This is a genomic window from Sphingomonas sp. So64.6b, assembly GCF_014171475.1.
Lineage (GTDB): Bacteria > Pseudomonadota > Alphaproteobacteria > Sphingomonadales > Sphingomonadaceae > Sphingomonas > Sphingomonas alpina_A.
On the sequence record NZ_CP048817.1, the window covers coordinates 3,191,038 to 3,246,598 of the forward strand.

At 65.5% G+C, this 55,561-nt stretch carries 54 protein-coding genes and 1 pseudogene (2 of these 55 running past the window's edge); 27 read left to right on the forward strand and 28 right to left on the reverse strand.

Translation table 11 applies throughout. The annotated features are described in order from the left end of the window. Positions 1–806 carry the start of an Ig-like domain-containing protein gene (locus G4G27_RS15355; protein ID WP_183109463.1) on the reverse strand. Its footprint begins 1,375 nt before the window's first position, so 806 of the gene's 2,181 nt are visible here — the first part of the coding sequence; the start codon lies at positions 804–806; its stop codon lies off the left edge, out of view. Positions 807–874: 68 nt separating this feature from the next. Further along, on the reverse strand, positions 875–1,624 hold the full coding sequence (locus G4G27_RS15360; protein ID WP_183109464.1) for an outer membrane beta-barrel protein: 750 nt from the start codon (positions 1,622–1,624) through the stop codon (positions 875–877). 225 nt (positions 1,625–1,849) lie between these two features. On the opposite strand from G4G27_RS15360, the gene G4G27_RS15365 reads away from it, so the two are divergent. From G4G27_RS15365 to G4G27_RS15385, 5 genes are read left to right on the forward strand one after another with little or no spacing between them, the layout of a single operon-like run. Continuing rightward, on the forward strand, positions 1,850–3,247 hold the full coding sequence (locus tag G4G27_RS15365) for a HAMP domain-containing sensor histidine kinase (protein WP_183109465.1): 1,398 nt from the start codon (positions 1,850–1,852) through the stop codon (positions 3,245–3,247). After that, entirely contained in the window at positions 3,232–3,876 is a 645-nt protein-coding gene (locus G4G27_RS15370) for a response regulator transcription factor (RefSeq protein WP_183109466.1), read from the forward strand. The genes G4G27_RS15365 and G4G27_RS15370 overlap by 16 nt, the downstream gene beginning before the upstream one ends. Positions 3,877–3,907: 31 nt before the next feature. Then, positions 3,908–4,609, forward strand: coding sequence for an SDR family oxidoreductase (locus tag G4G27_RS15375; protein ID WP_183109467.1), 702 nt, complete (start codon positions 3,908–3,910; stop codon positions 4,607–4,609). A gap of 48 nt (positions 4,610–4,657) precedes the next feature. Next, a complete protein-coding gene (locus G4G27_RS15380) occupies positions 4,658–4,897 on the forward strand; it encodes a hypothetical protein (RefSeq protein ID WP_183109468.1) in 240 nt (79 codons plus the stop codon). Next, the gene (locus G4G27_RS15385) at positions 4,881–5,117 is read left to right on the forward strand and encodes a hypothetical protein (protein WP_183109469.1); all 237 of its coding nucleotides are present in this window, start codon (positions 4,881–4,883) and stop codon (positions 5,115–5,117) included. The genes G4G27_RS15380 and G4G27_RS15385 overlap by 17 nt, the downstream gene beginning before the upstream one ends. Before the next feature lie 98 nt (positions 5,118–5,215). Here the strand turns inward: G4G27_RS15385 and G4G27_RS15390 are convergent, their stop codons facing one another. After that, a complete protein-coding gene (locus tag G4G27_RS15390; protein ID WP_183109470.1) occupies positions 5,216–5,584 on the reverse strand; it encodes a hypothetical protein in 369 nt (122 codons plus the stop codon). 98 nt (positions 5,585–5,682) lie between these two features. Here G4G27_RS15390 and G4G27_RS15395 point away from each other — a divergent pair, with 98 nt between their 5' ends. The 3 genes from G4G27_RS15395 (at position 5,683) to G4G27_RS15405 (ending at position 8,403) form a co-directional block, all read left to right on the forward strand. Then, positions 5,683–6,699 (forward strand): ATP-dependent DNA ligase, encoded by a 1,017-nt coding sequence (locus tag G4G27_RS15395; RefSeq protein ID WP_202049586.1) that lies wholly within the window; start codon positions 5,683–5,685, stop codon positions 6,697–6,699. Positions 6,700–6,766: 67 nt separating this feature from the next. Then, positions 6,767–7,531: a histidine phosphatase family protein gene (locus tag G4G27_RS15400; protein WP_183109471.1), complete on the forward strand. Its 765-nt coding sequence runs from the start codon at positions 6,767–6,769 to the stop codon at positions 7,529–7,531. Next, positions 7,495–8,403 carry an NAD(P)H-hydrate dehydratase gene (locus G4G27_RS15405; protein WP_244624359.1) on the forward strand — a complete coding sequence of 303 codons (909 nt, stop codon included), beginning with the start codon at positions 7,495–7,497 and terminating at the stop codon, positions 8,401–8,403. The genes G4G27_RS15400 and G4G27_RS15405 overlap by 37 nt, the downstream gene beginning before the upstream one ends. A 35-nt stretch (positions 8,404–8,438) precedes the next feature. Here G4G27_RS15405 and G4G27_RS15410 read toward each other — a convergent pair whose 3' ends face one another. Then, positions 8,439–9,047 (reverse strand): alpha-ketoglutarate-dependent dioxygenase AlkB, encoded by a 609-nt coding sequence (locus G4G27_RS15410; RefSeq protein ID WP_183109472.1) that lies wholly within the window; start codon positions 9,045–9,047, stop codon positions 8,439–8,441. A gap of 3 nt (positions 9,048–9,050) precedes the next feature. Continuing rightward, complete coding sequence (locus tag G4G27_RS15415; RefSeq protein WP_183109473.1) at positions 9,051–9,677, reverse strand: YbhB/YbcL family Raf kinase inhibitor-like protein; 627 nt, start codon at positions 9,675–9,677, stop codon at positions 9,051–9,053. 75 nt (positions 9,678–9,752) lie between these two features. Between G4G27_RS15415 and xth the strand changes: the two genes are divergently transcribed. Then, on the forward strand, positions 9,753–10,526 hold the full coding sequence (gene xth, locus G4G27_RS15420) for an exodeoxyribonuclease III (RefSeq protein WP_183109474.1): 774 nt from the start codon (positions 9,753–9,755) through the stop codon (positions 10,524–10,526). A gap of 8 nt (positions 10,527–10,534) precedes the next feature. Here the strand turns inward: xth and G4G27_RS15425 are convergent, their stop codons facing one another. Continuing rightward, positions 10,535–11,002 (reverse strand): hypothetical protein, encoded by a 468-nt coding sequence (locus G4G27_RS15425; protein ID WP_183109475.1) that lies wholly within the window; start codon positions 11,000–11,002, stop codon positions 10,535–10,537. Positions 11,003–11,143: 141 nt separating this feature from the next. On the opposite strand from G4G27_RS15425, the gene G4G27_RS15430 reads away from it, so the two are divergent. Continuing rightward, positions 11,144–11,890, forward strand: a complete 747-nt coding sequence (locus G4G27_RS15430) for an alpha/beta hydrolase-fold protein (RefSeq protein ID WP_183109476.1) — start codon at positions 11,144–11,146, stop codon at positions 11,888–11,890. Positions 11,891–11,908: 18 nt separating this feature from the next. Here G4G27_RS15430 and G4G27_RS15435 read toward each other — a convergent pair whose 3' ends face one another. Next, positions 11,909–12,379: a hypothetical protein gene (locus G4G27_RS15435; RefSeq protein WP_183109477.1), complete on the reverse strand. Its 471-nt coding sequence runs from the start codon at positions 12,377–12,379 to the stop codon at positions 11,909–11,911. A gap of 73 nt (positions 12,380–12,452) precedes the next feature. Then, on the reverse strand, positions 12,453–13,364 hold the full coding sequence (locus G4G27_RS15440) for a LysR family transcriptional regulator (RefSeq protein WP_183109478.1): 912 nt from the start codon (positions 13,362–13,364) through the stop codon (positions 12,453–12,455). Between the two features lie 131 nt (positions 13,365–13,495). Here G4G27_RS15440 and gstA point away from each other — a divergent pair, with 131 nt between their 5' ends. Further along, complete coding sequence (gene gstA, locus G4G27_RS15445; protein WP_183109479.1) at positions 13,496–14,122, forward strand: glutathione transferase GstA; 627 nt, start codon at positions 13,496–13,498, stop codon at positions 14,120–14,122. After that, entirely contained in the window at positions 14,119–14,448 is a 330-nt protein-coding gene (locus G4G27_RS15450) for a multidrug efflux SMR transporter (protein WP_183109480.1), read from the forward strand. The genes gstA and G4G27_RS15450 overlap by 4 nt, the downstream gene beginning before the upstream one ends. Before the next feature lie 13 nt (positions 14,449–14,461). Here the strand turns inward: G4G27_RS15450 and G4G27_RS15455 are convergent, their stop codons facing one another. Continuing rightward, positions 14,462–15,316 carry a GNAT family N-acetyltransferase gene (locus tag G4G27_RS15455; RefSeq protein WP_183109481.1) on the reverse strand — a complete coding sequence of 285 codons (855 nt, stop codon included), beginning with the start codon at positions 15,314–15,316 and terminating at the stop codon, positions 14,462–14,464. 178 nt (positions 15,317–15,494) lie between these two features. On the opposite strand from G4G27_RS15455, the gene G4G27_RS15460 reads away from it, so the two are divergent. From G4G27_RS15460 to G4G27_RS15480, 5 genes are all read left to right on the forward strand, one after another. Then, the gene (locus G4G27_RS15460; RefSeq protein WP_183109482.1) at positions 15,495–15,962 is read left to right on the forward strand and encodes a hypothetical protein; all 468 of its coding nucleotides are present in this window, start codon (positions 15,495–15,497) and stop codon (positions 15,960–15,962) included. 99 nt (positions 15,963–16,061) lie between these two features. Next, the gene (locus tag G4G27_RS15465; RefSeq protein WP_183109483.1) at positions 16,062–18,161 is read left to right on the forward strand and encodes a catalase; all 2,100 of its coding nucleotides are present in this window, start codon (positions 16,062–16,064) and stop codon (positions 18,159–18,161) included. Between the two features lie 32 nt (positions 18,162–18,193). Next, the gene (locus tag G4G27_RS15470; RefSeq protein ID WP_244624360.1) at positions 18,194–18,439 is read left to right on the forward strand and encodes a UvrB/UvrC motif-containing protein; all 246 of its coding nucleotides are present in this window, start codon (positions 18,194–18,196) and stop codon (positions 18,437–18,439) included. Between the two features lie 279 nt (positions 18,440–18,718). Further along, a complete protein-coding gene (locus G4G27_RS15475) occupies positions 18,719–18,907 on the forward strand; it encodes a hypothetical protein (RefSeq protein ID WP_183109485.1) in 189 nt (62 codons plus the stop codon). Positions 18,908–19,022: 115 nt separating this feature from the next. Beyond that, a complete protein-coding gene (locus G4G27_RS15480; RefSeq protein ID WP_244624718.1) occupies positions 19,023–21,326 on the forward strand; it encodes a PAS domain-containing sensor histidine kinase in 2,304 nt (767 codons plus the stop codon). A gap of 107 nt (positions 21,327–21,433) precedes the next feature. Here the strand turns inward: G4G27_RS15480 and G4G27_RS15485 are convergent, their stop codons facing one another. From G4G27_RS15485 to G4G27_RS15550, 14 genes are all read right to left on the reverse strand, one after another. Continuing rightward, positions 21,434–21,853 (reverse strand): Ohr family peroxiredoxin, encoded by a 420-nt coding sequence (locus G4G27_RS15485; protein ID WP_183109487.1) that lies wholly within the window; start codon positions 21,851–21,853, stop codon positions 21,434–21,436. Positions 21,854–21,963: 110 nt separating this feature from the next. Continuing rightward, positions 21,964–22,350 (reverse strand): PilZ domain-containing protein, encoded by a 387-nt coding sequence (locus G4G27_RS15490; RefSeq protein WP_183109488.1) that lies wholly within the window; start codon positions 22,348–22,350, stop codon positions 21,964–21,966. 70 nt (positions 22,351–22,420) lie between these two features. After that, complete coding sequence (locus G4G27_RS15495; RefSeq protein ID WP_244624719.1) at positions 22,421–23,746, reverse strand: L-serine ammonia-lyase; 1,326 nt, start codon at positions 23,744–23,746, stop codon at positions 22,421–22,423. A gap of 164 nt (positions 23,747–23,910) precedes the next feature. Beyond that, the gene (locus tag G4G27_RS15500) at positions 23,911–24,852 is read right to left on the reverse strand and encodes a cation diffusion facilitator family transporter (protein ID WP_202049587.1); all 942 of its coding nucleotides are present in this window, start codon (positions 24,850–24,852) and stop codon (positions 23,911–23,913) included. Continuing rightward, a complete protein-coding gene (locus G4G27_RS15505; RefSeq protein WP_183109491.1) occupies positions 24,852–28,097 on the reverse strand; it encodes a CusA/CzcA family heavy metal efflux RND transporter in 3,246 nt (1,081 codons plus the stop codon). Before G4G27_RS15505 ends, G4G27_RS15500 begins: the two co-directional genes overlap by 1 nt. Positions 28,098–28,099: 2 nt before the next feature. Next, positions 28,100–29,251, reverse strand: coding sequence for an efflux RND transporter periplasmic adaptor subunit (locus tag G4G27_RS15510; RefSeq protein ID WP_183109492.1), 1,152 nt, complete (start codon positions 29,249–29,251; stop codon positions 28,100–28,102). Further along, positions 29,248–30,522 (reverse strand): TolC family protein, encoded by a 1,275-nt coding sequence (locus G4G27_RS15515; RefSeq protein WP_183109493.1) that lies wholly within the window; start codon positions 30,520–30,522, stop codon positions 29,248–29,250. The genes G4G27_RS15510 and G4G27_RS15515 overlap by 4 nt, the downstream gene beginning before the upstream one ends. 69 nt (positions 30,523–30,591) lie before the next feature. Continuing rightward, on the reverse strand, positions 30,592–30,924 hold the full coding sequence (locus tag G4G27_RS15520; protein ID WP_183114005.1) for a hypothetical protein: 333 nt from the start codon (positions 30,922–30,924) through the stop codon (positions 30,592–30,594). 48 nt (positions 30,925–30,972) lie between these two features. Next, entirely contained in the window at positions 30,973–32,490 is a 1,518-nt protein-coding gene (locus G4G27_RS15525; protein WP_183109494.1) for a polysaccharide biosynthesis C-terminal domain-containing protein, read from the reverse strand. 4 nt (positions 32,491–32,494) lie between these two features. After that, positions 32,495–33,538: a CDP-alcohol phosphatidyltransferase family protein gene (locus G4G27_RS15530; protein WP_183109495.1), complete on the reverse strand. Its 1,044-nt coding sequence runs from the start codon at positions 33,536–33,538 to the stop codon at positions 32,495–32,497. Positions 33,539–33,838: 300 nt separating this feature from the next. Beyond that, a complete protein-coding gene (gene arsC / locus G4G27_RS15535; RefSeq protein WP_183109496.1) occupies positions 33,839–34,264 on the reverse strand; it encodes an arsenate reductase (glutaredoxin) in 426 nt (141 codons plus the stop codon). After that, on the reverse strand, positions 34,261–35,364 hold the full coding sequence (gene arsB, locus G4G27_RS15540) for an ACR3 family arsenite efflux transporter (protein ID WP_244624361.1): 1,104 nt from the start codon (positions 35,362–35,364) through the stop codon (positions 34,261–34,263). Before arsB ends, arsC begins: the two co-directional genes overlap by 4 nt. After that, complete coding sequence (locus G4G27_RS15545; RefSeq protein ID WP_183113835.1) at positions 35,361–35,717, reverse strand: metalloregulator ArsR/SmtB family transcription factor; 357 nt, start codon at positions 35,715–35,717, stop codon at positions 35,361–35,363. The genes arsB and G4G27_RS15545 overlap by 4 nt, the downstream gene beginning before the upstream one ends. After that, positions 35,717–36,151, reverse strand: a complete 435-nt coding sequence (locus G4G27_RS15550) for an ArsI/CadI family heavy metal resistance metalloenzyme (RefSeq protein ID WP_183109497.1) — start codon at positions 36,149–36,151, stop codon at positions 35,717–35,719. Before G4G27_RS15550 ends, G4G27_RS15545 begins: the two co-directional genes overlap by 1 nt. A gap of 187 nt (positions 36,152–36,338) precedes the next feature. On the opposite strand from G4G27_RS15550, the gene G4G27_RS15555 reads away from it, so the two are divergent. After that, a complete protein-coding gene (locus G4G27_RS15555; protein ID WP_183109498.1) occupies positions 36,339–36,644 on the forward strand; it encodes a ribosomal protein L7/L12 in 306 nt (101 codons plus the stop codon). Between the two features lie 22 nt (positions 36,645–36,666). Here the strand turns inward: G4G27_RS15555 and G4G27_RS15560 are convergent, their stop codons facing one another. Continuing rightward, positions 36,667–38,880, reverse strand: coding sequence for a glycoside hydrolase family 3 protein (locus tag G4G27_RS15560; protein ID WP_244624720.1), 2,214 nt, complete (start codon positions 38,878–38,880; stop codon positions 36,667–36,669). A gap of 188 nt (positions 38,881–39,068) precedes the next feature. After that, entirely contained in the window at positions 39,069–41,555 is a 2,487-nt protein-coding gene (locus tag G4G27_RS15565; RefSeq protein ID WP_183109499.1) for a TonB-dependent receptor, read from the reverse strand. Between the two features lie 167 nt (positions 41,556–41,722). On the opposite strand from G4G27_RS15565, the gene G4G27_RS15570 reads away from it, so the two are divergent. From G4G27_RS15570 to G4G27_RS15580, 3 genes are read left to right on the forward strand one after another with little or no spacing between them, the layout of a single operon-like run. Then, positions 41,723–43,027 carry an MFS transporter gene (locus G4G27_RS15570; RefSeq protein ID WP_244624362.1) on the forward strand — a complete coding sequence of 435 codons (1,305 nt, stop codon included), beginning with the start codon at positions 41,723–41,725 and terminating at the stop codon, positions 43,025–43,027. Continuing rightward, positions 43,024–44,046, forward strand: a complete 1,023-nt coding sequence (locus G4G27_RS15575) for a LacI family DNA-binding transcriptional regulator (RefSeq protein ID WP_183109501.1) — start codon at positions 43,024–43,026, stop codon at positions 44,044–44,046. The genes G4G27_RS15570 and G4G27_RS15575 overlap by 4 nt, the downstream gene beginning before the upstream one ends. After that, a complete protein-coding gene (locus G4G27_RS15580; RefSeq protein WP_183109502.1) occupies positions 44,043–44,585 on the forward strand; it encodes a hypothetical protein in 543 nt (180 codons plus the stop codon). Before G4G27_RS15575 ends, G4G27_RS15580 begins: the two co-directional genes overlap by 4 nt. Positions 44,586–44,589: 4 nt before the next feature. Here the strand turns inward: G4G27_RS15580 and mddA are convergent, their stop codons facing one another. Further along, positions 44,590–45,324, reverse strand: coding sequence for a methanethiol S-methyltransferase (gene mddA / locus G4G27_RS15585; RefSeq protein ID WP_183109503.1), 735 nt, complete (start codon positions 45,322–45,324; stop codon positions 44,590–44,592). 289 nt (positions 45,325–45,613) lie between these two features. On the opposite strand from mddA, the gene paoA reads away from it, so the two are divergent. From paoA to G4G27_RS15605, 4 genes and pseudogenes are all read left to right on the forward strand, one after another. Then, positions 45,614–46,258 (forward strand): aldehyde dehydrogenase iron-sulfur subunit PaoA, encoded by a 645-nt coding sequence (paoA, locus tag G4G27_RS15590; RefSeq protein WP_183109504.1) that lies wholly within the window; start codon positions 45,614–45,616, stop codon positions 46,256–46,258. After that, on the forward strand, positions 46,255–47,208 hold the full coding sequence (locus G4G27_RS15595; RefSeq protein WP_183109505.1) for a xanthine dehydrogenase family protein subunit M: 954 nt from the start codon (positions 46,255–46,257) through the stop codon (positions 47,206–47,208). Before paoA ends, G4G27_RS15595 begins: the two co-directional genes overlap by 4 nt. A gap of 3 nt (positions 47,209–47,211) precedes the next feature. Then, positions 47,212–49,423, forward strand: a pseudogene (gene paoC, locus G4G27_RS15600) (aldehyde oxidoreductase molybdenum-binding subunit PaoC). A 1,682-nt stretch (positions 49,424–51,105) separates the two neighbouring features. Further along, positions 51,106–52,401 (forward strand): esterase-like activity of phytase family protein, encoded by a 1,296-nt coding sequence (locus tag G4G27_RS15605; protein ID WP_183109506.1) that lies wholly within the window; start codon positions 51,106–51,108, stop codon positions 52,399–52,401. A gap of 111 nt (positions 52,402–52,512) precedes the next feature. Here G4G27_RS15605 and G4G27_RS15610 read toward each other — a convergent pair whose 3' ends face one another. After that, positions 52,513–53,808, reverse strand: coding sequence for an Hsp70 family protein (locus G4G27_RS15610; protein ID WP_183109507.1), 1,296 nt, complete (start codon positions 53,806–53,808; stop codon positions 52,513–52,515). 206 nt (positions 53,809–54,014) lie between these two features. Beyond that, complete coding sequence (locus G4G27_RS15615) at positions 54,015–54,686, reverse strand: NAD-dependent epimerase/dehydratase family protein (RefSeq protein WP_183109508.1); 672 nt, start codon at positions 54,684–54,686, stop codon at positions 54,015–54,017. A gap of 99 nt (positions 54,687–54,785) precedes the next feature. On the opposite strand from G4G27_RS15615, the gene G4G27_RS15620 reads away from it, so the two are divergent. Further along, entirely contained in the window at positions 54,786–55,178 is a 393-nt protein-coding gene (locus tag G4G27_RS15620; RefSeq protein ID WP_183109509.1) for a DUF427 domain-containing protein, read from the forward strand. A gap of 55 nt (positions 55,179–55,233) precedes the next feature. After that, positions 55,234–55,561, forward strand: the 5' portion of a protein-coding gene (locus tag G4G27_RS15625; protein WP_183109510.1) for a hypothetical protein. 8 nt of this gene lie beyond the right edge of the window; 328 of the gene's 336 nt are visible here — the first part of the coding sequence; its start codon is at positions 55,234–55,236; its stop codon lies beyond the right edge, outside the window.

Consider the following 55,561-nt stretch of genomic DNA (forward strand, 5'->3'; position numbering starts at 1 on the left):
GCCATATCGGCGAGCTCCGCCGCGGTGAAACCGTCGATCTGGCTCAGGCCGGTGCCCAGCTTGGCGCTATAATCGGTCAGTATCGCGCGTACGGCCGATGTCATCGTCGCGCCATCGGCGGCGAGCAAGGCGTCGATCGACGCCTTGCTCGCCGTAAGCGCATCGCGCACCACGGTCTTCGCGTCGCCGACTGCCGGGGCGGCCGTGGTGTTGATCGTGAAGCTGTAGCTGCGCGTGCCGATCGTGACGTTCAGCCGGTGCGCGCCCGCCGCCAGATTGCCTGGTACCGCGAACCCCAGCGCATCGGCGCCGCCGCGCAACAGGGTAACCGGATTGCCGTCGAGCGTGCCGGTATAGCTTTCCTCAGTCAGCGGCAGATTTGCCGCCACCAGCAGGCCGAACTGCCCGGCCCGCAAAGTGTCCAGCCCGCTTGCCGGAGCCAGTGTCGCCGTCGTCGGCTGCACGCTGATCGACACGCTCGCGCTGCCGCGATTGCCTGCTGCGTCGGTCGCGGTCGCGGTGCAGGTGATCGTCGTCGCCGCCGTCACCACCGGCGTCGCCAGCATCGTACCCGTCAGCGTGCCGCCGGTGCAGGTGATCGCCGGGGTCAACCCGGTCGAGACATTGTCGGTGACCGTCGCGTTCAACGCAACGGTCTGCCCGCCCTCGATCGTCGCCGGCGCGGCCAGCGTCAGCACCGGCGCTTGCGTATCGCCCGCTGGCGCGGTCGTTCCGGACGTGTCGTTGCCGCCACCACATCCCGACATCATGCCCAGGACCATCAGACTCGAAATTGTACGGCGCATGATGAAGCTCCCCCAGAGCGTTTGGATAGGCGTTTGGATGTGCGAATGGATGGCGGCGGCGATTGCCGTCAGAAGGTGAAGCGCACGCCCGCGCTCACGCTGTTGGTGTGGATCTTGCCGACCGTAAACCCGGATGACGCGTCGTAAGGCAGGTTGCCACCCTTTGCTTCGCGGTGGCGGAAATCGGCGGTCAGCGCGACATGGTCCGACAGTTTGAAGGCGACGCCGGCCCCGACCTGCCAGGCGAAGCGCGCCTTGCCTTCGCCGTCGATCTCGAACCCGGCCACGCCGACGCCGCCGCCGACATAAGGCGTGACGACCTTGCCGACCGGCACATCGACCCACAGATTGGCCATCGCGGTCAGCTGCCGCACCCGACTGCCGCCGCCGAACGCGATCGTGTTGCCCGACACCGAGCAGCCCGTCGCTTCGAGATAATCGCAGACATCCGCCGCATCACCCGCGTCCAGTGTCACCGCCGAGCCATTGACCTTGTCGATGGTCAGCGCGCTGGCTTTGTTGCGCTGATATGCGACTTCCAGATCACCGCGGATCATGCCGAAATCATATCCCAGCACGCCCTTGAACTCGGCCGCGCTCTTGGTGTCGATATGCCCATCGACACTGTCCATCGCGCCCGTTCCCCCGAACGTGCCGCCGGCGTCGTAATACCGGATGTCGGTATCCTGGACCGACGCAAGCCCGACCGACAAGCCGGCATAAAAACCGGTATCGTCGCCCGAATCGTCCTGAGCATATGCCGCGGTTGATAAGAAGATGGCGGCCATTGCGGTGGCCAACGTCAAATAGGTACGCATTGTATTTCCCCGTTCTCGCTATTTTTATCGTGACCAGCGCTGTTCCGGCCCAAGGCGGAGCGATTTCTCCGGCTTCGACGAAAAAAGTCGTTGAAGTCGCTCGTGAGTTATTGATTAAGCTGGAAACGTGGTTTGACGTATCGGCCAGATGGCCGAACCGGATGGCCGATTGAATTGGGGGTCAGGTCGCATCGCACCAGCGCGACCAGGGGGACACACGGACGCATGGTTTTGCGCGGACTTCCCGATCCTGGCTCGATGCTCCGTCCCGACGAGACGGCGGAGATGTGGGGACGCGCGCGCACGGCGATGGTCGGGATCGTCGTGATGACCAGCGTGCTGATCTTCATCCGGGCGGAATTCGCCGGACTGGTGGCACCTTTGCTGCTGAATGGGTGGCTTGCCTTCATGACAACCAGCGTCCTGTTGTTGTCGGGATCGCTCGCGGCGTTCGCCGTCCCGCGCTGGCGGGCCGCGCGCTCGGCTCGCTTCTGGGTTCGCATGACGCAGCTCGTCACGATCCTGTTCTGCGGCGGCATCGCCGCTAGCGTCTGGATCCTGCTGCCGGCGGCGGGTGAACCGCTGCGGATGTTGATGATCTATCTCTATTTCTGGTTCATCGCGATGGTCATGATGGCCAACGGCAATTCGATGTCGATGGTCGGCTGCTTCGCTTTGCTCGTGTCGCTGTCCGCCTTCGTAATCAGTTACGATATGCCCTATGCGATGCCGCTCGCCGGCTTCCTGACCATGGCCGGCATCGCGCTGATCGCGATCCGCCGGTTGATCTGGCGTACCGCCGACGAAGCATCGGCGGCACGCCAGATGAGCGAGCGCGCTGCCGAGGCGCTGGAACGCGCCCTCGCCATCTTGCGCGCAGAGCGCGATGCAAAGACGCGCTTCATCGCCTCGGCCAGCCACGATCTGCAACAGCCTATTCAGGCTGCCAGCCTGTTCTTCGACACTGCGCTCAACACCCCCGACCCGGTGGCGCGCGACAGCGCGGCCGCCGGTGCGCGCAGCGCCTTCACTTCGATTCAGGCGCTGATCGAATCGATGCTCGACCATCTTCGGCTCGACGCTGGCGCGATCCGCGCGAAACCGGTCGAGATCGCGCTCGATGACGTCGTCGCGGCGACCGCGCTCGACCATGACGCTGCGGCGCAGGCGGCCGGTACACGCATCGTCACGGTGACAAGCCGTATCGCCGCAACCGCCGATCCGCACCTGTTGCGGCGCGCCTTGGGCAACCTCGTCGCCAACGCCGTGCGTCATGCCCATGGCACGCGCGTCCTGATCGGCGCGCGGCTCACCGCCGGCGGCGCTATGCTCTGGGTGATCGACGACGGGCGTGGCATCTCGGGCGTCGATATCGGCACTCTGTTCGACGACTTCGCACAAGGGTCGGATCACGGCGCGGAGAATCGCGGCGGCTTCGGTCTCGGCCTCTCCTCGGCGCGACGGCTCGCCGAGTTGCAGGGCGGCGCGCTCGATCTTGATCGGCGTTGGACCGGGGGCAGCGCCTTCTTCATCGGCCTGCCGGCAGCGCGGCGCACGGCGAAAGTCGAGACGATCCATGCCACACCACCCGCCGACCAGAGGCACTCATGCGAAGCTGCCTGATCTGCGACGACCATGCGCTGGTGCGCGACGCGCTGGCCGGCGCGATCGGCCGGCGCTGGCCGGACGCAACGATCATTCTGGCAGCAACTTTTCCCGAAGCCTGGGACAAGGCGGCGGCAGCACCCGATCTGTGTCTTGCCGATCTGACCATGCCCGGCGCGGACGAACGGGGCGGCATCGCCGGTCTGCGCCGCGCCGCGCCCGGTATGCCGTTGCTGGTGATCACAGGATCACATGACGACCGCCTGCTGCTCGACCTGATCGGCGGCGGGGTGGCCGGCTTCGTGCCCAAAACGTCGGGCACGGAGATCATCATGGCGGCGATCGACCTGATCCTTGCTGGCGGCCGTTACATACCCCAGCGCGTCGCCGACCTTGCCGCGGGCACACAATCCGAACCCGTACGCGACATCCAGTCAGACACGCGCTCTACGAAGCCGATCGTGACACCGCGTCAGGCCGAGGTACTGCGCCTCGTGGCGGAGGGGTATTCGAACAAGGAGGTCGCGCGCCACCTCGATCTGTCCCCCGCCACGATCAAGACCCATGTTGCCCAGGCGATCGCCGCAATCGGCGCGACCAACCGCACCGACGCCGCAATCAGGGCGCGGGCGCTTGGGCTGATCTAAGCAACACGGCGTCGCTTCGGGAGATGACATCATGATCGCGTCGCACATCGTTATTCTCGGCGGGACGTCGGGCATCGGCCTGGCCACCGCCGAACTGGCCATCGCAAACCAGGCGAGGGTCACGGTAATCGGTCGCGATCCTGCGAAACTCGACGCGGCGATCGGCGCGCTGGGTCCGCGCGCGCAGGGCGAGGCGGTCGACGCCACCGACCATGATGCGATTACGGCGCTCTTCGCCCGTATCGCCCCGTTCGACCATCTCGTCATCGCCGCCTCGGGCGGCGCCGGAGCCGGGTCCTTCCCGGCAATTGATCCGGAAGGGCTGAGACGCGGATTCGAAGCGAAATTCTGGGTCCAGTGGCACGCCGCCCGGGCTGCGTTGCCACATCTCGCGACGGATGGATCGATTACCTTCATCACCGCGGCCTCGTCGCGCCTGGCCAATCCCGGCACGTCCGGCCTGGCGGCGATCAACGGCGCGATCGAACGCATGGTCCCGACACTCGCCCGCGAACTCGCACCGCTCCGCGTCAATGCTGTCTCGCCCGGAGTGATCGAAACCGGATGGTGGGCGGACAAACCGGCGGCGATGTTCGATACCCAGGCAGGCAAGGCGCCGCTCGGCCGCGCCGGCCAGCCCGCGGAAGTGGCAAGCGCGATCCATTTCCTGATTTCTAACCGCTTCGTCACCGGTGTGGTGCTCGACGTCGATGGCGGCCTGCATTTGACCTGAGCGGAACGCATGCTCCCGGCACCCGTTGACGTCGAGAGGAGAGAGCCGATGACCGCATCCCGAACCCCCGACATCCCGCCCGAAAACGGCAAGCGCGCCTCGATCGACAGCCGCACCGGCGAAGTCCATGGCAGCGGCATGGGCGCCGGCGGCGGCAGCCCCGGCGAAGATTATGACAGCGACACCGCCACCGGTGATGGGCAATTGCCCCAGCCTGATCCCAAAACGCCTGATCCCAACACGCGATCCGGCGACGAAAAGGAGGACCGTAATGTCACAGGACAATAAGCAAACCGGACGCGACCGGTCAGATGACGTGAGCAAGAGCGATGGCGGCGGTCGTACCGGCGGCGGCGAAAGCGGCGGTGGCGCTTACAAGGATCCGTCGCAGGCCAAGGGAAACCCCGATGAAGCTGGTCCCGATGGACGAAGCAGCATTGGTTATCATGGCCCGGGCGACGCCGTCGACGATGACGACAATCCCAATGCGGCGACGCGGGCCGAATGAATGGCCCCGGGTAGCCGGTCGCAGAAAATGATCGAAGGCCGATGAGCCCCGGGCCGGACAAGCGTACGCTGACGCCTTCCCGGCCCGGATTTTCGCGATCAGGCCTTGGCTGCGCTCACCCGGCGCACGGCGGGCTTACGTACCGTCTTGGCCGGCGTCTTTCCCGCCGCTTTGGCCGCCGTCTTTCGCGCGGGTTTGGCGGTTGTCGCCTTGCTAGTGGCAACACGGGGTTTGCGCGTGGGCTTCGGCTTGGCCGCGTCTGTTCCGCTTCGCGCATAGAGCAAGCCGGCAACGATCGCCGCGGAGCCGATGCCGACCACCGCGCCGATGCCAAGCGCTCTAGTGCTGATCGCGGGAGTTTCCTCGGCCGCCGCCGCCTCGGGCAGGGGCTCATGATGCTCGTGCGGCGGTTCCTGCAGCGGATAAGGCGACTGGTTATGCGGCGGAATGGGCGGACTATGGGTCATGAAACACCTTTGTTTACAGGGACACTATCTACCGAACGTGTCGCGGACGTTCCGGTTTCCCGCACAAGCGCGAGTCTCCTGTTCCGGTACGCCCGCGCATGATCGGCGCGCCCTTCGCGCCGATGGAAGCAAAGCTCGTCGCCCAGCTGCCAGGCGGTCCGGGCTGGCAGTACGAACCCAAATGGGACGGCTTTCGCGCGATCGTGGTGCGCGACGGTGAAGAGGTCGCGCTCTGGTCGAAGTCGGGCAAGCCGTTGCAGCGCTATTTTCCGGAACTGGTCGCGGCATTTGCCGCTTGCCGGACATCCCGCTTCATCATCGATGGGGAGATCATCCTGTCGATCGGCAATGTCCTCTCGTTCGACGCCCTGCAGGCGCGGCTGCATCCCGCGCCGAGCCGTATCGCACGATTGTCGCGCGAGACGCCGGCGCAATTCATGGCTTTCGACTTGCTCGGCCAGGGCCAGCGCGATTTGCTCGCCCTGCCCCTCGACCGACGCCGCGCCGCCCTGGAGACATTCCACCGCGCGATCGACACCGACATGCTGCGCCTTTCTCCCGCCAGCTGCGACATCGTTCGGGCACGCGCCTGGCTCGCCACCGCCGGCGGTGCACTGGACGGGGTCATCGCCAAGCCGCTCGACCAGCCTTACCGCCCCGGCGAGCGCGCAATGTTCAAGGTCAAGCAGTTGCGCACGGCGGACTGCGTGGTCGGCGGGTTCCGCCGCACAGCCGACGGCACCGGCATCGCCTCGCTGCTGCTCGGGCTCTACGATACGGCGGGCGAGCTCAACCATGTCGGCTTCGTGTCCGGTCTGGCCGCTGCCGATCGCCCCCGCTTGCTCGACAAGCTCGAACCTTTGGTCGAGCAGCCGGGCTTCACCGGCAAGGCGCCGGGCGGCCCAAGCCGGTGGAACCAGGGCAAATCGGCCGAATGGTGTCCGCTCAGGGCGGAATGCGTGGTCGAGGTGATTTACGATCAGGTCACCGGCGACCGTTTCCGCCATGCCACCCGCCTCCATCGCTGGCGGCCCGACAAACGACCGGACCAATGCACCAGGGATCAGCTCGAACGGGAATTGTGCCCGTCGGAACTCGACGCGATCCTGCCATGACGCCGCTGTCGGCCGCGCGGAACGATATCCGGGGGGAACACCAGCCTCGCATCCCGGTTATCCCATCATGAACCGCTGGCCCGAAACACTATGGGTAATTCGCCATGGGCAGAGTGCCGGCAATGTCGCGCGCGATGCCGCACATGAAGCGAAGCTCGATCGCATCGCGCTCACTGGCCGCGACGTCGATGTACCGCTCAGTCAACTCGGCGAAGAACAATCGCGCGCGCTGGGCCGCTGGTTTGCAGCGATGCCATCCGGTGAACGGCCCAATGTCGTGCTCGTGTCACCCTATGTCCGCGCGATACGCACCGCCGAACTGATCCGCGAAGCCGGCGGGACGGAGGAAACCGACGACCCCCTGTGCAGCGATGAGCGTCTGCGTGAAAAAGAGTTCGGCGTGCTCGACGGCCTGACCACGCCCGGTGTCGCGAAGATCATGCCCGACCAGGCCGAATTCCGCCGGATCCTGGGCAAATTCTACCATCGCCCGCCAGGCGGGGAGAGCTGGTGCGACGTGATCCTGCGCCTGCGCTCGCTGCTCGACACGATTTCATTGCATCATTCCGGACACCGCGTGGCGATCGTCGCGCATCAGGTCGTCGTGCTGTGCTTGCGCTACATCATCGAAAATCTCGACGAGGCGACGATCCTGGCCATCGACCGCGACGGCGATGTGGCGAATTGCGCGGTCACCGAATATCACCTCGATCCATCGGCCGGAAAGCGTGGCGCGCTCGCCCTTGCCCGCTATAATTATACCGTACCGGTCGAACAGGAGGCAGTGCCGGTGACGTGCGCGGACGACCCGCCGGTGGCGGCGCGCGGATGACGCCGATCGACGCTTCCTGGCGCGCCGCCCACCCGCTGCCGGCAATCGGCGATGGCCTCGACAAGAATGCGCGCGGCAAGGTGTTGCTGGTCGGCGGCTCCGCCTTCGTGCCCGGCGCGTTGCGGCTCACCGGCGAAGCGGCCCTGCGCGCCGGCGCCGGCAAGGTGCAGCTCGCGACGATCGACACCGCGGCGATCGCGCTCGGCATCGCCTTTCCGGAAGCGGCCGTGATCGCGCTACCCGCCGACAAGCATGGTGAGATCGCGGCGGAGGCGCACAAGCGCATCGAACCGAGGCTCGACTCTTGCGATACCCTGGTCATCGGCCCGGGCATGATGCCGCGGCCCCATACCGCCATGCTGGTGAAAGCGTTGCTGGCAAGGCACGGGCCCGACGCATCGACCTTGCTCGACGCAGGCGCGCTGACCGCGATGCACGGCGAGGAGGATGCGATCCGCTCGCTCGCCGGGCAGATCGTGATGACTCCTCACCCGGGCGAGCTTGCCGCACTTACCGGCTTCGACAAGAGTCGGATCGAGCGCGACCCTGAAGCGGCCGTGTGCGTCGCCGCCGCCCGGTTCGGCGCGGTCATCGCGCTCAAATCGACCGAGACGCTAATCGCCGACGGTGCCGGCGGCCTGCTCCGCTATGCCGGCGGCTCACCAGGTCTCGGCACCGCCGGATCGGGCGATGTGCTTGCCGGCATCATCGCCGGCCTGCTTGCACGCGGCGCTACGCCGCTCGTCGCGACGGCCTGGGGCGTCTGGCTGCATGGCGAAGCCGGTGCGCTGCTCAGCAGAAAGATGGGATCGCTGGGATTCCTCGCGCGCGATCTCGCCGCTTTTGTTCCGGCGCTGATGGATCAAGGCTGATCGCCGCGTCGGCCTTCCGCCACATGAGGCGGCGGCTATTTCGCCCTGCTCAGCGTCTTTAACCCCTTTGCCGACAGGCTGCGGAACGTCACCGACCAGCGCCGCACGTCCATCTCGACGATGCTATGCTCCCAGTTATGTCGCGCCTCTCCGCTCAGATGATAGATCGAGCGCGGCGCCAGCGGCAGCGCGGCGCGCTCGAACCCGCCCGCCACGCGGCGGCGCAGGCGCAGGGTGGCGGGCGTCTCGAGTGAGATACCGACGACATGCTCGAACACCGGCCGGTCGCGGTGCCAGCCGATCCCCGCGCCGGGATCGTAACGCACGATCAAAGCCTGGACGAGATCCTCCGCCGCTAGTCCTGCAAAGCGCGCCGCACGGTCGCGCAACGGTAAAAGGAAATCCGGGATCGGCTCGGTCGGGCCGAAACTCGCATCGTCGAAATCATACCGCCAGCCGAATGACGTAGTGAGCCGTTTGCCGAGCCAGCCCTGGAAACGGAACGGCGTCACCGCGATCCCCTCCAGCCGCGCGATCAACGCCCGCTCTTCCGCCGCGTCGATGATATCATCGGCATGGCGCAGCCCCGGCGGCAACGCGACCGGCGGGGCTTTACCGAACAGGTCGGTCTGGACCCCGCGCATCGCCTATGCGGGAACCGCCGCGCCGAAATCACCACGCGACACCGGTGCCTGTTCGCCGCGCGAATAGGTTCCGGTGAGCAGGCCGGTGCCCAGGACATTACCCTTGATCGCGTCAAGGATCGCAGCCCGCCCGGGGCTCGGCACCATCACCGGCGTTTCCGACAATGCGAACAGCTGGAACACATAATCATGCGCGCCGTGCCCGGTCGGCGGATCGGGCGGCAACCAACCTTCACTGAAATAACTGTTGCGCCCAACATCGTGCCCGTCGGCGTCACCTTCCCCATCGGGGATGATCGCGCCCTCGGCCAAGCGCCGCTCTTGCGGTGCGATGCCCCACATGATCGCATGGACCAGTGGATTGGGCGTCGGCGCATCGGGATCCTCGACCACCAAAGCAAGGCACACCGTGCCCGCAGGCACGTCGCCCCACACCAACGGCGGCGAGACGCCCTCACCATCGGCGGTGAAACGTTCGGGCAGGCGCGCGCCATTGGCAAAGGCCGGGCTCGACAAGTCGATCTCGGCGCCCGGATTACCCAGTTCGGGTTCGACGCAAAGCAATTTGGCGTGGCCGGCGCGGACGTTGCGCATCAGGCTTCCCAGCCATCCCGGTACATGTTCGAGCATCGCTCTGGTCCTTTATGCGTTGTCTTGCCTGAACAACCCGCGAGCGGCGCGAGGTTTCCACGCCGGGCCATCCAGATGAAGATAGCGACCTATAATGTGAACGGCGTCAATGGCCGCCTCGCCGTATTGTTGCGCTGGCTGGCCGAGGCCAGGCCGGACGTCGTCTGCTTGCAGGAATTGAAGGCGCCGGATGAGAAATTCCCCGAAGCCGCGATCGCCGATGCCGGATACGAAGCGATCTGGCATGGCCAGAAAAGCTGGAACGGCGTCGCGATCCTCAGCCGTATCGGCATGCCGGTCGAAACACGGCGCGGCCTGCCCGGCGGCGAGGACGATACGCACAGCCGTTATATCGAGGCGGCGGTCAACGGCGTGCTGATCGCCGGCCTTTACTTGCCCAATGGCAACCCCCGGCCCGGTCCCAAATTCGACTACAAGATCGGCTGGTTCGAACGGCTCATAGCCCATGCCGCAGACCTGATCGCGACCAAGATGCCGGTGATCATCGCCGGCGACTTCAACGTCATGCCGACCGAGCGCGATATCTACAAACCCGAGCGCTGGATCGACGATGCACTGTTCGCGCCCGAGGTCCGCGAGGCCTTCTTCCGCCTGACCGATCAGGGCTGGACCGACGCGTTGCGCACCATGCATCCGGACGAGACGATCTATACCTTCTGGGATTATTTCCGGAACGCGTACGGGCGCAATGCGGGTCTCCGCCTTGATCATCTCCTGCTCAGCCCGGCCATCGCCGATCGCCTCGTCACTGCCCAGGTCGACCGCCATGTCCGGGGCTGGGAAAAGACCAGCGACCATGCCCCGGTGTGGATCGAACTGGCGGATTGAACGCGGCATCACCGCCGGAAATCGAGACGCCCGCCGGGCCACATCCCGTCGATCCGGCGATCGTCGATATGTCGCCCGACCCATGGCTGAACAATCTCCGGCGATGACAGGTTGATATATTTGCCCGTCATTCGGCCATCGTTTTCGTATCGCGCGTCGATCAGGCCGCGGCGCGCGCCATCGTGCCAGTCGAACGACAGGAAGATGCGATCACCGACCCGGCGTGCTTCGCCGCTGCCCGGTTTCCATTGGTCGGCGCTGTCTCCCGGGATCGCCGGATCGGCTCCGCCATTCCAGCGACTTGACCATCGCCCCTCGATCGAGGCGGGCGCCTCGTCATCCGTCGCCCAGGGCGCGGCATTCGCATCGGACGCGCCGCCATCAAGCGACGCGGTCGCGGCGAAGGCGATGACATCCTCGCCATCCGGGTCCGGCACGTCCATCACGCCGAACGGGTTTCTCATTTCCATGGTCATCGATCATCTCCTGTCCGCCAGGGTCTAGGCGATGGCGGCGCACCCTCCGCCCCGCTTCTTCCGGTCAAAACGACCCACATCGCCCGGCCAGATCGGCTTGCCGCTGGTTGCAATCGGCAAGCGCCACGATACGCTGCCGCGATGAGCCTCGATCGTCGCGCGGCACTCGCCCGCATCGCAACTGCCCTGTCGGCGCTGATCCTGATCGCGGCGCCAGCTTGCGCTCAGTCACGCCAGGGCCATGCCGCCGGCTTCGATTATGAGGAAGTCGTGCTTGGCGATCCGGCGACCCCGGGCATGCCGCTAATCATCGCGCTGCATTATTCGGGCGGCACGCCGCGTGAATCGCTCGCGAATTACGACGCGCTGGGCGCACCGGTGCGGATCGTTGCGCCGCGCGGCACGCATCGAAAGCGCGACGGCTTTTCCTATTATCCACCGGATTATTACGCGCTCGACCCCGCCGAACAGCTTCGCATCGCGCGTGAGACGGAAGGACGGGTTGCCGCGTTCGTGGCCGGCATGGCCAAACTGCATGGCGTGAAACCGGTCGTCACCGGTATCTCGCAGGGCGGCGACTTGTCGCTCCTGCTCGCGCTCTACCATCCGGACCTGATCGTCGCCGCCCTGCCCTTCGCTGCGGTGCTCCGTCCCGAGGTCGCGCAGGCCGGCATGGCCTATGGCAAAGCCGCCCCACCGATCCACATGTTCCAGGGCGAGGCCGACGAGATCGTCCTTGTCGCCGAGACGCGCCGTCAGGTCGCCGTGCTGGCGAAGCACGCGCCGGTCACGCTCAAGACCTATCCCGGCCTCGGCCATGATATCTCGCCCGCAATGAAAGCCGATTATACAGCGCTGCTCGACAAATTGCTCGCGAACCGACGCTGAATCGCCTGCCCTGACGCACTATCGCCGCCGGCAGGTCAGCCGGTCGCCCAGAGTCGGCGCGGCGCCATCGCGCGCGATCAGCCAGTCGATCTGCAGCGTGCCCGCCACGCGGTTGAGCGTATAGACGAATTGCTCCTCCGGCTTCGTTGAATCGGGTCGGCTCCAGGTCAGTGTGTCGCCGATCCATCCTGCCGACACATACCAGCGCATGCCGCTGTCATTGGCGATCGCCGCGCGAAACGGCGGCGCGCCTTTGGTCGACGTCCATATTTCCAGCGCATGGTAGATATTGGGCGCACTGTCATCGTGTCGCACGATCAGCGCCCGGCTCGCCGCGTCGCGCCTGATGTCGAGCACCGACGCGATCTTCTTGCCGCTCTTCACGAAATATCCGTCGCAGGTCCAGCCGCCGACCAGCGCATCAAATCCGTCGCCGGTCGGGGCTTGCGCGGCTGCCGCCAGGCTCCAGCCTAACGCCAACATAGTCATGCAACGCGCTGCCTTGATCATTTGCTGTAATCCTTCGCTGAAAAATCGCCCCGGTAAATCCGGCTCGCGATCGTCAATCCGCCGCCTGCCGCCCCTCGAACAGATCGCGATCCCGTGCCAGCCCCTCACCGACCAGATCGAAAAACGCCCGTACCCGCGCCGTGCCCTTGAGGTCGGCATGCGTCACGATCCACAATTCCCCCACCAAATCGGCGATCGGCTCAGCCAGCGCGCGAACCACGCCGTCATCACCATCGCCGAGATAACAGGGCAGCAGCGCGACCCCCATGCCGGCGCGCGCCGCGACGAGCTGATTGACCAGGCTGTTGGTACGATAGACGAAGGCGTCGTCCGATATCCGTCGTGCCAGCCAGTCGGCCGCCATGATCCCGCTTGCCGTCTCCTCCCAGCCGATCATTGCCTGCCGATCAAGCGCCGCCGGATCGGCGATCGTACCATGCGTCGCAAGCCAGGCCGGCGCGGCATAAAGACTCCAGGCAATCCCGGCGAGCTTGCGCCCCCACAGCTCGTCTTCCCTGGGCCGGATCGGGCGCAGCGCGATATCCGCCTCGCGCCGCGACAGGCTGAGCACGCGATTGTCGATCGCCAGTTCGACGACGATCCCGGGATGATGTTGCCGGAACGCGGCGAGGTGACCAGTCAGCCGGCTAAAGGCAAGCGTCTCCGACGAGGTGACGCGCAGCCGTCCGGTCAACAGATGATCGCGCCCGGCGATATCGCGGTCGAGCGCCAGCGCTTCGTCCTCCATTCGCTCGGCCGCCACGGCCATACGCTCTCCGGCCAGGGTCGGTTGATAGAGACCACCGGGCAGTCGTTCGAACACCCGCGCACCAAGCCGCGCCTCGATCGCATTGAGCCGGCGAAACGCGGTCGAATGATCGATGCCCAGCGCCTTTGCCGCCGCCGTCAGCCCCCCGGCGCGATGCACCGCAAGGACGAGTTGCAGGTCGTTCCAATCCTTCATGTCCGCTCGATATCACATATGACGTTTGCAATCATGCAAGCGCCATTGGCACAATCCCAATGTGCATTGCAGCGTGGCCAATCTTAAATCCTGCCTCGAGGCGCTGTCGCCGCACCATCGAGGATGAACTCATGAAGCTCTATCATGCCGTTGGGACCTGCTCACTCTCGCCGCACATCGTCGCGCGCGAAGCTGGGATTCCGCTTGATCTCGAACGCGTCGATATCCGCCAGACCCCGCACCGGACCGAGACAGGTGCCGATTTCACCACGCTCCACGCCAATGGTTATGTCCCCGCGCTGCTGCTTGATGACGGGTCGCTGCTCACCGAAGGCACGGCGATCGTGCAATATCTCGCCGACCTGAAACCCGGGTCCGGGCTTGCGCCGCCGGCTGGCACGCCGGCGCGCTATCGCCTGCAATCCTGGCTCAACTTCATCGCGACCGAACTGCACAAGATGTACAGCCCGTGGCTGTTTCACCCCGAATATGGCGCGCAGGCGCAGGAGGTCGCGCGCGGCAAGATCGCCGAGCGGCTCGCCTATATCGACCGCCATCTCGCGGCGTCGGGCCCATTCCTGCTCGGCGAAACCTTCACTGCCGCCGATGCCTATCTCTTCGCCATTGCCAGCTGGTCGCCCTTCGCCAAAGTCGACCTTTCTCCCTTCCCCCATCTGCGCGACTTTCTCGACCGGGTTGGCGCACGACCAGCGGTGCGCGAAGCGATGCGTGCGGAAGGCATGCAGATAGCGGCATGAGTCCGGGAATCGCCTGGATCCTGCTTGGTGTCGCCGGGCTGCTCGATGTCGCCTGGGCGGTGGCGATGAAATATGCCGATGGTTACACTCGCCCCGGCTGGAGCCTGCTTTCCTTCGCGCTGCTTGCCGGCTTCGTTTATCTGCTCGGTCGCACGCTCACGGTACTGCCGGTCGGCACGGCCTATGCCGTGTGGACCGGCATCGGCGCGACCGGCACCGCCTTGCTTGGCATCTGGCTGTTCGGGGAATCGCTCAACCCGTGGCGTATCGCCGGCATCGCGCTGGTGCTGGCCGGCATCGTCCTGCTCAAACTCGCGCCGGCCTGACGGCACGCAATGGCTAACCCCGGAAAGCATCGCCCGCCCGGGTAAAGCGATAGCTCGCCTGTTCGAACCCCAGTTTGCGGAAAAATGCGTGCGCGTTGCGGATCGCGATATCGCTCACCGCCTCGACCAGCGCGCAGCCCTGCTTGGTCAGCGCGGCCTGTGCGGCATCGACCAACAGTCGCCCGACGCCCTGCCGCTGCTCGTTCCGGGAAACGAGGATGAGCGAGAGGCGGCCAATCCTGCCCGATTGGAGCGTCGTGAAGGCGGACCCGACGACCACGCCGATCACCCCGTCACGATCGGCGACCAGGATCACCGCTTTGGCCCGTAGCGCCTCGGTGATCCGCGCGCCGATAACCTCACTGTCGTCCGCGCCACCGATCAGAGCTGCGATCGCATCGGCATCGTTCTTTGTCGCCTTGCGGATCGCCAGCGTGGGTTCGGGCGATGGTGGAGGCGGGGCAGCAGGTGCTGGCTCGGGCTTTTCCCTCGGCTCTGGTGTGGCGGGAGCCGTACGCCTTCCCGCCCGGCGCGGCCGGATGGCGGGCTCGGGCTGGGGTATGGTTTCCGCTTCGGGCTTCGACGCAGGCTTCCGCGCGATCGGCCGGGCCGGTGTGGCATCGACCGACGCCCCCCATGCCGAAAGCTCCCCCTTACGCAGGAACGCGGCAATCTCCTCGCCCGTCGCGGTCAACCCTTTCGCACCAAAGCCGAGGACCTGCTTGCCTGCCGAATCGCTCAGGCCGTAACGCCCATAATCGCCCACACCCGGCTTGCGCCGTCGCGACTTGACCAGCTTGAAGCCGCGATGCCGCGCCATCTCGCGCAGCGTCTCGTCCTCTTCCTTCGCTCGATCCGGATCGGCCATCCCGCAGCAACCGATCAGGGTGGATATAGTTCAGCCGTCGCCCCCCGGTGTACCGGCTCGCCGGCACACCGGCCCCGTGCGAGGTCGAATTATCTGGCGCGAGACGATTTCTCGCGCCCATTCGCCATCGGCCTGCGTTAAGGTGCCTTGCCCCGATCCCGGACGGCGGAGTCCCGACATGCCCGATCCCTTTTCGTCCTGGCTTCGCTTGACCTCGATCTGGGCCGACACGTCGCGCACCGGCCTGCGCGCGATGGAGACGCTCGCCGCTTCCAATAGCGTCGTGGAGCGTCGCACCGGCATGATCGACACGGCGATGCGCAATCCGCTGGCCGGCGACTATGCCGAATTCTCCCGCATGGTTCCGGAAAAGGTCGACGCCTTTTCGAAATCGGGCCTGGCGATGGCCAATGAATTCTGGTCGATGCAGACCGCGTTGCTGACCGAGGTGCAGGCTTTTTGGGGCATGGCGCTGCGCGGCCGCGCGCCGACCCTGGCCGAGATGAGCAGTGCCGGCTGGCGCGCGACCAACTATGCGCTGAGCACCGCGGAACGTGGCGCAAACCTCGGCGCGCTCGGCCTTGCGCCGATCCATCAACAGGCGACCGCCAATGCGCGCCGGCTCAAGCGGAAAAAATCGCCCTGATCGCCAAATTCTGCCTGATCGAAAGCAAGTTGGTTTGAAAATGCGGACCTAAGGATGCGCCTTGGTGGTTGACCGGGCAAATCCAAAGGGAGCTGCACCATGGCCACCAAGAGCAACGTCAAATCCGATACGATCAAGCCAGGCAATGGCGATGAGACCCATCAGCAGGCGGGCGACGAAGCGGCGACGGGCCTGACCACCAATCAGGGCATCCGCGTCTCGGACAATCAGAACCAGCTCAAGGCCGGCGCGCGCGGCCCGGTGCTGCTCGAAGATTTCGTGCTGCGCGAAAAGATCTTCCATTTCGATCATGAGCGCATCCCGGAGCGCATCGTCCATGCCCGTGGCTCGGCCGCGCATGGCTATTTTGAACTGTATGAAAGCCTGACCGACATCACCAAGGCGGATCTGTTCCAGCGCGCCGGTGAAAAGACGCCGCTGTTCACGCGCTTCTCGACCGTCGCGGGCGGTGCCGGGTCGGTCGATACGCCGCGCGACGTGCGTGGCTTCGCGGTCAAATTCTACACCCGGGAAGGCAATTGGGATCTGGTCGGCAACAATATCCCGGTGTTCTTCATCCAGGACGCGATGAAATTCCCCGACCTGGTCCATTCGGTGAAGATGGAGGCGCAGACCGGCTATCCCCAGGCCGCCTCGGCGCACGATACCTTCTGGGATTTCATCGGCCTGATGCCGGAAGCGACGCACATGATCATGTGGGCGATGTCCGATCGCACCATCCCGCGCTCGCTGCGCACGATGGAGGGATTCGGCGTCCACACCTTCCGGCTGGTCAACGCCAAGGGCAAATCGACCTTCGTCAAATTCCACTGGAAACCCAAACAGGGCGTACAATCGACCTGCTGGGATGAAGCGGTGAAGATCGCCGGTGCCGATCCCGATTTCCACCGCCGCGACCTGTTCGAGGCGATCGATCGCGGCGACTTCCCCGAATGGGAATTGGGCATCCAGGCGTTCGACCAGGATTTCGCCGACAGTCTGCCCTTCGACGTGCTCGACCCGACCAAGATCATCCCGGAAGAAGTGCTGCCGGTGCGACTGATCGGGCGCATGGTGCTCGATCGTTATCCCGACAATTTCTTCGCGGAGACCGAACAGGTCGCCTATTGCCCCGGGAATATCGTGCCGGGGGTCGATTTCACCAACGATCCGCTGCTGCAGGGCCGGCTCTTCTCCTATCTCGATACGCAGAAATCGCGGCTCGGCACGGCCAATTTCCATCAGCTGCCGATCAATGCGCCGAAATGTCCGGTGATGAACTTCCAGCGCGACGGGCAGATGCAAATGGCGGTGCCCAAGGGCCGCGCCAATTACGAGCCCAACAGCCTGGCCGAAGCGGGCGAGGAAGGCGGCCCGCGCGAATGCCCGATGACCGGTTTCGCGACCTTCCCCGGACGCGACGCCGATGACGAACAGGGCGACAAGCTGCGCATCCGCCCCGACAGCTTTGCCGACCATTATAGCCAGGCACGGCTGTTTTTCCGGTCGCTCGCTACGCCGGAACAGGCGCATCTCGCCTCGGCGCTGGTCTTTGAACTGTCCAAGGTCGGCCTCGAACACGTCCGCACGCGGATGCTGTCCAACCTGGTCAATGTCGATCCCGACCTCGCGAAACGCGTCGCCACCGGCCTCAACATGCCGCTGCCCAAGGCGTCCAAAGCGGCGAAGCCGGCGCAGGATCTCGAACCTTCCCCCGCGCTGCGCATCGTCGAAGGACCACGTGCGCCGCAGGACATCGCCGGCCGGTCGATCGCCGTGCTCGTCGCCGACGGTTCGGATGCGAAGGTCGTGGCGAGCATGACCAAGGCGATCACGGATGCCGGCGCCCGCGCAGTGATCGTCGCCCCGCGCGTCGGCGGCGCGAAACTGTCCGACGGGTCGTTGCTCAAGGCCGATGCACAGCTTGCCGGTTATCCGTCGGTCCTCGCCGACGCGATCGTCGTCGCGCTCTCGGACGAGGGTACCGCGGCCTTGCTCCAGGAAGCGGCGGCAGTGCAGTTCGTGATGGATGCGTTCGGCCATCTCAAGGCGATTGGCCACACAGGCGAAGCGCAGCCCTTGCTCGACAAGGCCGGCGTCGTGCCGGACGAAGGCGTCGTGCCGCTCGATAAGGGCTTCACCGCCGCCGCGGCCAAGCGTTATTGGGCACGCGAGCCGGGCGTGCGCGCGCTGGCCTGATGGTCGATCCGGCAGAGGAGCTGCGGCAACGAATGGAAGCCGCCGCCGCAGCTCTCGACTTCGAGGAAGCACGCCGCCTGCGCGACAAGCTCAATCTACTGCGCGGCGGCGCTTTGCTGGATGATGTGTCGGACATCGACACATCGGGTATCGCGCGCCAGCAACCCGGCGCGATGGGCCTCGGCACCAGTCAACAGCGCATGACCCCGCCGCCCGGCTGGACGCCGCCGAAAAAGCCCGACCCGATGACGCGAAATACGCGGCGCAAACGGCCCTGACCTCACTTGTTTCAAGTCGACTAAACACAGCAAAAAACACGAAGGTTTTCGTGCATCCAAATCGGCGATTGTGTGTTCTGCGCCTCGGTAATCACACCGGCGGGAGAGGGAACATGTCCGACGACACGACCCAAAGCTCACCGCAATATGCCTCTCGCATCGCGATGAGTGACGATTACGAGGTCCACCGGGGCAACCGACGCGTCTGACGTTTCGGGTTGGGGAGCACAGCCACCGGATCTTATCTTTACCGATTGATCATCGAACAGGGGAGCCGACATGACGAAAATCACCGACCGCGCACCCGTTGATCGCGTCTATCACCGCCGCCGTGCCGGTGAAGCGCAATCGATGGCCGATGCGGCAACAGAACCCAATATCCGCCGCGTGCATCAAATGATGGCGGACATGCACAATGATCGCGCATTGTCGGACGAAGCTCCCGGCCTGAAGCGGGTTCGCGAATGAGCGATGCCGCCATATTGGTTCCGGCCGGCGCATTGCACCTGCTCGCAACCTCTGGACTAATCGTTCGGCAAGTGATCCATATGCGCATGGCCTTGATCCGCGCCGACATGTGACGATGGACCCGCTGTCGGAAAGCGCATCGGGCGCCAGCGAATTCAACCTCATCGCCGATTCCGCGCCAGTGCCGATGTGGGTGACGCGGCTCGATCGGCGGCGCAGCTTCGTCAATCGCGCCTATGTCGATTTCCTCGGCGTTTCCTATGCCGAAGCGGTGGATTTCGACTGGCGCCTGATCCTCCATCCCGACGATCAACAGCGCATCGTCGCCGAATCGATCGCCGGCGAGGCATCGCTCAAGACCTTCACACTCGATGCGCGCTATCGGCGTTGCGACGGCGAATGGCGCTGGCTCCATTCGGTGTCGCAACCGCGCTACGACGCGAACGGCGCACAGATCGGGTTCATCGGCGTCGCGCATGACATCACTCAGGCCAAGCAAGCCGAACAGGCGCTGCGTCAGCGCGAACGGCAATTGTCCGCGCTGATCGACCAGACCAGCGCCGGCTTCGCCCAGGTCGGACTCGACGGCATCTTCACCCTGGTCAACGACAAATTCTGCGCGATCGTCGGCCGCACCCGCGACGAATTGCTTCGCCTGACCATGCAACAGATCACCCACCCCGACGATCTGCCCGCCAATATACCGATGTTCGAAAAGGCCGTGCGCGACGGCACGCCCTATACTCATGAAAAGCGCTATTTCCGGCCTGACGGATCGATCGTGTGGGTCAATAATTCGGTGACGGTGGTGCGCATGCCCGACGGCACCCCGTTCGGCGTGCTGGCGGTGACGATCGACGTGACCGACCGGCGCGACGCTCGTGATGCGCTCACCGCGCTCAACCAGCGGCTCGAACAGGAAGTCGCCGTCCGCACCGCCGAGCGCGACGGCATGTGGCGGCTGAGCCGCGACCTGTTCCTGGTGATCGGACGGCATCGCCGCATCATCGCGGTAAACCCCGCGGTCGATGCGCTGGGCTATCGGCCGGACGAAGTCGAAGGCCTGCGCATCGACGCCTTCATTCACCCCGAAGATCTGGCCGGGATCGGGCGCGCGATCCGTGCCGCCGCCGCCGCGCCGGTTGGCGATTTCCTCGCCCGGCTGCGCGCGAAGGACGGGTCATGGCGGCATTTCGCCTGGAGCGCGGCCCCCGGCGAGGGCGAGGCGTTCGTCATCGGCCGCGACGTGACGGTGGAGACGCAACGCCGCGATGAACTCGAACTGGCGCAGGAGGCGTTGCGTCAGGCGCAAAAGGTCGAGGCGCTCGGCCAGCTCACCGGCGGCGTGGCGCATGATTTCAACAATCTGCTCACCCCGATCATCGGCAGCCTCGACCTGCTGCAGCGGAGGAATGGCCGTGGTGAGGTTGGGGGCGAGCGCGACGAACGCGAACAGCGCCTGTTGCGCGGCGCGCTCGACGCCGCCGAACGCGCCCGCACCCTGGTTCAGCGCCTGCTCGCCTTTGCCCGCCGCCAGCCGCTTCAGCCCGGACCGATCGACGTCGCCGCGCTGATCGGCGGCATGGCCGGGCTGATCGGAAGCACCGCCGGGTCGCATATCCGGGTGGTGACCGACCTGCCGCCGGACCTGCCGCCGGCGCTGGCCGATGCCAACCAGCTGGAAATGGCGATTCTCAACCTGAGCGTGAATTCACGCGACGCGATGCCCGATGGCGGCACGCTGACTCTGTCCGCCCGCGCACGCACCGTCACCGAGGACGACCGTACGGGCCTGCCGCCCGGCGACTATATCTCGATCTCCGTCTCGGACACCGGGACGGGCATGGACGAAGCGGTCATGGCCCGCGCGATCGAGCCGTTCTTTTCGACCAAAGGCATCGGCAAGGGCACCGGGCTCGGCCTGTCGATGGTCCACGGCCTGGCCTCGCAGCTTGGCGGCACCATGTTGCTGACCAGTGAGCCTGGCCAGGGCACGACCGTCGAACTCGTGCTGCGCACCGCCGAACCGCGCGTCGAACGTCGCGCCGCGGCCCGGCTCGGCCAGGACATGCCGCATGCCGCCGGTCAGGTGCTGTTGGTTGACGACGAAGCCGGTGTACGTCACGCGACCGCCGAGATGCTCAACACATTGGGACTGTCCGTGGTGGAAGCCGAGTCCGCCTGCGAGGCGTTGACCCTGCTCGCGACATCGCGCCCCGACTATATCGTCACCGACCACCTTATGCCCGACATGACCGGCGCCGAACTCGCCGGTGCAGCGCGCACCTTATATCCCGGCATCCGGATCCTGCTGATCTCTGGCTATGCCGATCTCGAAGGCATCCCGCCCGACCTCCACCGCCTGTCCAAGCCGTTCCGGCTCGACGAGCTGGCAGCCAGCATGGCGGCGCTGCACTAAAACTTTCTCACTCCCCTTCCTGCAAGGGAGGGGAGTAGAAGGCTTCATGCGATCGAATTGCGGCAGCCGCAAACCCCCTCTCCCATTTGGGAGAGGGGCTAGCGAGATCAGATCAATACGGTCTCGACATTGATATTGCCATGAACGGCCTTCGAATAGGGGCAAATATTGTGCGCCAGAGCGATCAGTTCCTCGGCGACATCGGTGTCGATGCCGGGGATGCTGACGTTGAGGCGGGCACCGAGGAAATAGCCGCCCTGACCGAGATTCAGGTCGATCTCGGCATCGACCGACGGGTGGACGGGGAGCTTCACCTTTTGCTGCGAGGCGGCGACTTCGATCGCACCGATATAACAGGCCGACCAGGCGGCGCCGAACAGGTTTTCGGCGGCTGGGTGCGGTGCCTTGAACTGGATGTCGAGGAAGCCGTCCTGGCTTTGAGTGCCGCCGTCGCTGTCCGACGCGACCGGGCTCGATGCGGAATCGTTTACCGTACTGCAGCAGGCGGTCGCGACGCTGCGCGACAATCTGCTGCGCGCGCCGAACGAGGGCGGAGAGAAATGAAAGCCACCAGCAGTCGGGAGCTGTGAGAGCGCAGCCCGGCGTGTGCGCCGACCATTATGGTTGGTCTAACCCGCTATCGCGCCATCACGCGGGCGTTATCGGGGCCGTGCCCTTCGACCATCAGGCTGAGACTGCGATCACTGATCGGCCGGTCGAACATCACGCCGAAGCGCTGACCGGCCACCCACATCACGCGCGCCGCGCCCAGATCAATCGTGGCATCCAGTCGACAGGCGGTGCCGGCAGCGGGCGGATTATCCGAATGGACCAGCGCGCCGGAGGTCGACAGGTTGAGCAAGTGAACGCGGCGCACCCCACCCGCGACGTGCAGCGACGCCGTCTGGAAGGTCTTGAGCCGCCGGGCCTTGCGATCCACTGCCCCGGTCTTGATCAATCCGGTCTTGATCACCCCGCATTTTTCCTCGGTCTGGTCCACCGCACCGTAACGCCGATCACCCATTCTGGCTCCCGCAATTGAACGTAAACGCGGCGGTAAGCTTCAAATAATCAGCCAAGGCTATCCGGGCCGCTCAACACTCCACGACATTGACCGCCAGCCCGCCCAGGCTGGTTTCCTTATACTTGGTGCGCATATCCTCGCCGGTCTGGCGCATCGTTTCGATCACCGCGTCGAGCGATACGACATGCGTGCCGTCGCCCTGCAGCGCGAGATGCGCGGCGTTGATCGCCTTGATCGCGCCCATCGCATTGCGTTCGATGCACGGGATCTGCACCAGCCCGCCGATCGGGTCGCAGGTCAGGCCAAGATTATGCTCCATGCCGATCTCGGCGGCATTCTCGACTTGCTCGTTGCTCCCGCCGAGCGCCGCCGCCAGCCCCGCCGCCGCCATCGAACAGGCCACGCCGACTTCGCCCTGGCAGCCCATCTCGGCCGCCGAGATCGAGGCGCGCTTCTTGTACAGCATGCCGATCGCCGCCGCGGTGATCAGCAGCACGCGCTCGCCCTGCTCGGTCGGCGCGTCGGTGAAGCGCTGATAATAACGCAGCACCGCCGGGATCACCCCCGCCGCGCCATTGGTCGGCGCGGTGACGACGCGCCCGCCGGCCGCATTCTCCTCATTCACCGCAAGCGCCCACAGGCTCACCCAGTCGAACACCATCGACGGGTGGACGCGCGGCAATTGTGCGGTCAGCCGGCGGTGAAGCCCGGCCGCGCGGCGCTTCACCTTGAGCCCGCCGGGCAAAATCCCCTCTTGCGCGCTGCCACGCTCGATCGACGCCGCCATCGCCGCGCGAACCGAATCGAGAAACCCGTCCAGTTCGGCCGGCGATCGCCACGACGCCTCGTTGGCGATCAGGATATCGGCGATCGACATGCTCCGCGCCTGGCCGATCTCAAGCAGTTCGGCGGCCGATCCGAAGCCGTAAGGGATGGCGATGTTGAGCAAGGCCGGCGCGGCATCCTCAAGTACGATCACACCGCCGCCGACTGAATACCAGGTCTGGCAGAACTCGACCCCGTCCGCACAACGCGCGCGGAAACGCAGCGCGTTGGGATGACGCGGCAGGAATTCGCCCATCTTGAACAACAAATCGCCAGCCTCGTCGAACGCGATGTCGCGTGTCCCCCCTAGCGCGATCCGCCCGCTCGCCCGGATCCGCGCCACTTCGCTGGTCACCGCATCCGGATCGATCGTGCCCGGATCATGCCCCGCGAGCCCCAGGATCAACGCATGGTCGGTCGCATGCCCCTTGCCGGTCAGCGCGAGCGAGCCATAGATCTCGACCAGCACGCGCTGCACGTCATGGCCGGTCGCCTCGCGCGCAAAGGCGAGCGCCGCGCGCATCGGCCCGACGGTGTGCGAGCTCGACGGCCCGATCCCGATCGTGAACATGTCCGTCACGCTGATCGGCCGGTCGGGTCCGCGCGCGGTCGTATCTGGGCCAGAAAATTCCGGAGACGCCAAAGTCATTCTTCCTGCAAGACGCCGGTCGAACGCCGGCTGTCGAGCCGCTTTAGCCGTGCCTCACCAATATCGCCACCGGTGCCGACAACACTTTACACGACCTGATCAGGCTCGAGCGCGCAGTCACCCTGCGGGTCGGTTTCGATCTGCACCGTCGCATGGTCGATCCCGAACCGCTCCTTCAACGCCGCCGCCAGGTTGGTCGTGAAGACATCGCCGGGATAGCCGCCGGGCACCAGCAGATGGACGGTCAGCGCGGTCTCGGTCGTGCTGATCGGCCAGATATGCAGGTCGTGCAACGACACCACGCCGCCTTGCGCCAACAAAAACGCCTCGACCTCGTCCGCATCAAGCCCCGGCGGGATCGCCTGCAAGCTCATATTGACCGAGTCGCGCAACAACCCCCAAGTGCTCACCCCGATCACCGCGACGATGATCAGGCTCATCACCGGGTCGATCCAGCTCTTGCCGGTCAGGACGATCAACAGCCCGGCAATCACCACGCCGGCCGACACGCCGGCATCGGCCGCCATGTGCAGGAATGCGCCGCGAATGTTGAGGTCGCCCTTGCGCCCGCGCATAAACATCAGCGCGGTGATCGTGTTGATCACGATACCTACACCGGCGACGATCATCACCGTCATGCCGGCGACTGGCGCGGGATCGGCGAAGCGCCGCACCGCCTCCGCTGCGATCACTCCGATCGCGACCAGCAACAGCACCGCATTGGCCAGCGCCGCCAGAATCGACGATCCACGCAGGCCATAGGTATAGCGTCCACGCGGCCGCTTCCGGCTTAGCGCGGCAGCGCCCCAGGCGAGCAGCAGCCCGGCGACATCGCTGAGATTATGTCCGGCATCGGCGATCAGCGCCATCGACTGGGCGACGACGCCATATCCCGCTTCGACTATAACGAAGCCGAGGTTAAGCGCGGTGCCGATCGCGAAGGCGCGTCCGAAACTGGCCGGCGCATGGGCATGACCGGCATGTCCTGCTCCGGGGCCATGGTCGTGGGAAGCATGATCCTCAGCCATCATTCACCTCCCAGCGCTGGCCCGACCGTGCCGACAACGAAGCTGCCTGCGGATCGTTGCCCGATCCCGAGCACGACCCGCGCAATGGCGGGCAAGACCAGCAAGGTCAGCAACGTCGCCGCGACCAGCCCGCCGATCACCACCGTGGCGAGCGGCCGCTGCACCTCCGCGCCGGTGCCCGTGGCGATCGCCATCGGCACGAAACCGATCGCCGGCACCAGCCCGGTCATCAGCACCGGCCTGACCTTGTCGAATATGCCTTCGACGATCGCGCGCGACACTTCGACCCCCGCATCGATCCGCGCGCCGATCGCGCTCATCACCACCAGCCCGTTGAGCACCGCCACCCCGGCAAGGCAGATGAACCCGACCGCCGCCGAGACCGAGAAGGGAATGCCGGTCAGCGCCAGTGTATAAACACCCCCGGCCAGCCCGAGCGGCACGGCGAGGAACACCGCCGCCGCTCGCGCCACGCTGCCCAGCGCCAGATAAAGCAAGCCGAAGATCACCGCGAAACACAGCGGCACGACGATCGCCAGCCGCGCCGACGCCGCTTGCAGATTCTGGAACTGCCCACCCCATTCGAGCCAGGATCCGGTCGGCAGCGCGACACGATCGACTTGCGCCCTGGCCTCGGCAACGAACGACCCGATATCGCGCCCGCGCACATTGGCCTGGATAACCACGCGGCGCTTGCCATTTTCGCGGCTGATCTGGTTCAGCCCCTCGGCAAAGCCGAACCGCGCCACCTCGGCCAGCGGCACAGAGGCGCGTCTTTGCCCGGCCTGTTCGGGCAGCATCACCGGCAAGGCGGCCAGCGCGTCGAGGCTCGCCCGCGTCGCATCGGGCACGCGCACCGTCACCGCGAAACGCCGGTCGCCTTCGAACAACGTGCCCGCCTCGCGCCCGCCCATCGCCGCCGCCACCGTATCGGCGACCTCGGCCACGGTCAGCCCGTAGCGCGCGATCGCCGCGCGATCGAAGCGGATGTCGAGCGTGGGCGATCCGGCAGTCTGTTCCGCCTTCACATCCGCCGCGCCCGGCACCGCTTGCAGCGTGCGCACGATCCTCGCCGCCGCCACACCGAGCTTGTCGAGGTCGTCGCCGTAAAGCTTGATCGCGACATCGCCACGCACCCCGGCGATCAGCTCGTTGAAACGTAGCTGGATCGGCTGGCTGACCTCATAGGCCTGGCCGATCCGCCTTCCCGCCGCGCGCTCGATCCGCTCCAGCACTTGCGCCTTGCTCGTCACCCCGGCCGGCCATTGATCCTGCGGTTTCAGGATGACATAACCGTCGCTGATATTGTGCGGCATCGGGTCGGTCGCGACTTCAGCGGTACCGGTCTTGGAGAACATCTCCGCCACCTCGGGCAGCTGCGTCACCGCGCGCTCGACCCCGCGCTGCATCGCCAGCGACTGGTCGAGCGAGACTGACGGCACGCGCATCGACGCCATCGCGACATTCTTCTCGTCGAGCTGTGGAATGAATTCCTGCCCAAGCAAGGTGAACACGAACAGCGACGAAACGAAAAAGACGAAACCCGCCGCGATGAATGGCCAGGGCCGCGCCACCGCCCGGTCGAGCCACGGCGCATAACCGCGTTTGGTCCGTGCGACGATCCACACTTCCTTCTCCGCCACCCGGCCGCGAATGAGCAAGGCGACCATCGCTGGCACGAACGTCAGCGACAGGATGAACGCCGCGACCAGAGCGAGCATGATGGTGATCGCCATCGGCGCGAAGGTCTTGCCCTCGACCCCGGTGAACATCAGCAGGGGCGCAAAGGCGAGCAGGATGATCGCCTGGCCGAACAAGGTCGGCCGGATCATCTCCTTCGATGCGCGCATCGTTTCCTCGATCCGCTCGCTCAGCGACAATATCCGCCCCTCATGTTCCTGACGCAGCGCGAGCCGGGCGAGGCAATTCTCGATCACGATCACCGCGCCATCAACGATCAGGCCGAAGTCGAGCGCACCAAGGCTCATCAGATTGCCCGGCACATCGAACGCGTTCATGCCGCTCGCCATCATCAGGAACGACAGCGGGATGACCAGCACCGCGATCCCAGCCGCGCGAAAATTGCCGAGCAGCAGGAACAGCGCGACCGCGACAAGCAACGCACCCTCGATCAAGTTGCGCTGCACCGTCGACACCGTCGCATTAACCAGCTTCGATCGGTCGAGCACCGGTTCGACCACCACGCCCGGCGGCAGCGATCTCGCCACCACCGCCAGCCTTTTACCCGCATCGCGCGCGACCACCCGGCTATTCTCGCCGATCAGCATCAGCACCGTGCCGATCACCGCTTCATGCCCGTTGCGGCTCGCCGCGCCGGTCCGCAGTTCGCCGCCGATCGCCACGGTCGCCACGTCCTTGACCGCGACCGGCACCCCACCATGCGTCGCGACGATCGCATCGCCAATCTCGCCGATCGACCGGATTCGCGCATCGGCACGCACCAGAAAGGCCTCGCCACCGCGATTGAAGTAATTCGCCCCGACCGCGAGGTTCGCCGCCTCCAGCGCGCGCGCCAGTTCGGCAAAGGAGATGCCATGCGCCGCCAGCTTCACCGCATCGGGTTCGACCACATATTGCTTTTCATAACCGCCGATCGAATCGATCCCTGCGACACCGGGCACGCTGCGCAGTTGCGGGCGGATGATCCAGTCCTGCACGGTGCGCAGATACGCCGCCTGCGACACCGCATCGGTCAGCCGGTCGCCTTCGGGCGTCAGGTAACTGCCATCGCTCTGCCGCCCCGGCTTGCCATCGGCGGCTTTCGTCCCGCGCCCCCCGCGATCGGCATAATCGACCGTGTACATCAACACTTCGCCAAGCCCGGTGGTGACCGGCCCGATCTGCGGCTGCACGCCCTCGGGCAAGGTGTCGCGCACTTGGGTCAGCCGCTCGCCGACCTGCGCGCGGGCGAAATACAAATCGGTCGAATCGCTGAAGATTGCGGTCACCTGGGCAAAGCCGTTGCGCGACAGTGAGCGGGTCGATTCCAGCCCCGGAATACCGGCCAGCGCGGTTTCGATCGGGAAGGTCACGCGCTTCTCGATCTCGACCGGCGACAGGCCGCGATCGAGGACATTGATCTGCACCTGATTGTTGGTGATGTCGGGTACCGCGTCGATCGGCAGCCGGCCAAGCTGCCACAGCCCCACCCCCGCCACTGCGATGAAGAACAACAGCACCGCCCAACGAGCCCGGATCGACAGCGCCATAAGGGTCGCGATCATGACTATTCCTCCTCGCCCGCGCCCTTGGCCAGTTCGGCCTTGAGCAGGAATGCATTGCCAGTCGCGATCACCTCGCCGGGGCGCAGGCCAGTGGCGATCTCGATCCGTCCCGCGCTGCGCTGTCCGATGGTCACCGGCCGCGCGCGAAAACCGCTGCCTGTGCGCACGAACACCATGTCGCGCCCGCCGAGCGATTGAACCGCCTCCTCCGCCACGACGATGCGCGTCGATGTCGCACCCCGCGCCGGCTTCAGCCGGACCCGCACCGATTGGCCCGGCTGCAGCGCGCTGCCCACGACGTCGATCACGGCGGTCGCCGCGCGCGTTTCGCCGTTCAGGGTCGGCGTCACCGCGCGCACCTGCGCGGCGATGGTGCGTCCGCCGGGCAGCTCGATCACCACCGCGTCGCCCGCCGCGACACGCGGCGCATCGGCCGCGCCAAGCGCCGCTTCGACCTGGATCAGGCGCGGGTCGGCGACGCGAAACAGCTCGGTCTCGGCCTGCACGAACGCGCCGAGGCTGATGCCGGTCGCGGTCACCCGCCCGGCGATCGGGCTGGTCACGATCACGCCGCGTCCGTCACGCGTCACATTGGCCGCACGGCCCGAGACAAAAGCGCGTCGCGCCTCGGCCCGCGCCGCCGCCGCATCGGCCTCGGCACGTTCGAGATCGACCCGCGCCGACACTTTCTGATCGTGCAGATAGCGTTCGCGCGCCAGATTGCGCTCGGCCAGCGTCGCCCGTGCCGCAGCGGTCGATCGGTCGGCGGCGATCTGCGCCGCCTCACGGCTTTCGACAATCGCGAGTGCCTCACCCGCCCGCACCGGATCGCCGAGCCGTTTGAACAGCCGCGTCACCGCGCCACTGGCACGCGCGGTAACCAAAGCCTCGCCATTGGGCGCGGCGGTGACCATCGCCTGCGCGACGATTTCCGCCCCCAGTCCGCCACCCGCCAACTTTTCGGTGACGATCCCCGCCTCGGTCATCGCCGCCGCCGTCATCGCGACGCTATCCGCCGGCGCTGCCTCGACCGCTTTGTCGATCGCGGGCGCTCCGACTGGTGCGGTGCAACGCGCAACGCCGAAACCGCCCGCCGCGGCAACAAGAAGTGCGGCAGCCACGCCGCCGGCCAGGCGCTTGTCCTGTGTGATCATCGATCGTCTCCGGTGAATTGGGGCGCGGGGGCGGTCAGCCGCCTCAGCCGCGCCTCGGCATCATGATAGGCGGCAAGCGCATGGATCGCCGCGCCGCGTGTTTCGATCAGCGTCCGTTCGGCCTCGAGCAGATCGAGCTGGCCGAACTTGCCCTGGCCGTATCCGATCCGCGCGATCCGCGCCGCCTCGGTCGCGGCGGCGAGCGCAGGTCCGCCCGCCGCTCGCGCATCGAGCGCGGCATTGTCGCGCTCCGCCTCGGCCGACGCGATCGTCCGCTCCGCCTCACCCAGCGTCAAGCGACGCTCGGCATCGGCGCGGTCGCGCTCGGCCCGCGCCTGGTCGACCGCCGCCGTGCCATTGTTGAACAACGGGATCGGGATCGACACGCCGAACACCGCCGCCATGTCGTTGCTCGCCGCCAGCCGTCGCGCGCCGGCGCTGAGCGTGATGTCGGGCACCCGCTGCGACCGGGCGAGCCGGACTTGCGCGTCGGCGGCATCGAACTCCGCGACCGCCGACGCTCGTGCCAATGTCGCATTGAGGCGCGCCGGCCGGGTTGGACCATCGTCACCGACCCGGTCGAACCAGTCGAGGTCGAGCGGCTCGGCGATCGTCCGGCCGACCAGCCGTGCCAGCGTCTCGCGCGTCACCGCCGCCGATCGCCGCGCGCGCGCCAATGCGGTCGCGGCATTGATGCGCAGCACATCGGCGCGCTGCTCGTCGATCGGCGAGGTCGCGCCGACCTGCACCCGGTCATGTGCCACGCGCAGCCCTTCCGCCGCGATCTCCGCCTGCGCATCCGCCACGCCGAGCCGCCGCTCGGCCGCGACCGCCTCGATATAGGCCTGAGTCACGCGCAACCGCAGATTGCCCAAAGCGACCGCCGCGGCGATCCGCGCGCGCACCGACCGCGCATCGGCCACCGCGATCCGCGCCGACCTCTTGCCGCCAAGTTCGACCGGCAGGTCCACACCCACCGTCGTCTCCGCGCTCGACAGCCCGCGATAGGCGCCGCTGCCGACGAGATTCTCCGCCTCGACCCGCAGTGAGGGATTGGGGCGCAGCCCGGCAACCACGCGACCTGCCTCGGCCGCCCTGATCCCCGCCTCACCCATTTCGGCCACCGGCGAAGCGGCCCCCGCCTCAATCAGCGCCTGGTCGAGCGTGAAAGGATCGCCGGCGCCAACCGACATGGGGACCGGCATGTGTTGCGCCTGCACGGAACCCGCACAGCACGCGACGGCCAGCACGGCCGCGATGAAACGATACATTTGGAAAAGACTCCCGACGAATAGGACACCGGCGGCGCGACGATCATCGTCGCGGCCGGGGGCGTATCGTCAGGCTTGCGGTGGTCTCAGCGCCGGATCGCTGGCGTGCGTCACGCCGTTGCGGACATCCGCGCGCGTGATGATCGATGCGAGCCGGGCATGGGCGATCGTTTCGCCATCGCCGATCGGCGCCGCGACATGATGGCCGTGGCAGCCGCCATGATGATGCGGATAATCCTTGTCGCTATCGGCCGGCACCTGATCGCTATCGCCATCGACATGCCCGGCGGTCGTGCCGGCCTCGACGCATGACCCGACCGGTTCGACGGCATGCGCGACCGACCCCAGCCCGAGCGACAGCGCAAGGACCAGACCGATAAAAAGGGAGAACAGCGCCCGCATCGTCAATCGCTTTATCCGCCGTCCGCGCGAAACGCCAGCGGCGCGCAATCAGGAATGCTGATCCCCGCCCGAAGCAAACCCGCTGATCGCCAGCCGCTGCCCCGATAGCCGCAGCGACAGCCACAGCACCGCGCCATAAGTCCCGAGCGCCGCCGCCAGCGCGACAAAGGTCGCGGGCGCAAATCCCGCTCCCGTGCCACCGGGCACCATGATCGCGACACCAAGCCCGGCCGCGCCCGCCAGCAGCGGTGGCCATAACGGTGCCAGCGGCGGCCTGACGCGCAGCTGCACGCGCAGTACCAGGCGCCGCAACCCCGCCTGCACCATCGTCGCGAGCAGCACCGCGCCCGCCGCCCCGGCGATGCCCCAACGCGGCGTGAAGTCGATCGCCGCCGCGACGCAAGCGACGAAGCTCGCAAGCATGATCAGCAACCCGGTCTTGGGCCGCAGATAGACGAACAGGAAATCGCCCAGCCCGAACGTGCCCTGCGCGGCTTCCGCCAGCGTGAGCAGGATCAGCGCCGTGTACCCCGCGCTGAAGCCATGTCCGAACAGTTCGAGCATCGGCCCGCCGGCGGCGACGATCGCCACCAGAAAGGCGAGCTGCACCGCCAGGATGACTCGCGCGGCGGTTGCCAGCGCATCGACCGTCGCCTTGTTGCCGCTGATCGACAGGGTCCGCGCGACCATCGGCACCAGCATCGAATCAAAGGCCTGCCGCGCATGGCGCAGCGGCGTGCGCAATTGCTGCGCCATGCCGTAAATGCCCGCCCAGCGCTCACCGAGGAAGATGCCGACCAGATAGAGGTCGAGCCGGGTGAACACCCCGTTGATCACATCGGTGCCGGTGTTGGGCAGCAGCTCGCGCAACGCCGGGATCAACCGCCCGCCGCGATACCGCGCCAGCTCGAAGCGAGGGAAACAGCGCCGCACCGCGATCAGCGCATAGCCGTTGAGCACGATATTGCCCACCCAGTACCCGATGATCAGCCCGGTCCCGGTAAAGCCCGCGGCATAAGCGATGACCGCGCCGATCAGCAGCGAATAGGGCTCGACGATGCTGCGACCGATCACTTCGTGGCGCACGACATGAGTCCAGCGCGTCGCGGCGAACAGGATATCGGCCAGCGCCTGTCCCGCGATCATCGGCGCGATCCAGAACAAGGCAGTCGCGGTATCCGGCGCCAGCACGGACCGCGGCAGCACCGCGACGACGCCCATGATCGCCGCCGCCACCGCCACACTTGCCGCGAGCACCAGGATCGCCGCGTCGATCACGATATGCGCCGCTGGAACGCGATGGTCCGGCCCAGACCCGGTATTGCGATCGAGCTGCTGGAACAGCGTTTTCTTCAGCGACAGCCCGGTCAGCGCGACGCTCGCCTCGAGCACCGCGACGGCCAGGCTATACGCACCGAACAACGCCGCACCGAACAGCCGCCCGGCGACCAGCAGGAACAGGAAGCGCGCACCCAGGCGAATGACGAAACCGAACGCAGTGGAAAACGCACCGCGCAGGATCAGTCGATCCGCCCCCTGATCAGTGGCTGGCGACTCGGGGGGCAAATGATCAGGCCAGGCGTGTCGCGTCGTCGACTGCGAGGCCGGAGCCTATCGTCCCCATCGAAGTGGAATCGCGCAGGATCGGCCGCACCGCGCACAGCACCAGGAACAGCCACAACACCGCAAAGCCGGCCAGCGCGAACAGGATGATCTGTCCCCAGCCGAGCAGAATCACCACCGCAAAGGCAAGCGCGAAGAAGTCGCGGCTGGTGACAACCACCAGCGTTTCGGTGATCTTCGCCGCCAGCCCGGTCGGGAAGCGCTCCTGATAGAAACGCTTGAGGAAATTGAAATCGCCCGGCTTGCCCAGCCGTCGCGCGAGCAATGCCATGATCGACAATCCGGTGGCGACCAGCACGATCGCGGTGCCGCCCGCCAGCGCCTGGTTATGACCGTATAAATTGGTCAGGCTCACCGTCACGGCGGCGAAGAAGCCGATATTGATCGCCATGTCGACCGTCGTATCCAGCAATGCGCCGCGCGGGCTGCTGCGATAGGTCGCGCGGGCGATCTCGCCATCGACCCCGTCGAGCAGCGAAGCCGTCTGGAACAACAATCCGCCCGCGACCAGCCCGCCATAGCCGCCGAACAACAGGCTCAACACCATCGCCGCGCCGACCAGCCCGACCAGAATTGTGGCATGCCAGGGACGCACCCCGGGAAACCGCAACAGCGCGGCCGAGATGCGCCGCGACACCGGACGGTTGAACAGGCGCGAGGCCAGTCCGTCGCTCGCCTTGCCGGTCGCCTCGAGCACTGCGGCCGCGGTGATCGGCCCATTGTCCGCCGCCCGTTTCAAGCGCGCCTCATGATCGACCACGAAATGGAGCGCCGCATCGGCGCCGGCGCGGCGCACGTCATCGACCGCTTGCGGCGACAACCGTCCGCCATCCACGATATCGACCCAGATCTGCCGCGCACCGGCACGATAGGCCTGCGCCACGGCATGCGCGGCGGTGGCCACGCCCGCCACCAGGCGTTCGGCATGTCCTGGGTTGGGAAAGGTCAGTCGTACGTCGCGGTCGGTCAGGGTGATTTTGTCGTTACTCATCAATGCCCCCTCGACCGCACAGATGGGAATGTTTGCGCCACAGGCAAGTCCCATCTCACCTGATTTGACCAGGCGACACTACACCGACCAAGTCGGGCCGATCTGAGGCAAAGAAAAGGCAAGGCTCGCACAGCAGCAAGACTCCCTCACGCCGGGGTTGTTCCGGCCCCGATACATTTACCCGGAATCGGCGGCAGGATTTTTGGTGACGTGTCGGGCGAGTACCCGCGCGCATCGGTCGCTAGCGACCCTCGTTGTGAGCCCGAACTAACAACCTGGCGATTGAATGGATCAGTGCCGTTACGGCAGGACGATCTCGCCATCCTCCTTGACGAACCGGTCGGGCCGGTCGGGCCGGTCGGGCTGACGGTCGAGCAAGGGCAGAACCGTTTCGGACGGGCGGCACAGCTTCGTGCCCCGCGGCGTTGCGACGATCGGGCGATTGACCAGGATCGGGTGCGCGACCATCGCATCGATCAGCGCGGCATCGGACAAGGCCGGATCGCCCAGCCTGAGTTCAGCTGCGGGCGTGCCCTTGTCACGCAACATGGCGCGCGCGGGCAGGCCGATCGCGGCGAATAGGCGTTCGAGCTGCTCGCGAGTCCAGCCGGTCTGACGATAGTCGATCACGGTTGGCGCGTAACCGGCGGCCTCAATCATCGCGAGCACGTTGCGCGACGTGCCGCAATCGGGATTGTGATAGATGGTGACGGGGAAGTCGGTCATGGTTTGGCCCCCGTCTTTGAATGGATGACGGCTGCCTGAGAACGGATGACGGCGGCACCGCTTTCGTACCAGGTCCTGGAACGGTTCACGATCGCGACCACCGAAAGCATGACCGGTACTTCGATCAGCACGCCGACCACCGTCGCCAGCGCGGCGCCGGAGCGCAAGCCGAACAGCCCGATCGCCGCCGCGACCGCCAGTTCGAAGAAATTGCTCGCGCCGATCAGCGCCGATGGCCCGGCCACGCAATGCGCTTCGCCGGTGGCGCGATTGAGCCAGTAAGCGAGACCGGCGTTGAGATAGACCTGGATCAGGATCGGCACGGCGAGCAGCGCGATGACCAAAGGCTGGGCGACGATCCTTTCCCCCTGGAAACCGAACAACAGCACCAGCGTGGCGAGCAGGGCAATGAGCGAAACCGGGCCGAGCCGCGCGAGCAGGCGGTCGAGCGCGAGCTGCCCGCCTGTTGCGAGAACAGCACGACGGAGCAGTTGGGCGACGACCACCGGCACGACGATATAGAGCGCGACCGACAGCAGCAGCGTGTTCCACGGCACGGTGATCGCCGCGACGCCAAGCAGCAGCGCGACCAGGGGTGCGAACAGGAACAGCATCAGCACGTCGTTCAGCGCGACCTGCGCCAGCGTATAGGTCGGGTCGCCGTCGCACAGATTGGACCAGACAAAGACCATTGCGGTGCATGGCGCGGCGGCAAGCAGGATCAGCCCGGCGATATAGGATGAGGCCTGGCCCGGCGGCAGCAACGGCGCGAACAACCAGCCGATGAACAAGGCGGCGAGCAGCGCCATCGAAAAAGGTTTGATCGCCCAGTTCACGAACAGCGTGACACCGACACCCTTCCAGTGTTGCCGCACGCCGCCGAGCGCGGCGAAATTGATTTTCAGCAGCATCGGAATGATCATCAGCCACACCAGCAGCGCGACCGGCAGGTTGACGCTCGCGAGTTCGGCTGAGCCGATCGCCGCGAACAGCGCCGGCAACAAATGTCCGGCCGCGATCCCGGCCAGGATGCACAGCGCGACCCATAAGCTCAGATAGCGTTCGGACAGGGCCATTGGCGGCCGGGCCGAGGCTGTCATGCCGGCGTGTCTTCCGCACAGCAGGCGGACCGTTCCGCGATCTCGCCGAGCGAACCGCAAATCTCCGGCCGGCCGCCGCAGCAATCCGCGACCAGGAAACCGAGCAGGTCGCGCATACCGTCATAATTCGCGGCATAGATCACAGAACGCCCGTCGCGCCGCGACGAGATCAATCCGGCATGGCCGAGGATATTGAGGTGCGTCGACAGCGTGTTGGGCAGCACGCCGACCTCGCGCGCAATCTCGCCCGCCGCCACGCCTTCACCCCCGGCGCGCACCAGCAGGCGAAAAACGGCCAGGCGGTGGCCATGGGCAAGCGCGGACAAGGCCTCGACCGCGGTCGGCAGTTGCATCACTGGCACGCCGCCCCCTCTCCCGTGGTACCGCAACCACTGGCCGGGATCACTTCGTCCTCACCGTAGGAGGTCGCTTCACCCATGGTGTAGAAGGTTTCCCAGCGCACCCCGGCGGTGTCGGTCACCCAGCTCTTGTCGGACTTCGCATAGCAGCAGGTGGTTGCTTCCTGGTCGAAGGTCGTGTTGCCCGCCGCTTTCAGCCGCGATGCCAGTACGGCAAGCTCCTCCGCGCTATCGACCTGGATGCCGACATGATTGACGCCGGCGTCGCGATCGCGCGCCGAGATGGCGAGGTTCACGCGCGGATCCTCGAGCATCCATTTGGCATAATCATGCTTCACCACCGAGGGCGGCGCGTCGAACAGGGTGGTGTAGAACAGCACGGCCTGATCGATGTCGGGAACACTGACATGCATATGCAAACGCTTCATCTCGATCTCCTTCGCTTCGATAATTCGATTATCGTCGAAATATCGATTCGTCAAACGCTATCGAGTGATCGTCGTTGCGGTTATTCTATCCCGGAGTGTCTTGCGGTCACGACGGAACCTGCGGGACCCGTCGTGCATTCGCCGGACGGGTGCGGCATTCGTCGGCGCCCTTGGTACAGGAGCCGCGATGTTTATTCCCATCCCCATCCTGATTTTCAGCGGCGCGATCTTCTTGCTGCTGCTCGCCCTGGTGCTGCGTTCGCAGCGTGGACGCGATCCGCTGCTCGGCGGTCAGCCCTCGGCCTATCGGCCAGTGCCGACGCGGCATGGCGGCCCGGCCGACGCGCCTGTTTCGGTGTTACCGCCCGAGGTCGAGGCCGAAGTGCGCGCGTTGCTCGCGGCGGGGCGCAAGATCGAAGCGATCAAGCGTGCCCGCGACGCCACCCATATGGGCTTGAAGGAAACCAAGGATATGGTCGAGGCGCTGAAATAACGCCGGGGAAGTGATTGTCTTCTCACTTCGCGAAGCGCCGCTCCGCCAGCACCGTCTCAGTGACAAGCCCCGCATCCGCCACATCCTTCGCCACCTTCACGCGATAAGACCCGCCGGCGATGTGCCATTGGTGGCCGGTCACATCCCAATCGGCGAGGATACGCGGTTCGGCGGTCAGGGTGACATGCCGGCTCTCGCCCGGTTTCAGCATCACGCGCTTGAAGGCGGCGAGGCGCGGCGCACCACTGGCATGCGCGACATAGACCTGCGGCACGTCGGCGCCAGCGCGAGCGCCCTTGTTAGTCACGTCGAAGCTGACCGTCAGCGTCGTGCCCCCGCCAACCTTCAAATTCGCATAGGCGAAACTGGAATAGGACAGGCCGTGGCCGAATGGGAAAAGCGGAGTCAGCTTCTTCGCCGCGTACCAGCGATACCCGACATCGCTTCCCTCCTGATAATCGATCGGGAAATGGGTCGGCGCGGCGTCTGCGGCACCGTTCGAATTGGCCGCGGCGGTGCGGTCGGCGGCGGTCTTCAGCGTTTCCAGCCCGACCGGGGCGGGGCGCGGCGCCTGATCGGCCGAGCGCGGGAACGTGATCGGCAGGCGGCCCGAGGGATTGACCATGCCGAACACGATACCGGCGATCGCTTCGCCGCCGCGCTGGCCGGGATACCAGGCCTGGATCACGCCAGCGACGCGGTCGATCCACGGCATCAGCACCGGGCCGCCGGTTTCGAGTATAACGACCGTCTTGCGATTGGCGGCGACGACCGCATCGATCAGTGCGTCCTGATTGTCGGGCAGGACGAGTGTCTCGGCATCCTGCGCCTCGGTCTGCCACTGCGTCGCGAAGACGATCGCGACATCGGCGTGCTTGGCTGCGGCCGCCGCGGCGGCGGGGTCGCGGCCATCGACGAAACTGATCTCGGCCCCCGGCGCGAGCTTGCGGATCGCGGCGAGCGGCGAGGATGCGTGCCAGGTGACGCGCGCGAACGAAGCCGCTGCGCCGCTGGTCAATGGAATCTCGACCGGCGCGCCGCCGACCGAGCGGACCTGTGACGATCCGCCGCCCGACAGGACGCCGACATCGGCATGGCCGCCGATCAGCACGATGCGTTTCGCCGTTCTGGCCAGCGGCAGGATCGCGTTGTCGTTCTTGAGCAGGACGATGCCGGCCTCTGCAGTACGCTGCGCGATCACCGCGTTGGTGGCATAATCGATCGGCTGCGCGGTGGCCGGCATCGGATGATCGAGCAGGCCGTTTTCGATCACCCCGGTCAGGATGCGCGTGATCATCTCGTCGAGCCGCGCTTCGGGGACACTGCCATCGGCGACGGCGGCGGCGAGCGGGGCGGCGAAATAAGGTTGCTTGTCGAGTTCCTTGCCCGATTGCTGGTCGAGTCCGGCGAGCGCGGCTTTCGCGGTCGAATGAACCCCGCCCCAATCGGACATGACCCAACCCTTATAACCCCAGTCCTTGCGCAGGATGTCGGTCAGCAGGACACGGTTCTCGCACGCATATTCGCCGTTGAGCTGATTATAGGCGCACATCACGGATCCGGGCCGGCCGCGCTCGATCGCGATCTCGAACGCGAGCAGATCGCTTTCGCGCAGTGCCGCCTCGCCGATCCGCGCGTTGAGCACCATGCGCCCGGTCTCCTGCGAATTGAGCGCGTAATGCTTGACCGTGGAGACGATGTGATTGCTCTGCACGCCGCGGATCGCCTCGCCCGCCATCACGCCGGCGAGTAGCGGATCCTCGCCGAGATATTCGAAATTGCGCCCGTTCCACGGATCGCGCGTCAGATTGACGCCGCCCGCAAGCAGGATGTTGAAGCGCTTGGCGCGCGCTTCCGACCCGATCATCGCGCCGCCGCGATACGCGAACTCGGGATCGAAGGTCGCGGCGGTGGCGAGCCCGGCGGGAAGCGCGGTCGCGACATCGCCTTTGCGCTGTTCGACCTGGTTGGCGACGCCAAGGCTCGCATCGCTTTCGCGCAGAGCCGGAATGCCGAGGCGGGGGATCGGCGGGACATGGCCGGCCGAGGGGATCATGTCAGTCGGCGAACCGGATTTGCCGGTCGCCTGAGGCGGGAAGAAGCTGAAAGCGAGCTGGAGTTTTTCGGCGCGGGTCATCTGCTTGACCAGCTTCGCCGCGCGCGCTTCGGCACTGATTTTTACCGGTGCACTGGCGGGTGTCGCGGCGGGGCGCTTCTGGGTGCGCGCATCGACCATCGCCGGCAGCGTGGTCGATACCAGCATCACGCCGATCGCTGCCCGTGTCCTGAAACTCACCATATCATGTCGCTTTCCACACGCTGACAGCCGGACGCTGCCCGCATGAGCGGCGCCGGTGTTTCTTCACGGACAAAAGGGCGGGCAAGACCAGCAAGGGGGTGGGGTGGTCTTGCCCGCCGGGTCTATCAGAACGCCGCCCTGACACGGGCGCCAAAAGTACGCGGCGATTGATAGACCGAGAGGAACACGGGGTCGTAGCGCGTCGGGCCGAACGTGCTGGCGCCGGTGCGGATCTTGTTGTCCTCGATATTCTGGACAAAGGCTTCGATGCTGAAATTGTCGCCAGGAGCCGTGTAGCGGAGCGCGAAGTCGCTACGCGTATAGGACTTCTGGCTGTCGAAGCCGTCGCCATAGACCACCACCTGTCCAGTGGTCAGCGTGCGCGGTTTGAAGTCGCCGTTGAAGTAGGTCAGATAGCTCTTGGTCTCGTAATGGATCGTGCCGCGCGGTGTGATCCGCCCGCCATTGGCCAACACGAAATCATGTTCGTAACTGGCGGTTGCCGAAAAGCGCGGCGCGTGCGGCAATTCATTGCCTTCCAGGTCGCGTGCGGCGGCGGTGTTGCCGCCATCGTCGAAGCGGCCGTCGATCGCGACCAGCGTGTCGAGCCGCGTCTTTTGCAGCGTGCCGGAGAATTGCAGCCGGTCATGATCGGTCAGATTGGCGTTGAGCTCGGCCTCGAAGCCATAGGCCTTGGCGCCCTTGGCGTTTTGCGTGCCGACCTGGCTGCTGATCGTGTTGCCATTGGCATCGCGGATCGTGACCACCTGATTGACCTGATAACCGCGGAAGTCGGAATAATAGGCCGCGAGGTTAAGCGTCACGCGGCGATCGAAAAAGCGGCTTTTCAGGCCCACTTCATAATTGGTGATGGTTTCCGGGTCGGTGGTCTGGCCACCATCCTGGATATTGCCCGATTTGAAGCCGCTGCTGATGCTCGCATAACCAAGCGTGCCCGGCGCGAGATCGGCATCGACACGCGCGAGATAGGTAAGCTTACCCCAACTGCCCTTCACATCATTGTTGGAGATCGAGAAATTGCCCTGCGGGAACAGCGCGATCAGTTCCGCGGCGGTAGCATCGGGATAGGCACCGAAGAAATTGGCGGTGCACGAAGGATCGCCGATCGCGGGGCAACCAAAGGCGGTGACGTTGCGCCCGCCGATATCGGCCTTCTTGTCATGAGTGTAGCGCAAGCCGCCGGTCAGCCGGATCGCATCGGTTGCGTGCCAGGTGACTTGACCGAAGCCGGCGAGCGAATCGATCGTGCGCTTGGCCTGGATGAAGCTGCCGACAAAGGCACGCGTCGCGCCATCGCGATAACCGTCGCGCTGGTCGACGTCGAAGCGGATGCTGTTGTTCTCGTGCGAATAATAGGCGCCGAGGATATAGTCGAAACGGTTCTCGCCGGTCGATTTCAACTGCACTTCGTGGCTGGTGAAATCATAGCGAGAGCGCACCGTACGATTCTCGCCGAACGCACCGAGATAAAGCTGCAGCCCGCTTACCGGATCGAACCCGCCGGTCGGCGGCAAGGCGCCGGCATCGGCGTCTGCCTGAGTGCTGCCGCCAAGCCGCGAGAAGCCGGCGATATAGCTGATCTGTGCATGGTCGCTGATGTCGAGGTTCATCGTGCTGCGCACCGCAACCGAATAACGGTCGGTGTCGGGCGCGGTGTCGCTGAGTGTCGAGAACAGCTTGGTTCCCGCGCGCGGCGTCTGCAGCAGCGAGATCACCGGCGCGCCCTTGTCGAGGAATCCTTCCGCGCTGAGGTTCCAGGAGAAATTGTCGCTCGGCTGCCACAACAGGCTGAGCCGGCCCGACATCTGATCCTGCGCGTAATATTTCTTGCCCGTGGTGATGAAGGCCGACCGGTCGACATTGGGCACATTCGGCGCTGCCTGGAAATCGGCATAACCGTCATGGCGCTCGGTGACGAAGGCGAAGCGTGCCGCCAGCGTGTCGCTGATCGGTATGTTGATCGCGCCGCGCGTGCCGACGCGATTGTAATCGCCGACGATCGCCTCGGCATAGCCGCTCATCTTGTCGAAGGTCGGCTTGGCCGAGATCAGGCCGACCGCGCCGGCGGTGGCGTTACGGCCGAATAGGGTACCCTGCGGTCCGCGCGACACTTCGACGCGCTCCATATCGTACATCAGCACCGATGCGCCCTGCGCGCGCGGCGAATAGATGCCGTCGATATAGATCGCGACTTCGGGATCGGCGACTTCGGTGAAGGCGGTATCGTTACCGATGCCGCGGAGTGTCAGTAGCACGGCCGACTGATCGCCCTGCTGGTTGAACTGCAGGCTGGGCACGAAGCGCGCCAGATCGGTGATGTTGTTGACCTGTTGCCGGTTGAGGCTGTCCTGACTGAACGCGGAGACGGCAAGCGGCGTTTTTTGCAGGCTGGTCTCGCGCCGCGTGGCGGTGACCAGGATGTCGCCGTCATCGACCGGGGCGGCATTGGTGACCGGATCGGCCGCCTGTGCGACGCTACCGGTAGAAGCTGGGCCCGTGGGAGCCGCTGGCGCGTCTTGCGCGAACGCGGGCGTCATCGCGACAAACGAAGTGGCGAGCATGGTGCTCGCGGCAAGCAGATACCGTTTCATGCATTCCTCCCGGAGGTTCACCTTTTTGATCAGGCTTGCCTCGCTCAAAAGGCTCGCTTGACATCGATGTCAAGAAATATTTGACATCGATGTCAACGGAAGGCCGACATCGATGTCAAATTTGCCCCGACCTGTTGCACAGATGCATCGCCACGCTAGAACGGCGTGTGCAACCGCCCCGATCCAGTTCCGAACCGAACCCCGAAGCGCGAATCAGCAAGACGCTGTTCGAACTGTCGATCGGGGTGTTTTTCCTCGGCGGATTCCTCACCTCGATCGTCGGTCTGCTGGTGCCGCGGCTGACGCTGACGCTCGGGCTCGATTATACCCGCGCGCTGCTCGTGCAGTTCGCTTTCCACCTGAGTTACCTGCTGTTCGCCTTTCCGATCGCGGTGGCGATCCTGCGTGTCGGCTATATGCGCTCGATCGTCGCCGGGCTGAGCGTGATGGTCGCGGGCTGCCTGGCGCTGATCGGATCGGCGGAATGGCGATCGTTCGCGCTCGTACTGCTCGCCTTGCTGACGCTGTCGACCGGGATCACTTTCCTGCAGATCGCAGCCAACACCGTGGTCACCGTGGTCGGCCCGTCGCGTCACGCCGCGGCGCGGCTAACTCTGTTGCAGGGGTTCAACTCGCTCGGCACGGTGCTCGGGCCGCTGATCGGCGCGGTGTTCCTGCTTGGGTCGATCGGGCTCGACGGCACGGGCACGACGGGTTTGGGCGCGGATGCGGTACCGTTCATCGTCGGAGCGATCCTGCTCGGGCTGATTGCGATCGCCTTTTACCGGCAGCGCGATCTGCTTGGCCGGGCCGAGCTGAGTTCGGTCGCGACGCGCGCGGTGTTCGGGACGCTGCCGGCGGTGCTGCGCAACCGGCGGCTACTCGGCGGCACGGTGGCGATGTTCGCCTATGTCGGGGCGGAGGTCGCGATCGGCACGCTGATCCCCAATTTCCTGATGCTGCCCGATATCCTGCACGCGGCGCCGCTGGCGGCGGGACAGCTGGTCAGTCTTTATTGGGGCGGCGCGATGATCGGGCGCTTCGCCGGCGCATGGCTGCTCAAACGGATCGATGCCGGGCTGCTGCTCGCCTCGGTCGCGATCGGCGCGATGGCGCTGACCACAGTGGCGAGCCTCAGCGGTGGCGTGACCGGCGCGGTCGCGCTGATCGCGGTCGGACTGTGCAATTCGATCATGTATCCGACAATCTATGCGCTGGCGTTGCCCGGCGACGCGGCCAAGGCGCCGCTGGGGTCGATGTTCCTGTGCATGGCGGTGGTCGGCGGGGCGGTCGTGCCGCTGATGACTGGCGTACTGGCCGACCGCATCGGGCTGGCATTGTCGCTGTTGCTGCCGGCCGCCTGCTATATCGTCATCGCAGCATTCGCCGCGCAGTGCCGCGCGCCGCGACCGGCCGGGGCGCCGGAAGCTATTGGGCCGGAAGCTCTTGGGTCAGAGGGTAGCGCGCGATGAAGCCGATCACGATCAAGGAAGTCGCGGCGCGCGCCGGGGTCTCGCCCAAGACGGTGTCGCGGGTGATCAACGACGAGGAACATGTCCGTCCGCCGGTGCGCGAGGCGGTGATGCGCGTGGTGCGCGAGATGGGCTATCGCCCGAACAGTTTCGCGCGCAGCCTGTCGAGTTCCAAATCCTATCTGCTTGGCCTGCTGGTCGATGATCCCGCCTCCGGTTACGCCACTGACGTGCAGGTCGGCGCACTGCTGCGCAGCCGCGACCTCGGCTATCATCTGGTGATCGAGCCGCTCGACACGGGCAAGGCCGAATGGCTCGATATGATTGACACCGGCTTGCATGCGCTCAATCTGGGCGGTGCGATCCTTACCCCGCCTTTGTGCGATCGCACCGACCTGATCGACCTGCTGGTGCGTCACGGCCTGCCCTTCGTGCGCATCTCGCCAAGCGGCGATGACGAACGATCGGCTTCGGTGCGGATGGACGACCGCGCCGCGGCGCGCGACATGACGCGGCACCTGATCGGGCTCGGCCATCGCGACATCGCCTTTATCAAGGGCGACCCGGTGCATGGCGTGTCGGCGTTCCGCTATCACGGCTTTTGCGATGCGATGGCGGAGGCCGGGCTGGCGATCGTCGCCCGGCGCGTATTGGAGGGCGATTTCTCGTTCCGCTCGGGGCTGCGTCTGGGCGAGACGATCCTCGCCGGCGGCGACCGCCCGAGCGCGATCTTCGCGAGCAATGACGATATGGCGCTGGGCGTGCTGGTCACCGCGATCCGGCTTGGCATCATGGTGCCGGACACGCTGTCGGTGGCGGGGTTCGACGATGCCCCGGTCGCGCGCGTTGCCTGGCCACAACTGACCACCGTGCGTCAGCCCAATGCCGAGATGGCGGCGGCGGCGGTCGATATCGTGACCAGTCCGGGCTATTCGACCGAGGCGGACAAGTCGCAGCTCAACCGCAGCCTCCCTTATGAGATCATACTGCGATCAAGCACCGCCGCGCCGCGGCCATGATGCGACGCACGCCGATCGCGCTCGCCGCATTGCTTGTCTTGTCGGCATGCTGGAACGGCGCGGCCTGGTTCACCGCCGAACAGGCGGTGCAGGCGATCCCGGACGGTCGCTACCGCCTTGTCGAACCCGGCGCACAGTCACCGGAAAGCGGCGATACCATCTCGATCGCGCAGCAGCCCGACCATAGCCTGTCGATCACCGGCCCGGACAATCCGTGGCGCGCGATCGTCGTGCCGGTCGATCCGGCGCTCCCGGGCCGTTTCATCGTCCAGCTCCAGCAAATATCGGCTGGGCGTCCCGATTCGAGCGCTGGTTTCGTCCTGCTCGACACCAGGGCGGGCGGCTATCGCATCTCGATCCTCGCTTGTGCCGGCGCCGCGCGTGACGCGGTCGAGCGCAGCGGCGGCCATGTCAGCCGCGACCCGCAATCCGCCGCCTCCTGCATCTTCGCCGACCGCGCGACCTTCCTCACCCAGTTCCGCGCGGCCGCACAGGCGGAACTGGCAGCGGATCTGGAATTGCGGCCGGTCGATCGCTGAGCGGTCAGCGCCGCAATTTTGGCGTCAGCATCCCCACTTCGCCGCGATAGCTCTCGTATTTGTCGCCGAACAGATCGACCAGGTCGCGTTCCTCATGGTGGATCGCGATCAGGATATAGACGAACATGCCGAGCGCGAGCACGAGATGGCCGACGGTCATATGCGGCGTCGCCCAGAAGGCGAGGATGAAGCCGCTATATAAAGGATGGCGCACCAGCCGGTAGAAGAAGGGCGTGCGGAATGTCGGCGCGACCGCGCCTTGCCCGCGCAGATTCCCCCAGACCTGTTTCAGGCCGAACAGTTCGAAATGACTGATCAGGAAGGTGCTGAGCAAGACGATCAGCCAGCCCAGCCCGAACAGCGCCCACAAGATTCCCGCCAGCGCCGGCGCCTGCACAAGCCACAGCGTCGCCGGGATCGGGCGCCATTGCCAGAACAGCAGGATCAGCATCAGGCTGGCGGCCAGCACATAGACGCTACGCTCGATCGGTTCGGGCACGATGCGGGTCCAGGCGCGCTTGAAGGCGGGCCGCGCCATCACGCTATGCTGCACGCCGAACAGCACGATCAGCACCAGGTCGATCGCCGCGGCGGGCATGGCCGCGATCACCGCGCCACCGCGATCGACCGTCACCGGCACCCAGGGCAGGTCGCCGACAAATGCGATAAGGTAAAGAAAAGTCGCGAAAAACACGACATAGGCGATAACGCCGAACAGCAGGTAGAATGCGCGACTCATCTCGCTCCTCCCCCAATATGGGGTGAGCATATGTCATGGGCCATATTTTGCAACCGCAAGTATCCGGTGGTCGGGAATAGTATCGCGCCGATATCTCCTACATGCTTTCGAACGCCCCGCCATTGCCGCGAGCCAGCGGAGCTCGGTCGCTTCTCTCCGACGTATCGTTGATCAATGGCGCTCATCGCAGCGCTCGCGTTGGATCGTTTACGCAAGGACGGCGTTGGGGCAGAATGCTCGCCCGTACCGGGCGCCCGGGGTTCATAAGCATCGCAGACGAAAGGCCGACATGTCCGATCCGCAGGATTTCGAATTGACCCGGCGCGGCGTCATCACCACCGGCGTCGCCACGGTCGCGGTCGCCTCGGTGCCCGCCCCGGCGCTGGCCCAGGGTAAACCCACACCGGCCCCGCCCGCCCCGACCATGAAGGTCACGCTCAAGGTCAACGGCAAGGCCGGCGCGCTCGATCTTGGTACGCGCACCACCTTGCTCGACGCGCTGCGCGAGCATTGGAAGCTGACCGGCACCAAGAAGGGCTGTGACCATGGCCAGTGCGGCGCGTGCACGGTGATCGTCGAGGGGCGGCGGATCAATAGCTGCCTCACGCTCGCGGTGATGCATGACGGCGACGCGATCACCACGATCGAAGGGCTTGGTCGCCCTGACGACCTGCACCCGATGCAGGCCGCCTTCGTCAAGCATGACGGCTATCAATGCGGTTACTGCACCCCGGGGCAGATCTGTTCGGCAGTGTCGGTGCTGAAGGAAATCCGTGACGGCATCCCGAGCCATGTCAGCGGCGATATCACTGCCGCGCCGCAAATGACCGCGCAGGAGATGCGCGAGCGGATGAGCGGTAATATCTGCCGCTGCGGCGCCTATTCCAACATCATCGAGGCGATGCAGGAAGTTGCGCAAGGAGGTCGGGCATGAAGGCCTTCACCTATGAACGCGCGACCACGCCCGCGGAAGCCGCGGCGATGGTCGCGCGCAATCCGGGCGCGCGCTTCATCGCCGGCGGCACCAATTTGCTCGACCTGATGAAGCTGCAGATCGAAACGCCGCAGCATCTGGTCGACGTCAATCATTTGAAACTCGATACGATCGAGGCGACGCCGGAGGGCGGCCTCCGGATCGGCGCGCTGGTGCGCAACACCGACCTCGCCGCCGACAAGCGTGTGCGCAAGGATTATGGCGTGCTGTCCCGCGCGCTGCTCGCCGGTGCTTCGGGCCAGTTGCGCAACAAGGCGACCACCGCCGGCAATCTGCTCCAGCGCACCCGCTGCCCCTATTTCTACGACACCACCAAGCCATGCAACAAACGCCAGCCCGGCGCGGGCTGCGCCGCGATCGGCGGGTTCAGCCGCAACCATGCCGTGCTCGGCGCGAGCGACCAGTGCATCGCCACGCACCCGAGTGATATGGCAGTGGCGATGCGGCTGCTCGATGCGAAGGTCGAGACGGTCGATTCCAGCGGCACCACGCGCATCATCCCGATCGCCGATTTCCACCGCTTGCCCGGCGCCACGCCCGAAGTCGAGACCGCACTGGTTCCCGGCGAGCTGATCACCGGCGTCACCCTGCCCGCGCCGATCGGCGGCGTGCATTCCTATCACAAGGTCCGCGATCGCGCGTCCTATGCCTTTGCGCTGGTCTCGGTCGCCGCGGTGATCGAGCCAGGCGGGCGTGGCGGGAGACTCGCCTTTGGCGGCCTCGCGCACAAGCCGTGGCGGGTCGAGGCTGCCGAAGCGAGCATCCCAAACGGCGCGAAAGCGACCGCCGCCGGGGTGTTGGCCGGCGCACGCACCACGCCGCAGAACGCCTTCAAGCTGCCGCTGGTCGAGCGCACGCTCGCCGCGGTGTTCGCCGATGCGAAGGGCTGAGTCATGAAATTCGATACCCCCGCCACGACCAACCCGATCGACCAGTTGAAAGTCGTCGGCCGGCCGCACGACCGCATCGACGGGCCGCTCAAGACCAGCGGCCGCGCGCCCTATGCCTATGAACGCCACGACGTCGTGCCCAACCAGGCCTATGGCTTCATCGTCGGCGCGGCGATCGCGACCGGGCGCATCACGCGCATCGACACGGCGGAGGCGCTCGCCGCGCCCGGAGTGCTCGCGGTGGTCACGCATGAAAATGCCGGCAAGCTCGGCAAGGCCGAAGCGATTACCGCGCGCCTGCTCGGCGGGCCGTTGGTCGAGCATTTCGACCAGGCGATCGCGGTCGTCGTCGCGGAAAGCTTCGAACAGGCGCGCGCGGCGGCGAAGCTGGTGCGGGTCGATTATGCGCGCGGCACCGGCGCGTATGATCTCGCCGAGGCCAAGGCATCGGCGACCAAACCCAAGGCTGGTTTCGGAGGCGAGTCCGACACCGCGGTGGGCGACTTTTCCGGCGCATTCGCCAAGGCCGGCGTGAAGCTCGACGCGACCTATACCACGCCCGACCAGAGCCATAGCTCGATGGAACCGCATGCGAGCATCGCCGCCTGGGACGGCGACAAGCTGACCTTGTGGACGTCGAACCAGATGATCGCCTGGGCGGTGCGCGACCTGAGCGAGACGCTGCTGATTCCCAAGGAGGACATCCACGTCATGTCGCCGTTCATCGGCGGCGGCTTCGGTTCGAAGCTGTGGATCAGGAGTGACGCGATACTCGCCGCGCTTGGCGCACGCGCGGCCGGCCGGCCGGCCGGTCAAGCTCACGCTGGCGCGGCCGCAGATGTTCAACAACACCACGCATCGTCCGGCGACGATCCAGCGCATCCGTATCGGCGCGACCCGCAAGGGCAAAATCACCGCGATCGGCCATGAAAGCTGGTCGGGCGACTTGCCCGGCGGCGGACCGGAGACGGCGGTCAACCAGACGCGGCTGCTTTATGCCGGCGCCAACCGCATGACCGCGACGCGGCTCGCGGTGCTCAATTTGCCCGAGGGCAATGCGATGCGCGCGCCGGGCGAAGCGCCGGGGCTGATGGCGCTCGAGATCGCGATGGACGAGATGGCGGAGAAGCTCCGCATGGACCCGATCGAATTCCGCATCCTCAACGACACGCAAGTCGATCCGGAGAACCCCAAAACTCCCTTCTCGCATCGCGATCTGATCGGTTGCCTGCGTACCGGCGCCGAGCGCTTCGGCTGGGACAAGCGCAACGCGAAGCCGGCGCAGGTCACCGATGGCCGCTGGCTGGTCGGGATGGGCATGGCGGCGGCGTTTCGTGGCAACATCACCACCAAATCGGGCGCGCGCGTCGGCATCGACAGGAAGGGCGTGGTCACCGTCGCGACCGACATGACCGATATCGGCACCGGCAGCTACACGATCATCGCGCAGACCGCCGCCGAAATGATGGGCGTGCCGATCGACAAGGTGGTGGTGCTGCTCGGCGATTCCAGCTTCCCGGTTTCGGCGGGTTCCGGCGGGCAATGGGGCGGCAACAGCTCGACCGCCGGCGTTTATGCCGCCTGCACCGCGCTCCGCGCAACGATCGCGCGGAAACTCGGCATGGATCCCGACGCCGCCGAATTCACCGGCGGCAAGATCCGTTCGGGCAAGCGCAGCGTGTCGCTTGCCGAGGCGGCCGGCGATGCCGGTCTGTCGGCGGAGGATTCGATCGAGTTCGGCGACCTCGCCAAGACCTATGCCCAGGCGACCTTCGGCGCGCATTTCGCCGAGGTCGGGGTCGACCGCGCGACCGGCGAGATCCGCATCCGCCGGATGAGCGGCGCGTTCGGCGCGGGCCGCATCCTCAACCCCAAATCGGCGCGCAGCCAGGTGATCGGCGCGATGACCATGGGTGCGGGCGCGGCATTGATGGAGGAAGCGGTGGTCGACCCGCGCTTCGGTTATTTCGTCAACCACGACCTCGCCGGCTATGAAGTGCCGGTCCATGCCGACATCCCGCACCAGGACGTATTCTTCATGGATGAGGTCGACGACAAATCCTCGCCGATGAAGGCCAAGGGCGTTGGGGAACTCGGCATCTGCGGCGTCGCCGCGGCGATCGCCAATGCGGTGTACAATGCCTGTGGCGTCCGGGTGCGCGATTATCCGATCACGCTCGACAAGCTGATCGGGCAATTGCCGCCCTTTGCGTGACGAGGAACCCAGTCACCGTCATTTCCCCGGATCTGGTGGTTGCTTACCCATTTGGTACGGGGCAAAAACTTTTCCCGGCGAAGGCCTGGGCCTAGGTGTTTGATCCCACGGTTTGATGGTGCGTGACCATGGAATGTCGGACATTGGTGGAAAGCGGTCGTTTTTAGGAAGTCTTACTGGCGAGGCGGACAATCAGCATAATTCCATTGCCGATCCCCTTGGGCTTGTGAAAACGATGGGGTTCTCCATTCTACAACGGCTTGGGGATCACGATCTCGTCGGTAAACAAAGAAATATGCGCGCTCAGGCGCGCCGTTCATCCTTTGGTCGCCTTCGAAATATACGACGCCACAAGCAGAGTTCTTTATCGTATCGGGACGCACTTCACCAAAGCGTGTCAGGTAAAACTCTGGGTGAGATGTTACCTGCACAGCCCGTTTCGCCTCTCCGATCAGCTGCTGACCCTGGCATGCTGACAAACAGAGCGCCATCGAACCGATGAGGAGGGGCGGCAAACGCATACCAGCGATATGCATGTCATCCGCGATGTCCGCAATGGGGGCGTTAGCGGACGTTAAAAAGCCGCTCCATGAGCTTGCCGACCGCTGCGTGCCAGAGGCGGACGGTAGTTGTGATCAGCACCACCAGTGGGGCGATCCATAGGCCTTGCCTATCCCAGCCCCACCCGAGGCCGAACGCAAAGTCTAAGAGCGTCAAAACCCACATAAGGCTACCGACTGCGACGATCGACCAATAGGTCCGCCTGACATCTTTTCGGAACCAAGCTGCAAAGCGTTTGTAGCGCATGGCGGCACTTTGGCTTCGCCGACGAATGACCGCAAGTGGGGCGTTTGCCGACCGGCAGCTTTTCCGCCCGTTAGGCCAGTCGGCTTCCGGGGAGGCCGAGCCGATCGCCAGCACAGGAACGGCGATAGCTGGTGGTTAGCTGCCGATCACAGTCACTTGCTTCGAACGAACCGATATATCCCGTAGGTAAGCAGCACCGACACAGCGATCGCCATCGGCAAAACGATCCATTGACGGGTGGTCACGTCAAGTTCTGGGGCGAAACGCCTTGAAAGATCGGAACAAAGCACACCAAGCACTGGCCCTACGAAGATCGGCCACTTAACGGTCGGCTTCGGCGACGCTTCAGGATCGGACGAACTCATCGGCGTAGCTTAATGGCCAGCACGAATGTCCGCAACTGGGGCGGAAGCGGTCTGGCCGCTTTTATGAGTCTACGAGCTAGTCGGAAAACAGGCGGTAATCGCCGCTGCGCTTCTGTTACTTCTGCCTTCCCGACCGGGCCCCAGCCTTCGCTTGGGAAGCAATTTCGGCCGAGCGGGACAGCGCTGACTTGTGCCCCGTTCATGTGTCACGAACGTGGTTGTCTTCGTCATGTCAAAGAGCGTGTCGGCATTGGGTGAGGTGCCGCCTGGACCTTTGTGCTCGGAGTTCCAGGAAGTTTGAATCGAACCACGTGATGGCGCGGAGATATGGGACACCGGAAATGTTCCTTTTCTCCAGCTCCGTAAATTGAATAAATCTATTGATATCAATACTATATGATGAAGTCGTACAGGAACCACGCGGTTGAATCAATCGAGTCAGTTGTCTTTGCGGCATCGTCGCGACGATACGCTTTTCACATCGCCACAACGATGTGCCAGTAATACTCGATGACCGACAGCCGCGCTCGCGCCACCTCGCTCGACTTCACCGACGAAACCCTCGCCACGCTCGCCCTCCCCGGCGGCGCGCTGACCATCACGCGTGGCCTCGGTTCGGGTCTCGCGCGCCGCGCGGGCGATCCGCCGGGCACGATCTGGGCGATCGGCGACCGTGGCCCGAACCTCAAGGTCAAGCTCGCGCTCGAACGCTATCGCCTGACGCAGATGGCGCCCTATGCGAAGATCGAAGGCGCCAAGATCATGCCGCGTCCCGATATCGGACCGGCAATCTCCGAACTGCGCATCGAAGGCGACCGCGTCACCATCGTTCGCACGATCCCATTACGCGGTCACGGCGGCGCCACGCTGTCCGGCCTGCCCACCCCCGGCGGCGCGAACAGCGTCAGCGAACCGGCGATCGCGCTCGACGGCACGATCCTCGCACCCGACCCGTCGGGCGCGGACACCGAGGGTATCGCCGCGGCGGCGGACGGCAGCTTCTGGATCGCAGAGGAATATGGCCCGTCGCTGTTCCACGTCGCGGCCGATGGCGGGGTCATCGCCCGCTGGGTGCCGAGCGGCAGCGAAAGCCTGTTCGCCGGCGCCGACTATCCGGTGCTCGGTGCGCTCCCCGCCATCGCCGCGCGCCGTCAGATCAACCGTGGCTTCGAGGCGCTCGCATTATCGGAAGACGGTGTCTGGCTCTACCTCGCCTTTCAGAGCCCGCTCGCCCATCCGGACGAGAAAGCGCACCGCAAGGCACGCCATGTGCGCATCTGGAAACTGGACACGAAAACCGGCGCGGTCGCCGCGCAATATCTCTACCCGCTCGACGCGCCCAAAACCTTTCGCCGCGATGTGGCGCTGGGCAAGGTCGACAAGTCCGACATCAAGGTCAGCGAACTCGTCCTGCTTGGCCCGGACCGCCTGCTGACCCTCGAACGCGCCTCGGCCACGACCAAGCTTTACGCCGTGCGGCTCGACGCGGCCCATGCGACCGCCCGCGAACAGCTCGACGACGCGACCCGGCCGACGATCGAACAGCTCAGTGCAGACGACCGGATCGGCGATCTCGCGCTGAAAAAGACGCTGATCCTCGACACCGACGATCTCCCCGAAGTTGATCCGGACCTTGAAGGACTGGTCGTGCTGTCGGCAAACACGCTGCTGCTGGTCAACGACAACGACTTCGGCACGGAGGGCGTGCGGACACGCTTCTGGCGAGTGGAACTGGCGAGCGATCTACCGATCGGCGTCCCTCTCCCATCGGAAGAGGGAGGGAGGAGCGAAGCGACGGAAGGGTGAGGGTGACTCCATTCTTCGCCCTCGCCCTCACCCTCCCACTGCTTCGCAGCGGGCCCCTCCCTCTTCCATCGGGAGAGGGTTTTGAGCGCTCAACCGTTTGCATGACGCCTCTCAAACCGACCAGGCCGCCAGGTCATCCTCTTGCCCGATCAGCGCAAGGCCATGCGCGATCGAGGTGAGTTCGCCGCCCGACGCGATCGCCGCGTCGCCGAAGCGTTGTTCGAAGATCGCCCGGACGCGTGGTGTCAGCGATGTGCCGCCAGTCAGGAACACACGATCGATCTGCGCCGCCGTCACCCCGGCCACGGTCAGCGCGCGATCGACGGTCTGGTCGATCCGCGCGATATCCTCGGCGATCCAGGTCTCGAATTCGGTGCGGGTGACATCGGCCTCGATCGTCAGGCCCGCGCCGGCGAAGTGGAAATGCGCCCGATCGTCGTTCGACAGCGCACGCTTCAGCCGGCCGACCGCGTCGTACAGCGGATACCCCAGCTCCTGCTCGATCACCGCGATCATCCGGCCGATCGCCGCCGGGTCGGTCGCGTTGCGGCGCAACTGTTCGAGCTCGGCCATGGTCTTGCGGTTGCGCATCAGCGCCAGTCTCGACCAGTCGGCGAAATCGGCGAAGTAACCGCGCGGGATTTCCAGCAGTTTGTCGAACGACTTGTACGTGCTGCCCTTACCCAGCATCGGCAGCACCAGCCGGTCGATGATGCGGTAATCGAAGCGGTCGCCGGCGATGCCGATACCGGCATGGCCAAGCGGTTCGCAGCGTCGCGCGGCGCCCGGTGCGGCGATGCGCACGACCGAGAAGTCGCTCGTGCCGCCGCCGAAATCGGCAACCAGAACGGTTGCCGGCTCGGTCAGCCGCGCCGCGAAGCTGTACGCCGCGCCGACCGGTTCATAGACATAATGGATTTCCGCGCCGATCCCTGCGAACATCAGATCGTAGCGCGTCCGCGCCAGTGCCGCGTCGGGCCGGCGGCCGGCATATTCGACCGGACGCCCGACCACCACGCGTGCCGGCGCGGCGTTCAGCCGCCCGCCGCTGCGCGCGCGCATCTTGTCGAGGAACAGCCGGCCGAGATCCTCGAAGCGCAAGCGCCGTTCGAAAATCGAGGCATGTTCGAAACTGGCGCTCGCCGCGACCGATTTGAACGACTGCACGAAGCGGCTGTCCTGCGGATATTCGAGATATTCGGCGATCGCCCATGGCCCCGCCTCCGACGCGATCCCGCCGCGCACCGCATCGTCGTGCCAGAAGCACAAGGCCGAGCGGAACACCGCGTCCCGGCCATCGGGCGCGTCGAACTCGATCAGCTCGGGCGGCACGCCGTCACGCCCAAGCGCGGCGACGCTGTTGGTCGTGCCGAAATCGAGCCCGAGCACGGGGCCTTTGGTCTGCATGACGATCTCTCTGGGTTTTTGCGCCGGACTTGGTGGGCCAGCGGGCCGGTGCCTTTGCGCCGGGTCGGCGCGAAGGGCAAGCCCCCGTTTGCTCCCCTCCCCGAAAGGGAGGGGCTGGGGGTGGGTCGGACCTTGGGATGACCGCTGTGCCCAAAACCGACCCACCCCCAACCCCTCCCTTGCAGGGAGGGGAGCAGGTTAGCCCGCTATCCCGCCGCCCGATTGATATCCGCATTATCCAGCACGTGCTTGTCAAACCCGTCCCGTGCGACCGCGATCATTGCCCGCCCGACATTCTCGGTCGTGGTCACCGCGCCCGGCCAGCGGCGGCGCACCGGCCCGGCGACCCAGCCGGTCAAGGCATAGGCCGCCCGGTACCAGCCGGTCTTCGACACGATGCCGTGCAAGGGCTGGATAAACCCCGGCCGGAACATGAAACTCGCCTTGAACGGCAGCCGCGCCAGCGCCGCTTCGGTCCGGCCCTTGACCCGCGCCCACATCATCCGGCTTTGCTCGCTGGTGCCCGCGCCAGTGACATAGACGAAGGTCGCATCCGGATTGAGCGCCGCGACGCGCTCGGCGATGACCAAAGTGAGGTCATGGGTGATGTGGGTATAGTCCGCCTCGTTCATCCCCGCGACGGACACGCCGAGGCAGAAGAAGCAGGCGTCGCACTTGAGCAGGCTCTCGCGCACCGCGCCGATCGCGAACAGATCCTCGACCACCAGTTCGCGCAGCTTGTCGCCGCCGGCATCGCTGACCGCGCCAGTGATCGCGCGGCCGACCGTCATCACATCGGTGACGCCATCGTCGAGCAGACATTCGCGCAGCACGCCGCGCCCGACCATACCGGTCGCACCGAAGATCAGGACTTTCATGGGTCTGCGACTAGCAGCCCCGCGCGGCCCGTGAAAGCGCCGAGCGCCCATGGCGGCGGAGGCCCCCGCTTCCTATCTCCAGCATCAAGGAGATCATCCATGTCCGACCAGACCAGTGCCGACAGACCGATCAGGATTCCGGGGCCCGACCACCCGATCACGATCACGGCCGATCCGTCGCATGTGCGCGTGATCGTCGCCGGCAAGACCATCGCCGACACCCGTAATGCGCTGACCCTGCAAGAGGCGTCCTATCCGCCGGTCCATTACATCCCGCGCGCCGATCTCGACATGGCGCTGGTCGAACGCACCAGCCATTCGAGCCATTGCCCGTACAAGGGCGAGGCGAGCTATTTCAGCATTCCGGCGGGCGGCGAGCGGTCGGTCAATGCGATCTGGAGCTATGAAACGCCCAATGACGCGGTGGCGCAGATCAGGGATCATGTCGCTTTCTATCCCGACCGGGTCGACGAAATCGTCATCGAGCCCTGACTCGGTATTACAGGCAAATTGAACGCAATCATATCTTTGCAAACCCACCGGATCTTTGACCGCATTCGCCCCACTTGCCGCCGTTCCCCACGCAGTTACAAAGGCAGACTCAGATCTTTACCCGGAGCATCGTATTTCAATGGCTGGAAGCGACGAAGAAATAGCCCGGCGCGCATTGCAATTGCAGAATGACGGACGAGAATACTCAATTTTCGAGCTTCATGGTTACGCTGAATGGTCGTCGCGGAAAATTCATCAAGGTGAAAGTCCCGCGACTATGGCGCATCTGGAATCGATAGGCTTGTTTATGCGTCTAGAGGAAGCAACTGCTGCGGACGAAAGCCTGTTCGAAGAGATGCTCGATGAATTGAAATTTTCTTTAG

What these genes read in the sequence shown, in the direction of transcription:
- G4G27_RS15360 (WP_183109464.1), bottom strand. Translation starts at nt 1,624, where the DNA reads ATGCGTACCTATTTGACGTTGGCCACCGCAATGGCCGCCATCTTCTTA.
- G4G27_RS15365 (WP_183109465.1), top strand. Translation starts at nt 1,850, where the DNA reads ATGGTTTTGCGCGGACTTCCCGATCCTGGCTCGATGCTCCGTCCCGAC.
- G4G27_RS15370 (WP_183109466.1), top strand. Translation starts at nt 3,232, where the DNA reads ATGCGAAGCTGCCTGATCTGCGACGACCATGCGCTGGTGCGCGACGCG.
- G4G27_RS15375 (WP_183109467.1), top strand. Translation starts at nt 3,908, where the DNA reads ATGATCGCGTCGCACATCGTTATTCTCGGCGGGACGTCGGGCATCGGC.
- G4G27_RS15380 (WP_183109468.1), top strand. Translation starts at nt 4,658, where the DNA reads ATGACCGCATCCCGAACCCCCGACATCCCGCCCGAAAACGGCAAGCGC.
- G4G27_RS15385 (WP_183109469.1), top strand. Translation starts at nt 4,881, where the DNA reads ATGTCACAGGACAATAAGCAAACCGGACGCGACCGGTCAGATGACGTG.
- G4G27_RS15390 (WP_183109470.1), bottom strand. Translation starts at nt 5,584, where the DNA reads ATGACCCATAGTCCGCCCATTCCGCCGCATAACCAGTCGCCTTATCCG.
- G4G27_RS15395 (WP_202049586.1), top strand. Translation starts at nt 5,683, where the DNA reads ATGATCGGCGCGCCCTTCGCGCCGATGGAAGCAAAGCTCGTCGCCCAG.
- G4G27_RS15400 (WP_183109471.1), top strand. Translation starts at nt 6,767, where the DNA reads ATGAACCGCTGGCCCGAAACACTATGGGTAATTCGCCATGGGCAGAGT.
- G4G27_RS15410 (WP_183109472.1), bottom strand. Translation starts at nt 9,047, where the DNA reads ATGCGCGGGGTCCAGACCGACCTGTTCGGTAAAGCCCCGCCGGTCGCG.
- G4G27_RS15415 (WP_183109473.1), bottom strand. Translation starts at nt 9,677, where the DNA reads ATGCTCGAACATGTACCGGGATGGCTGGGAAGCCTGATGCGCAACGTC.
- xth (WP_183109474.1), top strand. Translation starts at nt 9,753, where the DNA reads ATGAAGATAGCGACCTATAATGTGAACGGCGTCAATGGCCGCCTCGCC.
- G4G27_RS15425 (WP_183109475.1), bottom strand. Translation starts at nt 11,002, where the DNA reads ATGACCATGGAAATGAGAAACCCGTTCGGCGTGATGGACGTGCCGGAC.
- G4G27_RS15430 (WP_183109476.1), top strand. Translation starts at nt 11,144, where the DNA reads ATGAGCCTCGATCGTCGCGCGGCACTCGCCCGCATCGCAACTGCCCTG.
- G4G27_RS15435 (WP_183109477.1), bottom strand. Translation starts at nt 12,379, where the DNA reads ATGACTATGTTGGCGTTAGGCTGGAGCCTGGCGGCAGCCGCGCAAGCC.
- G4G27_RS15440 (WP_183109478.1), bottom strand. Translation starts at nt 13,364, where the DNA reads ATGAAGGATTGGAACGACCTGCAACTCGTCCTTGCGGTGCATCGCGCC.
- gstA (WP_183109479.1), top strand. Translation starts at nt 13,496, where the DNA reads ATGAAGCTCTATCATGCCGTTGGGACCTGCTCACTCTCGCCGCACATC.
- G4G27_RS15450 (WP_183109480.1), top strand. Translation starts at nt 14,119, where the DNA reads ATGAGTCCGGGAATCGCCTGGATCCTGCTTGGTGTCGCCGGGCTGCTC.
- G4G27_RS15455 (WP_183109481.1), bottom strand. Translation starts at nt 15,316, where the DNA reads ATGGCCGATCCGGATCGAGCGAAGGAAGAGGACGAGACGCTGCGCGAG.
- G4G27_RS15460 (WP_183109482.1), top strand. Translation starts at nt 15,495, where the DNA reads ATGCCCGATCCCTTTTCGTCCTGGCTTCGCTTGACCTCGATCTGGGCC.
- G4G27_RS15465 (WP_183109483.1), top strand. Translation starts at nt 16,062, where the DNA reads ATGGCCACCAAGAGCAACGTCAAATCCGATACGATCAAGCCAGGCAAT.
- G4G27_RS15470 (WP_244624360.1), top strand. Translation starts at nt 18,194, where the DNA reads ATGGAAGCCGCCGCCGCAGCTCTCGACTTCGAGGAAGCACGCCGCCTG.
- G4G27_RS15475 (WP_183109485.1), top strand. Translation starts at nt 18,719, where the DNA reads ATGACGAAAATCACCGACCGCGCACCCGTTGATCGCGTCTATCACCGC.
- G4G27_RS15480 (WP_244624718.1), top strand. Translation starts at nt 19,023, where the DNA reads ATGGACCCGCTGTCGGAAAGCGCATCGGGCGCCAGCGAATTCAACCTC.
- G4G27_RS15490 (WP_183109488.1), bottom strand. Translation starts at nt 22,350, where the DNA reads ATGGGTGATCGGCGTTACGGTGCGGTGGACCAGACCGAGGAAAAATGC.
- G4G27_RS15495 (WP_244624719.1), bottom strand. Translation starts at nt 23,746, where the DNA reads ATGTTCACGATCGGGATCGGGCCGTCGAGCTCGCACACCGTCGGGCCG.
- G4G27_RS15500 (WP_202049587.1), bottom strand. Translation starts at nt 24,852, where the DNA reads ATGGCTGAGGATCATGCTTCCCACGACCATGGCCCCGGAGCAGGACAT.
- G4G27_RS15505 (WP_183109491.1), bottom strand. Translation starts at nt 28,097, where the DNA reads ATGATCGCGACCCTTATGGCGCTGTCGATCCGGGCTCGTTGGGCGGTG.
- G4G27_RS15510 (WP_183109492.1), bottom strand. Translation starts at nt 29,251, where the DNA reads ATGATCACACAGGACAAGCGCCTGGCCGGCGGCGTGGCTGCCGCACTT.
- G4G27_RS15515 (WP_183109493.1), bottom strand. Translation starts at nt 30,522, where the DNA reads ATGTATCGTTTCATCGCGGCCGTGCTGGCCGTCGCGTGCTGTGCGGGT.
- G4G27_RS15520 (WP_183114005.1), bottom strand. Translation starts at nt 30,924, where the DNA reads ATGCGGGCGCTGTTCTCCCTTTTTATCGGTCTGGTCCTTGCGCTGTCG.
- G4G27_RS15530 (WP_183109495.1), bottom strand. Translation starts at nt 33,538, where the DNA reads ATGAGTAACGACAAAATCACCCTGACCGACCGCGACGTACGACTGACC.
- arsC (WP_183109496.1), bottom strand. Translation starts at nt 34,264, where the DNA reads ATGACCGACTTCCCCGTCACCATCTATCACAATCCCGATTGCGGCACG.
- arsB (WP_244624361.1), bottom strand. Translation starts at nt 35,364, where the DNA reads ATGACAGCCTCGGCCCGGCCGCCAATGGCCCTGTCCGAACGCTATCTG.
- G4G27_RS15545 (WP_183113835.1), bottom strand. Translation starts at nt 35,717, where the DNA reads ATGCAACTGCCGACCGCGGTCGAGGCCTTGTCCGCGCTTGCCCATGGC.
- G4G27_RS15550 (WP_183109497.1), bottom strand. Translation starts at nt 36,151, where the DNA reads ATGAAGCGTTTGCATATGCATGTCAGTGTTCCCGACATCGATCAGGCC.
- G4G27_RS15555 (WP_183109498.1), top strand. Translation starts at nt 36,339, where the DNA reads ATGTTTATTCCCATCCCCATCCTGATTTTCAGCGGCGCGATCTTCTTG.
- G4G27_RS15560 (WP_244624720.1), bottom strand. Translation starts at nt 38,880, where the DNA reads ATGGTCGATGCGCGCACCCAGAAGCGCCCCGCCGCGACACCCGCCAGT.
- G4G27_RS15565 (WP_183109499.1), bottom strand. Translation starts at nt 41,555, where the DNA reads ATGAAACGGTATCTGCTTGCCGCGAGCACCATGCTCGCCACTTCGTTT.
- G4G27_RS15575 (WP_183109501.1), top strand. Translation starts at nt 43,024, where the DNA reads ATGAAGCCGATCACGATCAAGGAAGTCGCGGCGCGCGCCGGGGTCTCG.
- G4G27_RS15580 (WP_183109502.1), top strand. Translation starts at nt 44,043, where the DNA reads ATGATGCGACGCACGCCGATCGCGCTCGCCGCATTGCTTGTCTTGTCG.
- mddA (WP_183109503.1), bottom strand. Translation starts at nt 45,324, where the DNA reads ATGAGTCGCGCATTCTACCTGCTGTTCGGCGTTATCGCCTATGTCGTG.
- paoA (WP_183109504.1), top strand. Translation starts at nt 45,614, where the DNA reads ATGTCCGATCCGCAGGATTTCGAATTGACCCGGCGCGGCGTCATCACC.
- G4G27_RS15595 (WP_183109505.1), top strand. Translation starts at nt 46,255, where the DNA reads ATGAAGGCCTTCACCTATGAACGCGCGACCACGCCCGCGGAAGCCGCG.
- G4G27_RS15605 (WP_183109506.1), top strand. Translation starts at nt 51,106, where the DNA reads ATGACCGACAGCCGCGCTCGCGCCACCTCGCTCGACTTCACCGACGAA.
- G4G27_RS15610 (WP_183109507.1), bottom strand. Translation starts at nt 53,808, where the DNA reads ATGCAGACCAAAGGCCCCGTGCTCGGGCTCGATTTCGGCACGACCAAC.
- G4G27_RS15615 (WP_183109508.1), bottom strand. Translation starts at nt 54,686, where the DNA reads ATGAAAGTCCTGATCTTCGGTGCGACCGGTATGGTCGGGCGCGGCGTG.
- G4G27_RS15620 (WP_183109509.1), top strand. Translation starts at nt 54,786, where the DNA reads ATGTCCGACCAGACCAGTGCCGACAGACCGATCAGGATTCCGGGGCCC.